The 57671-nt window shown below is 71.8% G+C and carries 44 protein-coding genes, 2 tRNA genes and 1 pseudogene (1 of these 47 running past the window's edge); 28 read left to right on the top strand and 19 right to left on the bottom strand.

What is annotated here, in order from left to right; all coding sequences use genetic code 11:
- Window positions 1–95 precede the first annotated feature (95 nt).
- On the bottom strand, window positions 96–1238 hold the full coding sequence (locus ACWDVB_RS16530) for a mechanosensitive ion channel family protein (protein ID WP_451518040.1): 1143 nt from the start codon (window positions 1236–1238) through the stop codon (window positions 96–98).
- Between the two features lie 276 nt (window positions 1239–1514).
- Between ACWDVB_RS16530 and ACWDVB_RS16535 the strand changes: the two genes are divergently transcribed.
- Window positions 1515–2051 carry an HNH endonuclease gene (locus ACWDVB_RS16535; protein WP_150184145.1) on the top strand — a complete coding sequence of 179 codons (537 nt, stop codon included), beginning with the start codon at window positions 1515–1517 and terminating at the stop codon, window positions 2049–2051.
- An 84-nt stretch (window positions 2052–2135) separates the two neighbouring features.
- On the opposite strand, the gene ACWDVB_RS16540 is transcribed toward ACWDVB_RS16535, so the two are convergent.
- Window positions 2136–5216 (bottom strand): beta-N-acetylglucosaminidase domain-containing protein, encoded by a 3081-nt coding sequence (locus ACWDVB_RS16540; protein WP_451518039.1) that lies wholly within the window; start codon window positions 5214–5216, stop codon window positions 2136–2138.
- Window positions 5217–5623: 407 nt separating this feature from the next.
- Between ACWDVB_RS16540 and ACWDVB_RS16545 the strand changes: the two genes are divergently transcribed.
- Genes ACWDVB_RS16545 through ACWDVB_RS16555 form a run of 3 tightly spaced genes read left to right on the top strand, consistent with a single transcriptional unit; the run spans window position 5624 to window position 8414 of the window.
- Window positions 5624–5884, top strand: a complete 261-nt coding sequence (locus ACWDVB_RS16545; protein ID WP_451518038.1) for a hypothetical protein — start codon at window positions 5624–5626, stop codon at window positions 5882–5884.
- Complete coding sequence (gene malQ / locus ACWDVB_RS16550; RefSeq protein ID WP_451518037.1) at window positions 5884–8154, top strand: 4-alpha-glucanotransferase; 2271 nt, start codon at window positions 5884–5886, stop codon at window positions 8152–8154. Before ACWDVB_RS16545 ends, malQ begins: the two co-directional genes overlap by 1 nt.
- Window positions 8155–8174: 20 nt before the next feature.
- Window positions 8175–8414, top strand: a complete 240-nt coding sequence (locus ACWDVB_RS16555) for a hypothetical protein (RefSeq protein ID WP_451518036.1) — start codon at window positions 8175–8177, stop codon at window positions 8412–8414.
- A gap of 9 nt (window positions 8415–8423) precedes the next feature.
- On the opposite strand, the gene ACWDVB_RS16560 is transcribed toward ACWDVB_RS16555, so the two are convergent.
- On the bottom strand, window positions 8424–9017 hold the full coding sequence (locus ACWDVB_RS16560) for a TetR/AcrR family transcriptional regulator (protein WP_451518035.1): 594 nt from the start codon (window positions 9015–9017) through the stop codon (window positions 8424–8426).
- Between the two features lie 105 nt (window positions 9018–9122).
- Between ACWDVB_RS16560 and ACWDVB_RS16565 the strand changes: the two genes are divergently transcribed.
- The 3 genes from ACWDVB_RS16565 (at window position 9123) to ACWDVB_RS16575 (ending at window position 12715) form a co-directional block, all read left to right on the top strand.
- Complete coding sequence (locus ACWDVB_RS16565) at window positions 9123–10625, top strand: FAD-dependent monooxygenase (protein ID WP_451518034.1); 1503 nt, start codon at window positions 9123–9125, stop codon at window positions 10623–10625.
- A gap of 110 nt (window positions 10626–10735) precedes the next feature.
- Complete coding sequence (locus tag ACWDVB_RS16570) at window positions 10736–11743, top strand: DMT family transporter (protein ID WP_451518033.1); 1008 nt, start codon at window positions 10736–10738, stop codon at window positions 11741–11743.
- A gap of 57 nt (window positions 11744–11800) precedes the next feature.
- Window positions 11801–12715 carry a LysR family transcriptional regulator gene (locus tag ACWDVB_RS16575; protein ID WP_451518032.1) on the top strand — a complete coding sequence of 305 codons (915 nt, stop codon included), beginning with the start codon at window positions 11801–11803 and terminating at the stop codon, window positions 12713–12715.
- A 617-nt stretch (window positions 12716–13332) separates the two neighbouring features.
- On the opposite strand, the gene pepN (ACWDVB_RS16580) is transcribed toward ACWDVB_RS16575, so the two are convergent.
- Window positions 13333–15900, bottom strand: a complete 2568-nt coding sequence (gene pepN, locus ACWDVB_RS16580; protein WP_451513211.1) for an aminopeptidase N — start codon at window positions 15898–15900, stop codon at window positions 13333–13335.
- Between the two features lie 377 nt (window positions 15901–16277).
- On the opposite strand from pepN (ACWDVB_RS16580), the gene ACWDVB_RS16585 reads away from it, so the two are divergent.
- Entirely contained in the window at window positions 16278–17525 is a 1248-nt protein-coding gene (locus ACWDVB_RS16585; protein ID WP_451513210.1) for a flavin-dependent oxidoreductase, read from the top strand.
- Between the two features lie 223 nt (window positions 17526–17748).
- Window positions 17749–18258 (top strand): DUF1203 domain-containing protein, encoded by a 510-nt coding sequence (locus ACWDVB_RS16590; RefSeq protein ID WP_451513209.1) that lies wholly within the window; start codon window positions 17749–17751, stop codon window positions 18256–18258.
- Here the strand turns inward: ACWDVB_RS16590 and ACWDVB_RS16595 are convergent, their stop codons facing one another.
- On the bottom strand, window positions 18259–19131 hold the full coding sequence (locus ACWDVB_RS16595) for a LysR family transcriptional regulator (protein ID WP_451513208.1): 873 nt from the start codon (window positions 19129–19131) through the stop codon (window positions 18259–18261). It lies immediately after the preceding gene.
- A 118-nt stretch (window positions 19132–19249) separates the two neighbouring features.
- On the opposite strand from ACWDVB_RS16595, the gene ACWDVB_RS16600 reads away from it, so the two are divergent.
- Window positions 19250–20494 (top strand): MFS transporter, encoded by a 1245-nt coding sequence (locus ACWDVB_RS16600; protein ID WP_451513207.1) that lies wholly within the window; start codon window positions 19250–19252, stop codon window positions 20492–20494.
- Between the two features lie 3 nt (window positions 20495–20497).
- Here ACWDVB_RS16600 and ACWDVB_RS16605 read toward each other — a convergent pair whose 3' ends face one another.
- Window positions 20498–21514, bottom strand: coding sequence for an aspartate-semialdehyde dehydrogenase (locus tag ACWDVB_RS16605; RefSeq protein WP_451513206.1), 1017 nt, complete (start codon window positions 21512–21514; stop codon window positions 20498–20500).
- A 188-nt stretch (window positions 21515–21702) separates the two neighbouring features.
- On the opposite strand from ACWDVB_RS16605, the gene ACWDVB_RS16610 reads away from it, so the two are divergent.
- Together ACWDVB_RS16610 and ACWDVB_RS16615 are read left to right on the top strand one after the other, a co-directional pair.
- Window positions 21703–22233 carry an RNA polymerase sigma factor gene (locus ACWDVB_RS16610; protein WP_451513205.1) on the top strand — a complete coding sequence of 177 codons (531 nt, stop codon included), beginning with the start codon at window positions 21703–21705 and terminating at the stop codon, window positions 22231–22233.
- 758 nt (window positions 22234–22991) lie between these two features.
- The gene (locus ACWDVB_RS16615; RefSeq protein ID WP_451513204.1) at window positions 22992–23516 is read left to right on the top strand and encodes a hypothetical protein; all 525 of its coding nucleotides are present in this window, start codon (window positions 22992–22994) and stop codon (window positions 23514–23516) included.
- Between the two features lie 126 nt (window positions 23517–23642).
- Here the strand turns inward: ACWDVB_RS16615 and ACWDVB_RS16620 are convergent, their stop codons facing one another.
- Complete coding sequence (locus ACWDVB_RS16620; RefSeq protein ID WP_451513203.1) at window positions 23643–26960, bottom strand: S8 family serine peptidase; 3318 nt, start codon at window positions 26958–26960, stop codon at window positions 23643–23645.
- 237 nt (window positions 26961–27197) lie between these two features.
- Complete coding sequence (locus tag ACWDVB_RS16625) at window positions 27198–27746, bottom strand: CGNR zinc finger domain-containing protein (RefSeq protein WP_451513202.1); 549 nt, start codon at window positions 27744–27746, stop codon at window positions 27198–27200.
- A 133-nt stretch (window positions 27747–27879) separates the two neighbouring features.
- Between ACWDVB_RS16625 and ACWDVB_RS16630 the strand changes: the two genes are divergently transcribed.
- The 5 genes from ACWDVB_RS16630 to ACWDVB_RS16650 all read left to right on the top strand — a co-directional run bounded on the left by ACWDVB_RS16630 (window position 27880) and on the right by ACWDVB_RS16650 (window position 33194).
- Window positions 27880–28359, top strand: coding sequence for a VOC family protein (locus ACWDVB_RS16630; protein ID WP_451513201.1), 480 nt, complete (start codon window positions 27880–27882; stop codon window positions 28357–28359).
- Window positions 28360–28431: 72 nt separating this feature from the next.
- On the top strand, window positions 28432–29334 hold the full coding sequence (locus tag ACWDVB_RS16635; RefSeq protein ID WP_451513200.1) for a pyridoxamine 5'-phosphate oxidase family protein: 903 nt from the start codon (window positions 28432–28434) through the stop codon (window positions 29332–29334).
- Between the two features lie 9 nt (window positions 29335–29343).
- Complete coding sequence (locus ACWDVB_RS16640) at window positions 29344–29808, top strand: NUDIX hydrolase (protein WP_451513199.1); 465 nt, start codon at window positions 29344–29346, stop codon at window positions 29806–29808.
- A 290-nt stretch (window positions 29809–30098) separates the two neighbouring features.
- The gene (locus ACWDVB_RS16645) at window positions 30099–31916 is read left to right on the top strand and encodes a TIGR03767 family metallophosphoesterase (protein WP_451513198.1); all 1818 of its coding nucleotides are present in this window, start codon (window positions 30099–30101) and stop codon (window positions 31914–31916) included.
- 111 nt (window positions 31917–32027) lie between these two features.
- Complete coding sequence (locus ACWDVB_RS16650; RefSeq protein ID WP_451513197.1) at window positions 32028–33194, top strand: serine hydrolase domain-containing protein; 1167 nt, start codon at window positions 32028–32030, stop codon at window positions 33192–33194.
- Between the two features lie 61 nt (window positions 33195–33255).
- Here the strand turns inward: ACWDVB_RS16650 and ACWDVB_RS16655 are convergent, their stop codons facing one another.
- Both ACWDVB_RS16655 and pepN (ACWDVB_RS16660) read right to left on the bottom strand, forming a co-directional pair.
- Window positions 33256–34311: a hypothetical protein gene (locus ACWDVB_RS16655; protein WP_451513196.1), complete on the bottom strand. Its 1056-nt coding sequence runs from the start codon at window positions 34309–34311 to the stop codon at window positions 33256–33258.
- Window positions 34312–34900: 589 nt separating this feature from the next.
- Complete coding sequence (pepN, locus tag ACWDVB_RS16660; protein ID WP_451513195.1) at window positions 34901–37471, bottom strand: aminopeptidase N; 2571 nt, start codon at window positions 37469–37471, stop codon at window positions 34901–34903.
- A 178-nt stretch (window positions 37472–37649) separates the two neighbouring features.
- Between pepN (ACWDVB_RS16660) and ACWDVB_RS16665 the strand changes: the two genes are divergently transcribed.
- A complete protein-coding gene (locus ACWDVB_RS16665) occupies window positions 37650–38291 on the top strand; it encodes a mycothiol-dependent nitroreductase Rv2466c family protein (RefSeq protein ID WP_451513194.1) in 642 nt (213 codons plus the stop codon).
- Between the two features lie 5 nt (window positions 38292–38296).
- Here ACWDVB_RS16665 and ACWDVB_RS16670 read toward each other — a convergent pair whose 3' ends face one another.
- The 4 genes from ACWDVB_RS16670 to ACWDVB_RS16685 form a co-directional block, all read right to left on the bottom strand.
- Entirely contained in the window at window positions 38297–38503 is a 207-nt protein-coding gene (locus tag ACWDVB_RS16670; RefSeq protein ID WP_451513193.1) for a hypothetical protein, read from the bottom strand.
- 150 nt (window positions 38504–38653) lie between these two features.
- On the bottom strand, window positions 38654–39304 hold the full coding sequence (locus ACWDVB_RS16675; RefSeq protein WP_451513192.1) for a superoxide dismutase: 651 nt from the start codon (window positions 39302–39304) through the stop codon (window positions 38654–38656).
- 205 nt (window positions 39305–39509) lie between these two features.
- Complete coding sequence (locus ACWDVB_RS16680; RefSeq protein ID WP_451513191.1) at window positions 39510–40979, bottom strand: amino acid permease; 1470 nt, start codon at window positions 40977–40979, stop codon at window positions 39510–39512.
- 154 nt (window positions 40980–41133) lie between these two features.
- Window positions 41134–42540 (bottom strand): amino acid permease, encoded by a 1407-nt coding sequence (locus tag ACWDVB_RS16685; RefSeq protein ID WP_451513190.1) that lies wholly within the window; start codon window positions 42538–42540, stop codon window positions 41134–41136.
- A 263-nt stretch (window positions 42541–42803) separates the two neighbouring features.
- On the opposite strand from ACWDVB_RS16685, the gene ACWDVB_RS16690 reads away from it, so the two are divergent.
- Window positions 42804–43382 (top strand): biotin transporter BioY, encoded by a 579-nt coding sequence (locus tag ACWDVB_RS16690; protein ID WP_451513189.1) that lies wholly within the window; start codon window positions 42804–42806, stop codon window positions 43380–43382.
- Here ACWDVB_RS16690 and ACWDVB_RS16695 read toward each other — a convergent pair.
- Both ACWDVB_RS16695 and ACWDVB_RS16700 read right to left on the bottom strand, forming a co-directional pair.
- Complete coding sequence (locus ACWDVB_RS16695) at window positions 43372–44709, bottom strand: FAD-binding oxidoreductase (protein ID WP_451513188.1); 1338 nt, start codon at window positions 44707–44709, stop codon at window positions 43372–43374. The two genes, ACWDVB_RS16690 and ACWDVB_RS16695, sit on opposite strands and share 11 nt — an antisense overlap.
- A gap of 123 nt (window positions 44710–44832) precedes the next feature.
- Window positions 44833–46290, bottom strand: a complete 1458-nt coding sequence (locus ACWDVB_RS16700) for an amino acid permease (protein ID WP_451513187.1) — start codon at window positions 46288–46290, stop codon at window positions 44833–44835.
- A gap of 196 nt (window positions 46291–46486) precedes the next feature.
- Between ACWDVB_RS16700 and ACWDVB_RS16705 the strand changes: the two genes are divergently transcribed.
- The 3 genes from ACWDVB_RS16705 (at window position 46487) to ACWDVB_RS16715 (ending at window position 48239) form a co-directional block, all read left to right on the top strand.
- Window positions 46487–46972, top strand: a complete 486-nt coding sequence (locus ACWDVB_RS16705) for a ribose-5-phosphate isomerase (protein WP_451513186.1) — start codon at window positions 46487–46489, stop codon at window positions 46970–46972.
- A 116-nt stretch (window positions 46973–47088) separates the two neighbouring features.
- On the top strand, window positions 47089–47922 hold the full coding sequence (locus ACWDVB_RS16710; protein WP_451513185.1) for an Fpg/Nei family DNA glycosylase: 834 nt from the start codon (window positions 47089–47091) through the stop codon (window positions 47920–47922).
- Between the two features lie 80 nt (window positions 47923–48002).
- Window positions 48003–48239, top strand: coding sequence for a superinfection immunity protein (locus ACWDVB_RS16715; RefSeq protein ID WP_451513184.1), 237 nt, complete (start codon window positions 48003–48005; stop codon window positions 48237–48239).
- Window positions 48240–48261: 22 nt separating this feature from the next.
- Here the strand turns inward: ACWDVB_RS16715 and ACWDVB_RS16720 are convergent.
- A pseudogene (locus ACWDVB_RS16720) lies at window positions 48262–49730 on the bottom strand (GNAT family N-acetyltransferase).
- Here ACWDVB_RS16720 and ACWDVB_RS16725 point away from each other — a divergent pair.
- The 3 genes from ACWDVB_RS16725 to ACWDVB_RS16735 all read left to right on the top strand — a co-directional run bounded on the left by ACWDVB_RS16725 (window position 49642) and on the right by ACWDVB_RS16735 (window position 54244).
- The gene (locus ACWDVB_RS16725; RefSeq protein WP_451513183.1) at window positions 49642–50808 is read left to right on the top strand and encodes a PP2C family protein-serine/threonine phosphatase; all 1167 of its coding nucleotides are present in this window, start codon (window positions 49642–49644) and stop codon (window positions 50806–50808) included. The pseudogene ACWDVB_RS16720 and the gene ACWDVB_RS16725 overlap by 89 nt on opposite strands.
- A 152-nt stretch (window positions 50809–50960) precedes the next feature.
- Entirely contained in the window at window positions 50961–51788 is an 828-nt protein-coding gene (locus ACWDVB_RS16730; RefSeq protein ID WP_451513182.1) for an ABC transporter ATP-binding protein, read from the top strand.
- Complete coding sequence (locus tag ACWDVB_RS16735) at window positions 51788–54244, top strand: FtsX-like permease family protein (protein ID WP_451513181.1); 2457 nt, start codon at window positions 51788–51790, stop codon at window positions 54242–54244. Before ACWDVB_RS16730 ends, ACWDVB_RS16735 begins: the two co-directional genes overlap by 1 nt.
- A gap of 116 nt (window positions 54245–54360) precedes the next feature.
- On the opposite strand, the gene ACWDVB_RS16740 is transcribed toward ACWDVB_RS16735, so the two are convergent.
- Window positions 54361–55578 carry an acyltransferase family protein gene (locus ACWDVB_RS16740; protein ID WP_451513180.1) on the bottom strand — a complete coding sequence of 406 codons (1218 nt, stop codon included), beginning with the start codon at window positions 55576–55578 and terminating at the stop codon, window positions 54361–54363.
- A 619-nt stretch (window positions 55579–56197) separates the two neighbouring features.
- Here ACWDVB_RS16740 and ACWDVB_RS16745 point away from each other — a divergent pair.
- Complete coding sequence (locus ACWDVB_RS16745; RefSeq protein ID WP_127910262.1) at window positions 56198–56392, top strand: hypothetical protein; 195 nt, start codon at window positions 56198–56200, stop codon at window positions 56390–56392.
- Window positions 56393–56463: 71 nt separating this feature from the next.
- Here ACWDVB_RS16745 and ACWDVB_RS16750 read toward each other — a convergent pair.
- Window positions 56464–56534: transfer RNA gene (locus ACWDVB_RS16750), tRNA-Gly, on the bottom strand.
- A gap of 142 nt (window positions 56535–56676) precedes the next feature.
- Here ACWDVB_RS16750 and ACWDVB_RS16755 point away from each other — a divergent pair.
- Window positions 56677–56753: transfer RNA gene (locus tag ACWDVB_RS16755), tRNA-Pro, on the top strand.
- 125 nt (window positions 56754–56878) lie between these two features.
- Window positions 56879–57671: the 5' portion of a trigger factor gene (gene tig, locus ACWDVB_RS16760; RefSeq protein ID WP_451513179.1), read on the top strand. Its footprint extends 602 nt past the window's final position; 793 of the gene's 1395 nt are visible here — the first part of the coding sequence; the start codon lies at window positions 56879–56881; the stop codon falls past the right edge of the window.

Here is a 57671-nt window from a genome sequence, read left to right on the forward strand (position 1 = left end):
GTGGTGTCTGTTGTCCCGGCGGGCGCCCCCCCCTTGGGGGGGGGCCCCCCCCACCACACCCCGGCCCCCCCCCACCGACGTACGAGCTATAAGGACTACTTCGCCAGGTTCGGCGGCGGCGGAGGCGGCGTGATCGGGGCCGTCGCCAGGGACTGGGGGGACGTCGCCGAGGCGTAGGCGGAAGGGGCCGCCACGCCCGCCGAAGGGTCAGGGGCGGCGGCCGTTTCCTCGGCGGAGAGCGGCAGGCCGCCCACGATGCGGATGTCCGCCTCGTCGAACGCCCGCTTGATGCGCCAGCGCAGCTCCCGCTCGACGCCCAGGGCCTTGCCCGGCATCGTCTTCGCCGCGACGCGCACCACCATGGAGTCCAGGAGGACGCTGTCCAGGCCGAGGATCTCCACCGGGCCCCACAGACGCTCGTTCCACGGCTCGTCCTTCGCCATGGCCTCGCCGACCTCCGTGAGGACCGCCTTCACCTTGTCGAGGTCCTCGTCGGGGCGGACCGTCACGTCGACGCCCGCCGTGGACCAGCCCTGGGAGAGGTTGCCGATCCGCTTGACCTCGCCGTTGCGGACGTACCAGATCTCGCCGTCGTCGCCGCGCAGCTTGGTGACGCGCAGGCCGACCTCGATCACCTCGCCGGAGGCGACACCCGCGTCGATCGTGTCGCCGACCCCGTACTGGTCCTCAAGGATCATGAAGACGCCGGAGAGGAAGTCCGTGACGAGGTTGCGGGCGCCGAAGCCGATCGCGACGCCCGCCACACCCGCCGAGGCGAGCAGCGGGGCCAGGTTGATCTCGAAGGCGCTGAGGACCATCAGCGCGGCCGTGCCGAGGATCAGGAACGACGCCACCGAACGCAGGACCGAACCGATCGCCTGCGAGCGCTGGCGGCGGCGCTCCACGTTCACCAGGAGCCCGCCGAGCGCCGTGCCGTCCACGGCGTTCGCCGTGCGGTTCATGCGGTCTATGAGCTTGGTGATGGCGCGCCGGACCAGGATGCGCAGGACGATCGCGATCGTGATGATCAGCACGATGCGCAGGCCGATGCCGAGCCACGCGGACCAGTTCTGCTCGACCCAGCTCGCCGCGTTCGTGGCGCTCTCCTGGGCGTCCTCGAACGTGGGCGGCTTCGGCTTCGGCGTGTCGTCCGGGTCCGTTCCGGCTGCCGACAGGACGGACAAGAGCACGGCAGGTACCTCCAGGTATCGCGGCCTGCCCGGCGGACGAGGACTCATGAGAAGCCATCGACGTGGGGACCGGGGGGACCGGGGGGACCGGGCAGACACACCACACTAACGGGGCATTGTGTGTGGATCGTTGTCGTGTTCGAGGGAGAGACGGTGCTCACCTGGGCAAGAACCAGATGACGTGCCGGTACGGCGCCGCTGTGGTCGAAAACACTTCGAGCCCGTTACCGGCACATGGTGGCGCTACGACCAGGCATGAGGGGAGACTGACAGCCAGATCGTCCCGGCGCGAGCCACGCGCCGCCGGCGTACAAGGAGGCATCCGTGCCGCATGTCCTGGTCCTCAACGCGTCGTACGAGCCTCTCGGCGTCGTACCGCTCCGCCGCGCGCTCGTCCTCGTCCTGGAGAACAAGGCTCTCTGCCTCGAGGAATCCGGCGCCTTCATGCACAGCGCGACTCGCACCGTCCCCGCACCCAGCGTGGTCCGCCTCAAGCGGTTCGTCCGGGTCCCTTACAGGGGGCCCGTTCCTCTGACCAGGCGGGCGCTGTTCGCCCGCGACGGCGGTCGGTGCATGTACTGCGGTGGCGTCGCAACCAGCGTCGACCACGTCATTCCGAAGAGCCGGGGCGGCCAGCACGCCTGGGACAACGTGGTGGCCTCCTGCCGCCGCTGCAACCACGTCAAGGCCGACCGGCATCTCATGGAGCTCGGCTGGAGGCTGCGGCACAAGCCCGCGCCGCCCTCGGGCCTCGCGTGGCGCATCATCGGGACCGGACATAGGGATCCGCGCTGGCTGCCGTACTTGCAGCCGTTCGGCGCGGACGACGCGATGGCTCGGATCGATGGCATTTCCGCCTAGCAATCGATCCGGGCCTTTGTTGTACGTGCGTACGCCTTTGTTCCTGCGTACGTACGGCTCGTACGCGGATGCCGTGCGCGGTCGCTACTCGTCGGCGACCGCGTACGCCTCCACCGACCAGAGCGAGTAGCCGAAGCGCGTGGCCCGCTTGTCGCCCTGCACGCGGATGTAACGCGTCTCACGCGCGTCCATACGGATCGCCTCGCGGCCGCCCTTGCCGTCCTTCACGGTCGCCGCCGTGCGCCACGTCCTGCCGTCGGCCGATGTCTGCACGCGGTACCCGGCGGCGTACGCGTCCTGCCAGCGCAGCACGGTCTGCCCCAGCCTGACCGGCTCCGCGAGCTCCACCTGCCACCACGCGCCGTCCTTCGCCGGCGAGGACCAGCGCGTCGACGGGTCGCCGTCGTTGGCAGCCGACGCCGGAAAGTCCTCCGTCTCGTCGCCGGACGACGAGGCCTTCGCGCCGCGCGCCACATCCGGGCCCGCCGTCCGCGGGAAGGCGCGGACCGACACCGTCCGGGTCTCGTCGCCGAACGTGACCGGAATCTCGTACGTCCCTGAACGCGTGCCCGCCGGGACGGTGATGTCGACCGGCACCTCGACCTCCGTGCCGCGCGGCAGCGTGGTCGACGCGGGCACCCGCACCTCGATGCCCTCGACGCCCTTGGGGGCCTTGGAGACCTTGGCTTCGAGCCTCCCGCGCACACTGCCCGGGCGCAGAGAGCGCAGCTTCGCCATGACCCGCTGCGGCCTCCCGCCGATCTCCGCGTCGGCCTCGGTGCGGGCCAGGGAGAGGCGGGCTTCGGGGGAGTCCGCGTACCAGGGGACGAGATGGCGGACCGTGCCGCCGGTGAGGGCGACGCGGGCGGCGTCGGCACGCAGGCCGTTGCCGGTGCCCTGGCCGTCGGACCCGGTGACGTCGATCTCCGTGAAGCCGCTCTCCGAGAGCGCGCCGACGCGCTGCCAGCCCCTGCCCGGCACGTGCACCTCGACGCTGCCCTTGCTGCCGGGATCCGTCAGCGCCGTGACCGCCGCGAGCGTGCGGTCGCGGCCGAACCGGGCCGTCGCGTGGTCCGAGGCGCGCTCGCCGTCGGTACCCGCCCAGGTCGCGTACGCCTTCTGCGCCCGGATGAGGAACGGGTCCAGCACGCCTTCGCCGACGGTGACGCCGCTCGCCTCCTTCAGCTCCTCGCGGAGCTTCGTCAGCTCGCGCGAGGCGCGCCAGGCGGCCGCGCCGTCGCCGAGCGACTGGGCGCGCAGCATGTCGACGGCCCGCTCACCGGCCTCGCCGTACAGCGCCAGCTTCTCGATCCAGGGGCGCACCTCGCCGTCGAGCGCGCTGCCGGAGAGCCGCCGCGGCGCCTCGCGCATCACGCCGAACGCGGCGCGCAGACGCTTCGCGGAACCGTCGGTCCCGGCCCGGTCCGTCGTCGTACGCGCACGCCAGAAGTCGTTCATGAGGGGCCGCAGATACGCCGATTCGTCGGCGCCGAGCACGGAAGAGGCGTCATTGCCGGCGAGGGCCCGCAGCGCGCCCCGCGCCTTCGGGTCGCCGCCCGCGAGGTCGTCGATCGCGGCGAGCCAGGACTCGTGCGGGCGGTACGCGCGGGGGTTCCAGGCGTAGTCCGCGGCAGTGAAGAGCGGGATGCGGGAGGCGGCGGGCTGCTCCATGGCGTTGCCGAGGAGGGCGGCCGAGCCGGTGGCGACGGCGGGCTGACGGCCGGTGTAGGGGCCGAGGAAGATACGGTCCTGCGCGAAGTCGTTGACGGGGTAGTTGTCCATCGTCACCAGCGGGTGCGGGCCGAACGCCTCGCGGGCGCCCGCCAGTTCGCGCCCGGTGATGGTCTTCGGGACCACGCCTACGCCCGTCCAGGCCACCTCGACACGGCGGTCCAGGTCGCCGGAGAGCGCCGCGCGGTACTCGGTCGTGCCGTCCTGGAAGTACTCGGTCGGCATCAGGGAGAGCGGCTTCGCTTCCGGGTGGCGCTCGGCCAGGTGCGCGGCGACGGCGTTGGCCACCTCGGCCTGCGCCTTCGCGGCGGCCTTCGGGCCCCTGCCGAACGTCTCGGCGTCCCGCTCGCAGTGCCACTCGCTGTAGCTGACGTCCTGGAACTGGAGCTGGAAGGCGCGCACGCCCAGCGCCCACATCGCGTCGATCTTGCGGGTGAGGTCCCTGATGTCCTTGTCGGAGGACATGCACATCGCCTGACCGGGGGAGACGGCCCAGGCCAGCGTGGTGTGGTTGGCCTTCGCGCGCGCGGCCAGGGCACGGAAGTCCGCGCGCTGGTCCGCCGGGTAGGGCTCGCGCCAGCGGGCCTGGCGGTAGAGGTCGTCGCCGGGGGCGTAGAGGTAGCGGTTCTGCTTGGTGCGGCCCATGAAGTCGAGCTGGGCGAGGCGTTGTTCGTGAGTCCAGGGGGTGCCGTAGAAGCCTTCGGTCAGGCCGCGTACGGCGGTGCCGGGCCAGTCGCGGATCAGTACGCCGGGGAGTGTCCGGTGCCGGGCCCCGTTCGCCCCGTTCGCCCCGCTCGCCTCGCCGGTGAGCTGCCGCAGGGTCTGCACCGCGTGGAAAAGGCCGTCCTCGCCGGCTCCCGCGAGGGCGACGGTGTCCCGCCCGTCGAGGCGGCCGACGGCCAGGCGGTAACCGCCCGAGGGGAGATCGCCGCGCTCGCGTGCGCCGAGGGCGTGCAGGGCCCGGTCCGCGCCGGGGCCTCCGGCGCGGACGACGAGGGTGCTCCCGGCGGGCAGCGGGTCGCCTTCGCGCACCTCGGTGACGCGGCGGGCGCCGGCGTCGTGGAGGAGGGTGCGGAGGGCGTCCAGGGCGTAGGGGTCGTACGGGTCGTACGTGTCGTATGTGTCGTACGGGTCCGAGTCGCTGCCCTTGTCCTTGTGGCTCCTGCTGTCGCCTGTTGTCACGAGGACGACGTCGTCCCCCACGGTGACGGCGTTGCCCGCGGCGCTCATCGACTGCGGGCGCGGCCAGACGGACGGCAGTGCGGAGTCGGTTCTGCGGTCGTCGGCGCCGATGCCGCCGTCCGGGGACGTGGCCGGAACGCCGGGCCTGCCGGGCGCACCCGGGGCCGCGAGGACGCCGGGCGCGCCGCCGAGCGCACCCGCGATGACTGCGACCGCGATGGCGACCGCGCCTTTCCTGCGCCGCAACTGCACGCCGCCCTCTCCCTGTTCTCCGGTCCTCGTTCCCCGGGGCCGTCTTCGGGGCCCCTGGGACCCCTGACGTCACATGTGGCAGTGAGCCCACCACTGAGGCGGCAAGGGTGTCAACGGAAGTGAAACGAAAGTGAAGGAGGGGTGAGGGGTTCTCTGTGGAACTTGCGCGGACCGGAGGGTTCCGGGTCGTCCGCGCGGGGGCCCGGGATGCCCTCGCGCGGCGCATATCTTCCCGGCGGGCGCGGGTCCGGAGCCCGATCTTCCGGGGCGTGGAGGGCCCTGGGGGAACAACTCCCGCCCGGGTGGATCGATTGTGACCAGGGTCACGTTGGTGCAACCTATACGTCTGCGGCCCCGCGCAGTGGGTAGGGCTGCCGTGACCCACCCCCCTGACAAGGAGCTCCCACGTGGCCGCTGCCGCCAATCTTCTGCTCTCCGCCCTCTCCAAACAGGTGCCCGCCCCCTTCTCGGGCCAGGTCTCCAGCCCCGACTCCGGCCTGAACGGCTCCTGCTCCTGCGGCTGCCTGGAGCCGCCCCTGACCAGCGAGCCCCCGCTCGCCGACGCCGCGCCGCTCACCAGCGAGCCGCCCCTCACGGACGCCGCCCCGCTCACCAGCGAGCCCACCGCCACCGGCATGGCCTCGGGCCTGGACTCCATGGGGGTCTGATGGCCCTTTCCCGGCTGGCCGCCTCGTACGGCGTCGCCACCTCCTACTCCCCGTCTCCGGGGCGCACCCTCCCTGCCTCCGATGCCGCGGTCGTCGCGGCCCTCGCCGCGCTGGGCGTCGACGCGAGCACCCCCGACGCGATCCGCGCCGCCCTCACCGAGCGCGAGACGCACCTGTCCGAGCGCCTCCTGCCCCCGACGGTGGTCGCCTGGACGGACGAACCACTGTCCGAGGTGGCGGCTCTCGGGGGACTGCCGCGGGGGGCGCGGGTACGGGTGGAGACGGAAGGGGGCGAGGTAATCGAGTGGGAGACGGCCGAGCCGCCTCCCCACCCGCGTGCACCGGCCCAGCAGCCATCACCGCCGGGTGCCTCGCCCGCCGCTCCTACCCAGCCATCGGAGTCGCCGGGTGAACGGGTGGATGGGTGGGAGAGCCCGTCGCGGAGCGGCGGAGGGGCCGGGCCGGGGCCCGGGGTGACGTTGCCGTCGGGCGTCCACACGATCCTCGTACAGAGCCGCGACGGCAGACAGACGCGGGCCCACCTCATCGCCGCCCCCCGCCGGATCAAAACCCCGGCGGCCCGTAGTCACGGGCTCCTCGTCCAGCTCTACTCCCTCCTCTCCCGCCGCTCCTGGGGCATGGGCGACCTCGGTGACCTTGCCGAGCTGACCGCCTGGTCCGGCCACGCCCTGAACGCCGGGTTCGTCCAGGTCAATCCCCTGCACGCCGCCGTGCCGAGCCCGCCGGACGGCCCCGGCGGCGACCCCTCCCCGTACCGCCCCTCCTCCCGCCGCTTCCCCGACCCCGTGCACCTGCGCATCGAGGCCGTCCCGGAATTCGCCCACCTGACGGGCGAGGCCCGCGACCGGGTGGACGCCCTGCGCCGCGAGGCCGAGCGGCTGCGCGAGGCGGTCCTCGGCGAGGGCGGGTTGATCGACCGCGACGCCGTCTGGGCCCTCAAGCGCGAGGCCCTCGAACTGCTCCACGAGGTCCCTCTCGGCCCCGGTCGCCGCGCCGCCTACAACGCCTTCCTCGCCGAACAGGGCACCGCCCTGGAGGACCACGCCACCTGGTACGCCCTCACCGAGGCCTACGGCCCGGACTGGCACTCCTGGCCCGCCCCCCTGCGCGACCCGTCCTCGCCCGCGACCGCCCGCGCCCGGCGCGCGCTGATGGACCGCGTCGACTTCCACTGCCGCCTCGCCTGGCTCACCGACACGCAACTGGCCGCCGCCCAGCGCACCGCCGGTGAGGCGGGCATGGACATCGGCCTGGTGCACGACCTCGCGGTCGGCGTACACCCCGGCGGCGCCGACGCCTGGGCGCAGCAGGAGCACTTCGCGCCGCGCATGACCGTCGGCGCCCCGCCGGACGCGTTCAACGCGCGCGGCCAGGACTGGGGCCTGCCGCCCTGGCGCCCGGACCGCCTCGCCGCATCCGGTTACGCCCCCTACCGCGCCCTCGTACGCGGCCTGCTCCGGCATGCGGGCGCCCTGCGCATCGACCACGTCATGGGACTGTTCCGTCTCTGGTGGGTCCCCGAGGGGCGCGACCCCACAGAAGGGACGTACGTCCAGTACGACGCCGAGGCGATGCTCGCCGTACTCGCCCTGGAAGCGCACCGCGCCGACGCCCTCGTCATCGGCGAGGACCTCGGCACCGTCGAGCCCGGCGTGCGCGAGACGCTGCGCGAACACGGCGTGCTCGGCACCTCGGTCCTCTGGTTCGAACGGGACTGGGACGGCACGGGCCGCCCGCTGCCCGCCGCGAATTGGCGTACGGACTGCGTGGCCACCGCCACCACGCACGACCTGCCGCCGACCGCCGCCCGCCTCACCGGCGAGCACGTCCGACTCCGCCACGACCTCGGCCTGTTGACCCGCCCCCTGGCGGAGGAGCAGTCCGAGGCCGCCGCCGACGTACGCGAATGGCTGGGCCTGCTCTCGCGGCTCGGCATGCTGCCCGGCGGCATGGGCTGCGAGGAGGACGAGATCCGGGCCGTGCACCGCTTCCTGCTCGCCACGCCGGCCCGCATGATCGGCGTCTGGCTGCCGGACGCGGTCGGCGACCGCCGCCCGCAGAACCTCCCCGGCACCTGGGACCAGTACCCCAACTGGCGCCTGCCGATCGCCGACGCCACCGGACGCCCCGTCACCCTGGAGGACCTCGCCGCCTCCCCGCGCCTGCACGCGCTCATGGCAGTCTTCCGGCAGGCCGGGGAGAAGCGCGACACGTCCCGTACGGCACCCCCGGGCGCGCGGTCCGTTTAGGAGTTCGCTACGTTGGCACCGTGGACAAGAAGAACGCTCTGCGCGCCGGCGCCCTGGCCTCCGGCACGACGCTGATGATGCTGCTCATGTCGTCCCCCGCGCTCGCGCTCACGCGCGACGACGGCGACGACCCGGCCCCCCGCCTGAGTGTCATCGAAACGCTCGGCCTCTATGTCGCCGCGCCCATCGTGCTGTTCCTGGTGATCGCGGGCCTCGTGATGGTCGGCGACAAGTCCCGCAAGCAGCAGAAGCAGGGCTGACCCACACCTTCACGGCCGCTCGGCCGTCAGGTAGCGCTGGAGGGTCGGCGCCAGCCAGGCCGTGATCTCCTCCCGCGTCAGCGCGGCCGACGGCGGGAACCGCAGCACGTACCGCGTCAGCGCGAGGCCCATCAGCTGCGCGGCGCAGAGCGCGGCCCGCGACGGCGCCGCGTCCGGATCGGGGCAGACCTCGCGCGCGACGGGCAGCAGCTGCTCGGCGAAGATCTTCCGCATGCGCTCGGCGCCCGCCTGATTGGTGATGCCCACGCGCAGCAGCGCGGTGAGCACGCCCGCGTCCTCCCAGAGGTTCAGGAAGTGCCCGACGAGGATCTGTCCCACATCCTCGCGCGGCACCCGCGTGAGATCCGGCATCCGCAGATCGACCGAGGTGGCGGCCGCGAAGAGGCCCTCCTTGTTGCCGTAGTAGCGCATGACCATCGACGGGTCGATGTTCGCGTCCCTGGCGATGGCGCGGATCGTGGCGCGCTCGTACCCGTCGGCGGCGAACCGCTCGCGGGCCGCCGCGAGGATGCCGGCGCGGGTGGCGTCGGAGCGGCGGGGCGGCGCGTCGGACGCGGGGGCGAGGGGAGCGTTCTCGGTCATGCCAACAAACGTATGCCAACACCTGTTGACAGTCCATAGCGGCGGTCCTACGTTGGCCAACAAGCGTTGACCAACGGGTGTTGGCATCGGCATCAGGAGGCGGCCATGAACGGTACGACCACTGAGTACGACGGCACCACTGAGTACGACGGCACCACCGAGAGCGAGGGCGGGAGTCGGAGGGAGCGCGGCGTCGCGGTCGTGGGCGCCGGCCCCACCGGGCTGCTCCTCGCGTGCGACCTCGCCGCCGCGGGTGTCCCCGTCACCCTCGTCGAGAAGCGGGCGCGCGGCATCAGCAACCTCTCCCGCGCGATGGTCGTGCACGCCCGCACCCTGGAGCAGCTCGACGCGCGGGGCCTCGCCGACGAGCTGGAGGCGAAAGGGCAGCCGCTCGACAGGCTCCGCCTCTTCGGCCGCCTCACGCTCGACCTCGCGAACCTGCCCTCCCGCTTCCGTCACGTACTCGTCCTGCCGCAGTACGAGGTCGAACGCGTCCTGGAGCGGCGCGCGGCCGACGCCGGGGTGCGGTTCGCGTACGAGACCGAGGTCGCGGGGCTCACCCAGGACACGGACGGCGTGACGCTCGAAGTGCGCGGTCCCGGTGGCGAGTCGGGCGCCCTGCGCGCCGCCTACGCCGTCGGCGCGGACGGCCTGCACAGCGGGGTGCGCCGGGCGGTCGGACTGCCCTTCCCCGGCAAGTCCGTCATCCGCTCGCTCTTCCTCGCCGACGTCAAGCTCGCCGAGAAGCCCCCGACCCTGCTCACCGTCAACACCGTCGGTGACGCCTTCGCCTTCATCGCGCCCTTCGCCGACGGCTATCACCGCGTCATCGGCTGGAACCGCACCCGCGACGTCCCCGACAGCGAGCCGCTCACCCTCGACGAGGTCCGGAGCGTCGTACGGCAGGCGCTCGGCCGCGACTTCGGGATGCACGACGCCCGGTGGATGTCCCGCTTCCACAGCGACGAGCGGCAGGCGCCCGCATACCGCGTGGGGCGGGTCTTCCTGGCCGGGGACGCCGCGCATGTCCACTCCCCGGCCGGCGGGCAGGGCATGAACACGGGGCTGCAGGACGCCGCGAACCTGAGCTGGAAGCTGGCCGCCGCCGTCGGCGACCGAGCCCCGGACGGCCTTTTGGACAGCTACGAGGCCGAGCGGCACCCGGTCGGCAGAGCGGTCCTGCGCAGCAGCGGCGGGCTCGTCAGGCTCGCGATGGCCAAGCGCCCGTGGACGCTGGCCGCGCGTGCCGCGCTCGCCGCCGTCGTGAACCACGTGCGTCCGGTGCGGACCAGGGCGGTCGGCCAGATCACCGGCATCGGCCTCGGCTACCCGGCGCCGAAGGGCGCCCACCGCCTCGTCGGGCGCCGGGCCCCCGACGTCGCACTCAAGGAGGGGCGGCTCTACGAAGCCCTGCGTGCGGGCGAGTTCGTACTGATCGCCCCTCAGGGCGTGGAGTACGCGGAGGGGCGCGCGGTGTCGGCGCACTGGGCGAGCGCGCGCCGCACGACGGTGCTGGTGCGGCCCGACGGATATGTGGCGTGGGCCGCGGAGGAAGCGGATGCCGGGGCGGTGGCGGCGGGGCTGGGGGAGTGGGGCGTGGCCCCGTGAGGGTGGGCCTGCCCTGGCGTCGGTCGCTCGATCATTCAGTTCTCCTTCACACAAAGGGATGAAAATTTCGATGGACGTGATGGGATTCGGGGTGCGACGGTGGTCCGCACATGACCGAGACCCCCCGCGTCGCCGGGGAGAGAGGCAAGGGATACCTCGTGGCCGTCCTCGACCGGACCCCCGCCCCTATCGCGCCGATTGCTCCTATCGCGCCTATCGCGCCGATCGCCAAGGCGAACGTCGCGCGCCCCATCGGCGTCGGCCTCGCCCTCGCGGCCCTCGCCACCGTCGTCTGGTCGGGCAGCTTCGTCACCTCCCGCGCCCTGCACGACACCGTCCCGCCCATCCAGCACGCCTTCTGGCGCTGGATCATCGCCATCGCGGCGGTGGCGCCGTTCGCGGCGCGGGAGACCTGGCGGCAGCGGCACCTGCTCCGCGAGCACCTCCGCTTTCTGCTCCTCGCCTCCCTCTTGGGCGTCACCGTCTACAACACCCTGGTGAACCAGGCCGGCATGACGACCACCGCGGGCAACATGGGCATGATCATGGCCGCCTCGCCCGTCCTCATGGCCGTCTACGAACGCGTCGGCGGCGTCCGGCTCGGCGCGCGCCGCGTCGCGGGCATGCTCGTCGCCTGTGCCGGCGTACTGCTCCTGGTCAGCAAGGGCTCCCTCGCCATGGACTTCGCAGTCGGTGACCTGTGGGTGATCGCGGGGGCGCTCTCGTTCGGCTCCTACAGCGCGCTCCTCAAGCGCAGGCCCGCGGCGATCGGCGGACTGCCCTTCCTCTTCTCGACGTTCGTGCTCGGCGCGCTGATGCTGCTGCCGGTCTTCGTGGCCAGCTATGTCATGCAGGGCGGCTTCGAACCGACCGTCGGTACGGTCTCCCCGCTCCTCTACGTGGGCGTGGTGTCGTCGGCGATCGCCTTCTTCGCCTGGAACAAGGCCATCTCGATCATCGGCGCCGCTCGGGCCGGGGTCATCTACTACCTTCAGCCCGTCTGCGTGGCCCTGCTCTCCTTCGCGCTGCTCGGCGAGGCGATGGGGTGGCTCCAGGTGCTGTGCATGGGCCTGATCCTCGGCGGGGTCGTGCTCGGCACGGCGGCCCGCGCGAAGTAGGGCCGGGTGCGCGGCCTCGTGGGAACGGCTCTCCCGGCCAGTCGGTACGTTGGCTCCATGAGCGAGTGGGACATCAAGAAGCTGCAGATCCTGCGCACGTTGAGCGAGCGGGGCACCGTCACGGCGACGGCGCAGGTGCTGCGGATGACGCCCTCGGCGGTGTCGCAGCAACTGTCCAACCTCGCCAAGCAGCTGGGCGTACCGCTTCTGGAGGCCCACGGCCGCCGGGTCAGGCTCACCGACGCGGCGCACCTCGTGCTGCGGCACGCGGAAGCGGTCTTCGCCCAACTGGAGCGGGCCGACGCGGAGTTGGCCGCGTATGCGCAGGGCGAGGCGGGGGAGGTGCGGGTCGGGGCCTTCTCCACCGCCGTGCCCGCGCTCGTCGTGCCCGCGGTGCGGGCGCTGCGGGAGGCGGCGCCGGGGATCTCCGTACGCGTACGGGAGACCGAGGCGGCACAGGCGTACGAACTTCTCGCCGCCGGAGAGGTGGACGTCGCCCTGTCCCTCGCGGTGCAGGCGCCCGCGTCGCCCGACGCGGACACCCGCTTCACCCGGGAGTCGCTCGTCGCCGACCCGCTGGACGTGGCCCTGCCCGGCGGCCATCCGCTGGCGGCGGCGGACGGTCTCCGGCTCGCTGATCTGGCCGGGGAGCCGTGGATCTTCGGGGGCAGCGGGCCCTGGTCGGAGATCACGCGGGCGGCGTGCGAAGGGGCCGGGTTCACGCCGGAGCAGGCGCATTCCGCGTCCGGGTGGACGGCGATCCTCGCGATGGTGGAGGCGGGGATGGGGGTGGCGCTGGTGCCGCGGATGGCGGCGGTACGCCGTGACGGCGTCGTCATGCGGGATCTGGGGGCGGAGCGGCCTCGGCGGCATGTGGTGGCCGCGGTGCGGTGTGGGGCCGCCGGAGGGGCGGCCGTCTCCCGTGTCCTCCACGCCCTCCGCGCGGCGGTCCCGGGGCGGCCCGTGCCGTAGCCCCCGCCACCCACTGCCCGCCACGGGCACCGCGTGTCCAGCCTGCCCGTTGCCCGGCGTCTGTCAGGTTGCCGTGTTGTCGTCTGCGGGTTGTCCCCGTCCTGTTTCGCGCTGCGCGCGGTCGTTTCCCACCCACCCGCCCGTTGCCCGGCGTCTGTCAGGTTGCCGTGTCGTCGCCCGCGGGTCGTCCCCGCCCTGTCCCGCGCTGCGCGCGGTCGTTTCCCACCCGCCTGCCCGTTGCCCGGCGTCTGTCAGGTTGCCGTGTTGTCGTCTGCGGGTTGTCCCTGCCCTGTTCCGCGCTGCGCGCGGTCGTTTCCCACCCACCCGCCCGTTGCCCGGCATCCGTCAGGTGGACGTGTCGTCGCCCGCGGGTCGTTCCCACCCGACCCACCCGTTGGCCCGCGGCCGAGAGCTGTCGGGGGCCGGGAGGGTTCCCGGCCCATGCGGGGTGAACGGGTGGGTGGGTGGGAGACGGCCGCCGCGCAGCGGCGGGGTCGTGGGCGACGGCCCGCAGTCGATGACGGCGAGTCATCGCCACCGGCAGACCCGCCGGGAAACCCCGGCAGACCCCCGACCGGAGCCCAAGAGGAACCGCCCCCCCCCGCCCGGCCCGAGGGCTACGCGTCGACGGCCCGTGCCCGAAGCGCCCTCTCCACCCCCGCCCGCGACTCCGTGATCAGGCGGCGCAGGGCCGATGACGGGTTCGCCGAGGCGAGCCAGGTGTCCGTGGCGTCCAGGGTGGACTGGGAGACCTGGAGGGTCGGGTAGAGGCCGATGGCGATCTGCTGGGCCATCTCGTGGGAGCGGGAGTCCCACGCCTCCTTGACCGCGGCGAAGAACTTCTCGGCATAAGGCGCCAGCAGCTCCCGCTGGTCCGTCTGGACGAAGCCGCCGATCACCGCCTCCTGGATCGCGTTGGGCAGGGAGTCGGACTCCACGACCGAGGCCCACGCCTCGGCCTTGGCCTCCTCCGTAGGCCGCGCCGCCCGCGCCGACGCCGCGTGGCGTTCGCCCGCGGCCGTCTTGTCCCGCTCCAGCTCCGCCGCGATCCCCGCCTCGTCGAGGCGTCCCGTCGCCGCGAGCCGGCTCACGAACGCCCAGCGGAGTTCCGTGTCGACGGCCAGGCCGTCGATCGACTCCGTGCCGTCGAGCAGCCGCTCCAGGAGCGAGAGTTCGGCGTCCGTGCGGGCCGTCGCCGCGAAGGCCCGTGCCCACGCCAGCTGGTGGTCGCTGCCCGGTACCGCCGAGCGGAGGTGGGCCAGGGCCGCCTCCGTCCAGCGCGCCAGCGCCGCCTCGCGGCCCGCCGGCGCCGCGTACAGGTCGAGCGCCAGCTTCACCTGCCGGTGCAGCGACTGCACGACGCCGATGTCGGACTCCTTGCCGATGCCGGACAGGACCAGGGAGAGGTAGTCCCGCGTCGGGAGTTCCGCGTCGCGCGTCATGTCCCAGGCCGAGGCCCAGCACAGCGCCCGCGGCAGCGACGCCTCGAAGTCGCCGATGTGGTCCGTGACGAAGGCGAGGGACTCGCTGTCCAGGCGGACCTTCGCGTACGAGAGGTCGTCGTCGTTGAGGAGGATCACCGCCGGGCGGGCCTTGCCCACCAGCGCGTCGACCGCCGTCAGTTCACCGTCGACGTCCAGCTCCACGCGCTCCGTGCGGACCAGCTTGCCGGACGCCTCGTCCACGTCGTAGAGGCCGATCGCGATCCGGTGCGGCCGCAGCGTCGGCTCGCCCTTCGCGCCCGCGGGCAGCGCGGGAGCCTCCTGCTTGACGGCGAAGGACGTGATGACGCCCCGCGTGTCGACGTCCACGACCGGGCGCAGCACGTTGATGCCCGCCGTCTCCAGCCACTTCTTCGACCACGTCCTCAGGTCGCGCCCGCTGGTCTCCTCAAGGGCGCCGAGCAGGTCGGACAGGCGCGTGTTGCCGAACGCGTGCCGCTTGAAGTACGCCTGCACGCCCCGGAAGAACTCGTCCATGCCGACGTAGGCGACGAGCTGCTTGAGGACGCTCGCGCCCTTCGCGTACGTGATGCCGTCGAAGTTGACGAGGACGTCGTCGAGGTCGCGGATGTCCGCCATGATCGGGTGCGTCGACGGCAGCTGGTCCTGGCGGTACGCCCATGTCTTCATGGAGTTGGCGAACGTCGTCCAGGAGTGCGGCCAGCGCGAGCCCTCCGCGTACGCCTGGCAGGCGATGGACGTGTACGTCGCGAACGACTCGTTCAGCCAGAGGTCGTTCCACCACTCCATCGTCACCAGGTCGCCGAACCACATGTGGGCCAGCTCGTGGAGGATGGTCTCCGCACGCGTCTCGTACGCCGCGTCCGTCACCTTGGAACGGAACACGTACTGGTCGCGGATGGTCACCGCGCCCGCGTTCTCCATCGCGCCCGCGTTGAACTCCGGCACGAAGAGCTGGTCGTACTTCGCGAACGGGTACGCGTAGTCGAACTTCTCCTGGAACCAGTCGAACCCCTGCCGCGTCACCTCGAAGATCGCGTCCGAGTCGAGGAACTCGGCGAGCGAGGGGCGGCAGTAGATGCCGAGCGGCACCGACTGGCCGTTCGGACCCTCGTACGAGGAGTGCACCGAGTGGTAGGGACCGACGATCAGGGCCGTGATGTACGAGGAGATGCGCGGCGTCGGCTCGAAGAACCAGACGTCACCCTTCGGCTCGGGCGTCGGCGAGTTGGAGACGACCGTCCAGCCGCTCGGCGCCTTCACCGTGAACTGGAAGGTCGCCTTCAGGTCCGGCTGCTCGAAGCTCGCGAAGACGCGGCGCGCGTCGGGCACCTCGAACTGCGTGTAGAGGTACGCCTGCTGGTCGACCGGGTCGACGAAGCGGTGCAGGCCCTCACCGGTGTTGGTGTAGTCGCAGTCGGCGACGACCTTCAGCTCGTTGGGGCCCGCCTCCAGGTGCTTCAGCGCGATGCGCGCGTCGCGGAACACCGCGGCCACGTCCAGGGAGCGGCCGTTCAGGACGACCTCGTGGACCGCGGGGGCCACCAGGTCGATGAAGGTCTCCGCGCCCGCCTCCGCGGAGTCGAAGCGCACCGTGGTCACGGACCGGTAGGTGCCTCCCTCCTGTGCTCCGGAGAGATCGAGGTCGATCTCGTACGAGTCAACGGTCAGCAGCTTCGCCCGCTGCTGCGCTTCTTCGCGGGTCAGATTGGTGCCGGGCACGCGGTCATCTCCTCGGGTACGGGTTTGGTACAGGGGTTCGGTACGGGGGTTCGGTACGGGTTCGGTACGGGGGTTCTGTGCGGGTTCTTCGGGGTGCGACTTGTGGTGTTTCCGGCCATCCTTCCATGCGGGTTCGCCCGCCCGCCCGGACCATTGTTCTACCGCTGCCGTGCCGCTACGCTCCGCGCGACCGCCCCGGCCGGGCAGGCCGCCGACCACGGCCTCGACCACGGCATCGACCACGGCGTCCCGGCCACGGGGCTTCGGCCCGGGGCTCCGGCCACCTGCCGGGCGTGCGGCCACAGGGACCACAGGGGGATGTGGGAGATGCTGGGGATCGAGAGGGCGGGCCGCGCCGGGCCGTCCGTACGGCAGCCATGATCGACGTACTGGTGGCGGGCGCGGGCATCGGAGGGCTCACCGCCGCGCTCGGCCTGCACGCGGCGGGCATCGGCGTACGCGTCGTGGACGCCATGGACGAGCTGCGCCCGGTCGGCGTGGGGATCAATCTGCTGCCGCACGCCGTACGGGAGTTGACCGAGCTGGGGCTCGGCGGTGAGCTGGCCGCGACCGCGGTGGCGCCCGACGCCATGGTCCACTTCGACCGGCACGGCAACCGCATCTGGGGCGAGCCGCGCGGCCTCGCGCTCGGCCACCACTGGCCGCAGTACTCCCTGCACCGCGGCGCCCTCCACCTCCTCCTGCTCGACGCGGTGCGCGACCGGCTCGGCGACCAGGCGGTGCGCACCGGCACCGCCTTCGTGCGCCTCGCCGAGAGCGAGGGGAGCGCGCTGCGGGTGATCCTGCGGGACATGGCGCGCGGCAGGGAGTACGCGGTGGGGGCGCGGGCCCTGGTCGGGGCGGACGGGCTGCACTCGGCGGTACGGGCCATGCTGCACCCCGGCGAGGGGCCGCCGCTGTGGAACGGCATCCGGATGTGGCGCGGCGTCACCGAGTGGCATCCCGTGCTCGGCGGGCGGACGGTCGCGGTGGCGGGCAGCAACGCCGCCGCCAAGCTCGTCGTCTACCCGATCTCGCGGCCGGCCCAGGAGCGGGGCCGGGACGTGCTCAACTGGGTGGCGGAGGTGCGGTTCCCGCGGGCCCACCACCACGCGATGGCGGGGCCCGCCGACTGGAACCGCTCCGGGCGGCTCTCGGACGTGCTGCCGTACTACGCGGGGTGGCGCATCGGCGACCTCGACGTGCCCGCGATGCTCTCCGCCACGCGGCACATCCTGGAGTACCCCATGGTCGACAGGGATCCGCTGGCCCGCTGGGGCCGGGGTCCCGTCACCCTGCTCGGCGACGCGGCGCACCCCATGTACCCGGTGGGGTCCAACGGCGGCTCCCAGGCGATCCTCGACGCCTGCGTCCTCGCCCGCTGCCTCGCGTACGCCTCGCCGGACCGGGAGGCGGGGCTGCGGGCCTACGAGGAGGTGCGCAGGGAGCCGGTCAACGCGATCGTCCTCGCCAACCGGGACATGCCGGCCGACCGTGTCCTCCAGACGGTCGCGGAGCGGGCGCCCGACGGCTTCGACCGGGTGGAGGACGTTATGACCCCGGAGGAGCTGGGGGCGCTGGACGCGGCCTACCGCAGAACGACGGGGGACGGCCTCTGGCCCTGAGCGGTGCGGCTCGCTCTTGGCTCGGTCGATCACCGGCTTCGCCGAGTTCGTCCTCAAACGCCGGACAGGCTTGAATCCCGTTCCTCAGTGCCGGACGGCTTGAATTCCGCTCTCCAGCGCCGGACGGCTTGAATTCCCCGCACCGGTCAGGCCGGCAGCCCCGTCAGCGCGACGTCCGGAAACCGCCAGCCCCGCCCCCGTCCCACGCGCGAGGCTCGGCCCCATGACCACCACCTCTCACACCCCTCTCGCCATCACCCCCGACGCCCTCACCCGGCTCCGTGACGTCGACGACGCGGGGCAGCCCTGCGTCCCGTACGTCGACCCGGAGGGCGGCCACCCGCTGCGGTGCTGTCTGCGGCCCGTCGCGCCCGGTGAGCGCGTCGCGCTCGTCTCCTACGCGCCCCTGCGCCGCTGGGCCGCCGAGAGCGGCGCGCGTCCCGGTGCCTACGACGAGCAGGGACCCGTCTTCATCCACGCCGACCCCTGCGAGGGGCCCGCCGAGGAGCGTGACGGCTACCCCTTCTCCAGGGCCGGGGCCCTGCGCACGATCCGTCGTTACGACGCCGAGGGGCGGATCGTCGGCGGGCGGCTGCTGGAGATACCCGAGGAGGAGACGGAAGGGTTCGACGCCGCGTTCGCGGAGGCCTTCGCCGACCCGGAGGTCGCCCTCGTGCACGTCCGCGCCGTGGAGTACGGCTGCTTCCACTTCGAGGTCCGCAGGGCCGCCTGATCAGCCCACGTCATCACCGGTGAGCGCCCGTGCGAACTCCCGTACCCGCGCCGTCTCCCCGTCCCGGTGCCACACCATGCCGAGCACCGAGTCCGGCAGCCCGTCGACCGGCACGAAGACGACGTCCTTGCGGCCGTGGTACTCCGCCGTCGGACGGCACAGCAGCATCGCGCCCCGGTCCGCCGCCACCAGCGTCAGCCCCTCCTGGAGCGTGCGGACCGCTGGGGCGGGGACGCCGGACGGGGCGTGCGCCGTACGCCAGTACGCGGGTGCCGGCGCGGTCGCCGCGATCAGCGGGGTCTCCCTCAGCTCCGCCGCGGCGAGCGAGACCCGCCCCGCGAAGGCGTGCCGCACCGAGACGGCGACGGTCTGCCGCTCGCTGGAGAAGACCGGGCCGAGGACCAGATCCGGCTCGGCGACCGGCAGCAGGACGATCGCCGCGTCCACGTCACCGTGGCGCACCGCCCCGAACGGGTCGGCGAAGGGGATCTCCACGATCTCCGTCACGCAGGCGGGATGCCGCTCCTGGAAGGCCGCGATGGCCCCCATCAGGCAGGCGTCCGCGGTCCCCTGGAAGCCGATCCGCAGCGTGCCCTCGATGCCCCGCGCCGCCGCCCTCGCCCGTTCGACGGTCGACGCCAACGCGTCGTACGAAGGACGTAGTTCGGTGAGGAAGCGCTCGCCGAGCGGGGTCAGCCGGACCCGGCGGCTCGTACGCTCGACGAGCCGGGCGCCGATCCGGCGCTCCAGCGCGGCGAGCAGCTGACTGACGCGGCTCTGCGAGACGTACAGCCGCTCGCCCGTCCGCCCGAAGTGCAGCTCCTCGGCGAGCACGAGGAAGCATTCGAGCTCCCGGATCTCCAGCCCGTTCACTTCCGCGCAACCCCCGCTGATAAGCATCGATGCATGTGATGCATCAATGAGCCTGGCTCATACAAGGATGAGATCTTCCGCGTTGTTCCCCGCCCGGCCGCGGCACAGGGTGGATGTCATGTCACAGAGCACCCAACTCCCCACACCGCACGAAACGTTGCCGCGACAGCGGGGCGGCGGCCTCGCCGTCGTCGCGGTCGCCACCGCCACCTTCTCCGTCGTCACCACGGAGATGCTCCCCGTCGGCCTCCTCACCTCCATCGGCTCGGGCCTGCACGTCTCCGACGGCACCGCGGGCCTCGCCGTCACCCTGCCCGGCCTCGTCGCGGCGCTCGCCGCCCTGCTGCTGCCCGTCGCGGTGCGGCGCGCGGACCGGCGTACGGTCCTGTGCGCGCTGATGGTGCTGCTCGCCGCCGCCAATCTCGCCTCCGCGCTCGCCCCGGCCTTCGGCGTCCTGCTCGCCGCACGCGTCCTGGTGGGCGTCTGCATCGGCGGCGTGTGGGCCATCGCGGCCGGCCTCGGGGTACGTCTTGCCCGCGAGGAGGACGCCGGGCGCGCCACCGCGGTGATCTTCAGCGGGATCGCCGTGGCGTCCGTCCTCGGCGTCCCCGCGGGCACACTCCTCGGTGAACTGTCGGGCTGGCGCTGGGGATTCGCGGTCCTCGCCGCGCTCGCCCTGGCGGTCGCGGCGCTGCTCGTCGCGGTCCTGCCGGAGCTGCCCGCCCGCGAGGGCGTCAGGATCGGCGCCTTCGCGGACCTGCTGCGCATCGGGCGGCTGCGGGCCGGGCTGCTCGCCGTCACACTCCTGGTCACCGGGCACTTCGCCGCGTACACCTACGTACGTCCCGTCCTGGAGCGGGTGCCCGGCATCGGCGCGGGGCTGATCAGCGGGCTGCTGCTCGCCTACGGAACGGCCGGCATCGTCGGCAACTTCGCGGGCGGCGCCGTCGCGGCCCGCGATCCGCGCCGGGCGCTGCTCGCCATCAGCGCGGGGCTCGGCGCGGTCGTGCTCCTGCTGGTGCCCGCGGGCGGCTCGCTCGCCGCGACGGTGGCGCTGCTCGTGGCGTGGGGCCTGGCGTACGGCGGGGTCTCGGTCTCCGCCCAGAACTGGGTGATGGCCGCCGCGCCGCACGCCCGCGAGGCGGCGTCGGCGCTCTTCGCCGGGGTCTTCAACGTGGCGATCGCGCTGGGCGCGTTCGCCGGCGGCCGGGTCGCGGACAGCCGTGGCGCCGGAGACGTGCTGTGGCTGGGCGGCGGCCTCGCCGCGCTCGCGCTGGCCGCCGTGGCGTACGCGAAAGGGACGGCCACCAAAGGGACGGCCACCGTTGCAGAGGTGACCGCCCCCGTCGAACGTACGAACTGATCGTCAGGCCCTGAGCTCCGCCGCGACCAGCTCCGCGATCTGTACGGCGTTCAGCGCCGCGCCCTTGCGGAGGTTGTCGTCGGAGATGAAGAACGCGAGGCCGTTCTCGACCGTCTCGTCGCTCCGGATGCGGCCCACGAAGGAGTCGTCCTTGCCCGCGGCGACCAGCGGGGTCGGCACGTCCGTGACGACGACGCCCTCGGCCGAGGAGAGCAGCTCGGTGGCGCGCGCGGGGCTCAGTGGACGCGCGAAGCGGGCGTTGACCTGGAGGGAGTGGCCGGTGAAGACCGGCACACGCACGCAGGTGCCGGAGACCTTCAGCTCCGGGATCTCCAGGATCTTGCGCGATTCGTTGCGCAGCTTCTGCTCCTCGTCGGTCTCGTTCAGACCGTCGTCGACGATGGAGCCCGCCATCGGCAGGACGTTGTACGCGATGGGCGCCACGTACTTGTCCGGCTCGGGGAAGTCGACCGCCGAGCCGTCGTGGGTCAGCTTCGGGGCGTCCTCGCCGACCTTCTTGACCTGCTCGAACAGCTCGTCCACCCCGGCCAGGCCCGAACCGGACACCGCCTGGTAGGTGGCGACGACCAGCGCTTCGAGACCGGCCTCCAGGTGCAGCGGCTTGAGAACCGGCATCGCGGCCATCGTCGTGCAGTTCGGGTTGGCGATGATGCCCTTGGGGCGGTCCGCCACCGCGTGCGGGTTCACCTCGGAGACGACGAGGGGCACCTCGGGGTCCATGCGCCAGGCGGAGGAGTTGTCGATCACGACGGCGCCCTGCGAGGCGACCCGCTCGGCGAGCGCCTTGGAGGTCGCGCCGCCGGCCGAGAACAGCACGATGTCCAGGCCGGAGTAGTCGGCCGTGGAGGCGTCCTCGACGGTCACGCCGTCCACCACCGTGCCGGCGCTGCGGGCCGAGGCGAACAGGCGCAGCTCGTCGACGGGGAACTTCCGCTCGACGAGGATCTTGCGCATGACCTTGCCGACCTGACCGGTGGCTCCGACGATTCCGAGCTTCACAGGGACTTCCTCCGTATTGCGTGCGGCCTCGTGACCTCGGCCTGGGGTTGCTCCATGATGCGTCTGTCCAGGCCCGGGTTGTCCAATCCATTGTCCGAGGTGCGGGACGCCACACACGCCGGGCGCGCGCCCGAACGTTTCGGGCTGCTGTGGCGTCGTAGGGGAAACGTGGGGACGGGAGGGGCACATTGCTGCGCAGGAAAGCGCGCCGCGCGCCACAGCGGCAGGGCGCGGACCCGCTGGACGCGGCCCAGGAGAACCGGGTGCGGGCGGTGCTCGCGCTCGGCGGGGTGCCGCACGGCGACCTGCCGGACGGGGTGCAGCAGGTCCGGCTGAAGCTTCTTGAACGGGCCGCGGACGGGCGCGAGGCTCCCCGGGACGTCTCGGCGTGGGCGGCCGTCGTCGCCTCCAACCTCGCCATGGACTGGCACCGGGCCCGGCGCAGGCAGGAGCGGCTCGGCCAGCGGCTCGCCGTGCTGTGGCGGGAGGCGACCGACGAGGACGGCGCGGAGTCGCGGGCGCTGTCGATGGCGGTGGCGCAGGGCCTCGGCGAGCTGCCGGACGCCCAGCGGCAGGTCGTGGTGCTGCGCTTCTACGCCGATCTGCCGGTGCGGGCGATAGCGGAAGAGCTGGGCATCCCGGAGGGCACGGTCAAGAGCAGGCTGCACACGGCGGTACGGCTCCTGCGGGCGCGGCTGCACGAAGGCGAGGTGGTGTGACGGTGGCCGGAAAGGACTGGAAGGACTGGAAGGACTGGAAGGACTGGAAGGGCCGGAAGGACTGGAAGGGCCGGAGGGGCCAGAAGGACTCGAACGACGTCGACGCGCTGATGGCGGCGATCACGGACGAGCCCGTGCCCCAGGAAGCGCTGCGCGACCCCACCTTCGCCGCCGAGCACGCGGCCGCCCTGGCGGACGTGGCCCTGCTGAGGGAGCGGCTCACCGCCGTGGGCGAAACGCTGGCGGCTCCTGCCGCACCTGCGTTCCCAGCCGCTCCTGCGGGGCTGGCCGCTCCTGCGGGGCTGGCCGCTCCTGCGGGGCTGGCCGCTCCCGCGGGGCCCGGCGTTCCCGCATCCTCGGCCGCTTCTGCGTCCTCGGCCGCTCCTGCGGGGCCGGACGTTCCTGCGGACTCGGCCGCTCCTGCCGAGCCGGCCGCCCCTGCATCCGCGGCCGCTCCTGCGGGGCCCGGCGTTCCTGCATCCTCGGCCACTCCTGCGGGGCCCGGCGTTCCTACATCCTCGGCCACTCCTGCATCCTCGGCCGCTCCTGCGGGGCCAGACGTTGCTGCATCCCCGGCCGCTCCTACGTCCCCGCCCGCTCCTGCGGGGCCAGATGTTCCTGCGGACTCGGCCGCACCTGCGGAGCCGGCCGCACCTGCGGAGCCGGCCGCACCCGCGGAGCCGGCCGCACCTGCCGAGCCAGCCGCTTCTGCGGAGGCGGTCGTTCCGCTCAGGCCCCCGCGCAAGGCCCGTAACCACGTGGCCACCGCTCTCGGCGCGGTCGCCGCCACGGTGGCCGCCGCCATGGTCGGCGGACTCGCCTGGCTGGTGGTGGACGCCGGGCCGGATGAAGGCCGCGACGCGGGCGCGGGCAGTGCGAAGGAGGCGGCGCCCGACGGGGAGAGTGGGCAGGACGGCGACGGCGGGGCGGACGCGGACCTCACCCCGGAGGGCTTCGTGGCGTGCTCGCGGATCATCGTGGAGGGCACGGTCACGGCGGTCGACGCCGCACCGGGCGCCGCGCGGGACCGCGTCACGCTCGACGTGACCCGCTACTACAAGCCGAAGTCCGGGGACGGCACGCTCAGCTTCCCCATGGACCACGACGTCGACCCGCGCCTGAAGACGGGCGACCGCGTCCTGATCACCATCCCCCGGGGCGAGGCCCATCCCGACAACTGGGCCATGGGCAAGGACCGCGACAGCCTGCGCCGCATGGTCCTCAAGGCCCTGCCGGGTTCACGGAAGATCCAGTGCGACGGGGGCTCGCGGACGGACCGGTAGACGCGGATGGACCGGTAGACGCGGATGGACTCGTAGAAACGGGCGGGCCAAGATAGAACGGGCGGTCCAAAGAGAAAGCGCCGGACAGGCTCCGCAGAGCCCGTCCGGCGCCCGAAGGGCACACCGTTACGGCGTGACCTTCTCGATCTTCACGCTGCCGTTGCCGGCGACCGTGCCGCCCGCGTTCAGCAGGGACACCTCGCCGAACAGCTCACGGCCCTCGGCGGCCGGCGCCTTCGCCTCGACCGCCGCCTCGACCTGCGCCGAGTCGCCGTTGCCGAGCTTCACGCGCTTCGACTCGTCGACCGTCACCTTGCCGAGCGCGTCCGAGAAGAACACGTCCCGGTAGTCGTACGCGGTCGAGCCGGTCGGCACCGAGTAGCCCACGACCTCGATCGTGTACGTACCGGCGGCAGGCTTCGTCAGGCTCACGGACTCCTCCGAGTCGCCCGCCGCCGACGAGCCGACGACCGCGCCGTCCTTCTTGACGGTCAGATCCAGGTCGGCGGCGACGTCCGCGGGCGAGCCGATGACGACGTCGAGCCGCTCGGCGCCCGTGGGCACGACCACCGTGCTGGTCTGCGTGGCGTCCTGGGCGATGCTGGGCCGCGCCGACTTCGACGAGCCGAGCGAGCCGCCCTTCAGCTTGCCGTCGACCGCCGCGAAGCGGTTGGTGGCCTTCCAGGCGACGGGCGCCGGGGTGCCGGCCTTCGCCTCGGGGACCGTCTGCACGGCCGGGTCGAAGTCGACACCGAGCGCGGAGACCTTCAGCTCGTACGGGTTGTCGAGCAGCGGCGACGTGCGGCGCGACTCGACCTCGATCTCCCAGACACCGGCCTGCGGCTCCGCGTACGAACGCAGGTCGGGGCGGCAGGTGTTGGCGGGGTTCGGGTAGTTCGGGTAGCAGGCGAGCGACGACGTGGAGTCGACCGGGACACCGTAGGGGTGCACCGCGATGAACCGCGTCTGGCTCTTGTCCTTCAGGCCGCCGAGGGCGACTTCGAGGGACTTGGCGCCCTTGGGCACGGTGACGAAGTACGACTTGGTGCTGTTGCGCTGCACCGAGCCCTTGGCCGCGTGCGTGTACGAGGGCTCGGCGAGCGGCGCCGAGACGACGACCGTCGACATGATCTGCTGGTCGATGCCCTCGGTGCGCTCGTCGTCCACGGTCAGGATCGCGCTGTGCAGACCGGCCGACTTGGCCTTCGCCCGGACCTTGACGGTGACCGGCTCGTTCAGCGGCAGCGTCACGTCACCGTCGCCGAGGAGGCGGAAGGTGCCCTCGTGGTTCTTGACCAGGTCCAGCTCGTGGCGCAGGGCGCGGTCCGGGCCCGAGGTGCGGGTGATCGTGACGTCGTACGTCCGCTTCTGGCCGGCCCTCAGGCCGCCCTCACGGTCGTAGATGCCGGTGCCGGGCTTCTTCAGCTCCTGTTCAAGGGCGGTGTCGACCGGGGCCTTCACCGCGTACGTGTGGGCCTTCGCGCCGTCCTCGATGGCGTTCCAGGCGTCGACGACGTCGATCAGGCCGGTGCCCTGCGCGTACGCCTGCTCTCCGCGGATGTGGCTCGCGGTGGAGGTGAGGGCGGTGCGCAGCTTCGCCGGGGTGAGGTCGACGCGCTCGCGCTTGGCGGCGGAGAGCAGCAGCGCCGAGGCGCCCGCGGCCTGCGGGGACGCCATCGAGGTGCCCTGGAGCATCGAGTAGCCGGCCGGGAGCTTGTAGCCGGCCTCGGTGACCGGGGAGCCCGGCAGCCAGGTCTGCGTGGTGTTGATGGCCGAGCCGGGCGCCGAGATGATCGGCGCGAAGCCGCCGTCCTCACGCGGGCCGCGCGAGGAGAAGTTCATCATCGCGTACTTCTTCTCCACGGCGGAGCCGTAGTTGGCGGCCCACGTCTCCTTGGAGATGGCGGCGCCGACCGAGATGACCTTGTCGGCGAGGCTCGGGTCGCCGATGGTGTTCGCGCCGGGGCCGGAGTTGCCCGCGGAGATCACCAGCTGCACGCCGTACTCGTCGATGAGGCGCTTGTAGAGCTCGGCGCGCGCGTTGTTGCCGTCGTTGAGGGCCGGGAGGCCGCCGATCGACATGTTGACGATGTCGACGCCGCGCTTGGTGACGAGGTCGATCATGCCCTCGGTGAGGGCGACGTTGGTGCAGCCGCCGGTCCAGGTGCAGGCGCGGGACGAGACGAGGTTCGCGCCCGGGGCCGCGCCGTTCATCTTGCCGCCGAAGAGGCCGTTGGCCGCGGTGATGCCCGCGACGTGCGTGCCGTGCTCGGACTCGATGACGCCGATGTTGACGAAGTCGGCCTTCTTGCCGACCCAGTCACCGCCGTACGGGTCGGTCGGCACGTCCTTGCGGATCTCGACGACGAACGGGACGCGCTCGACGACGTCGGTCGCCGGGTCGTCCTTGCCGAAGTAGGCGACCTGGTGGTCGTCCTTGTACGGCTTCATCGTCTCGTCGTCGGTGAAGTCGTTGTTGTCGTTCAGGTCTACGCGAACCGTGCCGCCGGTGCCGGCCGCCGGGTCGTACAGGACACCCCAGCTGTCGGTGGTGTCACCGTCGCGGTTGATGTCGCCCTTGGCGTCGCCGCCGGTGGTGGCCGACTCCCGGAAGCGGTTGACCTGGAAGGAGCCCGCCGGGGCCTTCCACGTCTCGCTGTCCCACGTGAAGACGGGGCCGCTGACCGGGTTGGTCATACGGCGCCAGGTGCCGTCCGCGTCCACGATCGGGTCGGTCGCCGTCACCCAGTCGGTGATCTTGCGCTCGCCGGTGGTGGTCTTCTTCAGCGCCGGGTGGCCGAGGTCGATGCCGGAGTCGAGGATGCCGATGGTGATGCCGCGGCCGTCGGCCTTCGGGTGCTTCTTCACGAAGTCGACGGCGCCCGTCTCGGCGGACGGGTTGTACGGGTTCTTCGCGGGGGTGCTCCTGCCGGGCCCCGGGTAGGTCCCCTCGGCGGCGGGCTTGGCGCCCTTCGCGCGGTCCGCGGCCGGGGTCGGGTCGTCCAGCTCGATCTCGTGGCGCAGATCGATGGCGTGCACGGACGACAGCTTCACCGCGGACTTGATCGCGGCGTCGGCCCTGCCGGTCGGCACGGTCGCGCGGACGTAGCCGAGCTTGTCGTAGGTGCGGCCCACCGAGCCGCCCTTGACGCCGTCGAGCTGGTCGGCGACCTGCTCGGTGGCGCCGGGCGCGGTGGCGACCATCATCGTGACGGTCTTCTCGCCGTCCGCCTTGGCGTCGGCGAGCAGGTCGGCGTCGGCCGCACCGAGCTTGCCGCCCGAGGACCTGGGCGCCTCGGTCACGTCTACGGGGTCGTCCCCGGTGGCCGCGAGGGCCATGGGTATCCCGGTGGCGGAGAGCGCGGCGGTCAGGCCGACGGCTATCGCGAGGCGGGCCGCGCGTCCTGAGACCGCGGGTCTCGCGCTGGATGTGGATCTGGGCATCGGCATCCCTGTACGTAAGGTCGGGAGGAGGGTTTCGATTCGGTCCGGAATTCGGGACCGGATGACCGCTCAGCCTTACGTAAGTGGTTGCTGTTTGGGGAGAGTTGTCCGCGCCGTCATCGGGCATGGCGCAATTCCGCCATGCGCCATCGGGGACAAGGCGGCGTATAGGGGGACTTGCGCCGGGAACTTTCCGGCCGCCTGGTCGCCGCGCGGACCCGGCCCAGGTCCTAGGGCCTAGGCCTCGCGCGACCGGGCGTAGTGCCGTGACGCCTTCGCGCGGTTGCCGCAGGCCGCCATGGAGCACCAGCGGCGCGTGCCGTTCCGCGAGGTGTCGAAGAAGTGCAGGACGCACGCGTCGTGGGCGCAGCCGCGGATCCGGTCGGGCGCGGCGGCCAGGAGGTTCAGGTAGTCGCGCGCGGCGAGCCAGGCCGCGCCCCAGGTCGCGTCCGCGAACTCGGCCTCCTCGCCCGGCCCCTCGGAGGTCAGCCTCGCGCGGATGCGGCCGTGCCCGAGGACCTGGTCGACGCGGACCGCGCCCGCCGGGTCGCCGGGACGGTCCACGGCCGTGGCCAGGGCGTCGCGGGCGCGCAGCACGTGCTCCAGGGTCGGGCCGTCGGCGGCGAACCGCTCGGCGAGACCGTTCGCCGTGAGCCAGACGGCGAGCCCTTCGGTGCCGGTCAGCAGGTCCTGGCGTACGCCGTCGTGCATCCAGCGGGTGTTGAGCAGGTCCAGGGAGAGGGGCTCGCCGGTGAGCGGGCGGGGGTCGTGGGGGGCGGCGGGCATGGGGTGCTCCCTTCAGCGCTAACCGCTCAAGAGTACGTGACCGGTTGACGCACGCTGCTCCTAACCCCTAACGTCCACTTCAACGGTTAGGCCGCGTCGTATGGTGCGGTCGCCTACGACCAAGGGGAGAGTCATGACCGCGTCCACCACCTCCACCGACACCGCTCCGCGCATCGGCCACATCGGCCACATCGGCCTGAACGTCACGGACATCGAGCGTTCGCTCGCCTTCTACCGCGACGTCCTCGGGTACGGAGTCATCGGCGAGGGCAAGGAAGACGGCCGCCGCTTCGCCTTCCTCGGGGACGGCCCGCGGCCGGTCCTCACCCTCTGGCAGCAGGCGGACGCCGCGTACTGCGCCACCAACGCGGGCCTGCACCACCTCGCGATCGAGGTCGACACGATCGATCGGGTCAGGGAGTACGAGAGCGCGCTGCGGGCGTACGGCGTGGAGTTCGCGTACGAGGGCGTCGTGCCGCACGGTGAGGGCGCGGCGTCCGGCGGCATCTTCTTCCACGATCCGGACGGGACGCGCCTGGAGATCTTCAGCACGTCCGGCGCGCAGGACGCCACCGCTCCCGTGGAGTCCGCGCCGACCTGCGGCTTCTTCTGAGCCTCCCGGTTTTCGTCCAAGCCCTCCGGCTTCTTCCGCACCCTCCGGTTTCCCGAGAAGAAGGGTCACCCCGTGGCTTCGTACGCCCCTCCGAGCCCCTACCACCAGGGCTCGCGCGCCGTGCAGGACAAGGTCGGCGTCCGCGAACTCGCCGATCACGTGGGCCGGTCCATCGGCCAGGGCATCCGCCCCGTCGCCGCGGCCTTCCTGGAGATCCAGCCCATGCTGGTGATCGGCGGCGCCGACCGGGCGGGCACCGTCTGGGCCTCGCCGCTGACCGGCGATCCCGGTTTCGTACGGGCCACTGGGCCCCGCCAGATCTCGGTCGCGGGTGCTCCGCGCGCCACCGATCCGCTCGCCGCCGCCCTCGCCCACGAGGACACCCCCGTCGGCACCCTCGCGCTCGACCCGCGCACCCGGCGCCGCATGCGCCTGAACGGCAGGTCCCGGCCCACACCCCGCGGCCTCGCGATCGAGGCCGACCAGGTCTTCGCCAACTGCCCGAAATACCTCCAGAAGCGGACGCTGCACGAGGGGAGAAGGCCGGAGAACCCCGGCGAGCCGTGGCGCGGCGCACGCCTCACCGGCGACCAGCGCGCCTTCGTCGCGGCGAGCGACACGTTCTTCCTCGCCACCGTCCACGCGCGCGGCGCCGACGTCGGGCACCGCGGCGGCAACCCCGGCTTCGTACGCGTCACTTCCCCGACCGCACTGGAATGGGACGACTACCCCGGCAACTCCATGTTCCTGTCCCTCGGCAACCTCAACGACGACCCCCGGGCGGGCCTCCTCTTCCTCGACTGGAGAGACGGCACCACCCTCCAACTCACCGGAACCGCCCGTACCGACCACGCCGACGACGGCTCCCGCACGGTCCGCTTCACCCTCACCGAGGCGGTCGAGACCGGCTCCGCGAGCCCCTGGCGCTGGTCCGACCCGGAGTACTCTCCTGCCAATCCGGGCCATGGGGACTAGCGTCGGTCTGTGCACAAGGAGCTGAGGGTGGCGGCCTACGCCGTATGCGTCCGCGACGGACAAGTGCTGCTCGCCCGCTGGGTGGCGGGCGACGGCAGCAAACGCTGGACGCTGCCCGGGGGCGGCATGGACCACGGCGAGGACCCCTACGACACCGTGATCCGCGAGGCCGACGAGGAGACCGGGTACGTCGTCGAACCGGTGACCCTCCTCGGCGTCGACTCGCTGCGCCGCCGCTACCCGCGCAGGCTCGGCGCCGTCGCCGACTTCCACGGGCTGCGCATCCTGTACGAGGGGCGGGTCACCGGCGGCGAACTCCGCCACGAGACCGACGGCTCCACGGACCTCGCGGCCTGGCACCCCCTTGAGTCCGTGCCGGACCTCGACCGCGTCGGACTCGTCGACATCGGCCTCGAACTGTGGCGCACCCGCCCCGCCGACGGCCGCGGCCGAGCCCTCGGCACGGCGCACTGACCCGCGCCCCCGCGTCGTCGCCCCCCGCCCCCAACGTCGTCGTCCCCGCCTTCCCTTCCCCGGAAGATGAACACGGAGTGACCGCCTCCTCTCCATGCGGGGAGAAGTGCGTGACCGCGCAGGGTGCCCGGGGATACACGTACGGTGATCGGCGCTGCCCGTTGCGGTCTCGTTCACACACAGGTCACCCCCGATGCCAACGATCCAGTACGAGCGGGAAATTCGCGGGCCGCACCGGCCCCGGAGCCCGCGACCACTGCCGACGCGTTCGCACTCGGGGAGACCGCGCCATGCCGCGCACACGCTCTGTCGCCACCGCAACCGCCACGGCCGCCGCGGGGCTCGCCTCGGCCACGGCCGGCGCCGCCGGCCGCCTCGACCGCCGCGCCCTCCTCGCCGCCACCGGCGCGGTCACCCTCTCCGCCGGGATCGGCTACGCGCTGGGCCCCGGCGCGGGCTCCGGCAACGCCGCACCCGGCACACCCGCCCAGCACGCCACCGTGCCCCGCTCCCGGCAGGCGCCCGCCGCGCCCCTCATGCCGTACAAGAACGGCACCACCCTGCTCACCGTCGCCGCCCCGCGCGGCACCTCCGGCTACCGGCGGCTCGGCGACGGGCCCGCCTGGCGGCGCGTGGTGCGCGGCGACCTCGCGGCGGCGAAACCGGGGCGCGAGGGGCGGCGCACCGCGCTCGCCGCGTTCGTGCAATTCACCGACCTGCACCTCGTCGACGTACAACACCCCCTGCGCTACGAGTATCTGCGCGCGCAGACCGCGAGCGCCTGGCGGCCGCACGAGTCCCTGTCGGTGGCCGGCGCGGTCTCCCTCGTCGAGCGCGTCAACGCCCTGCGCGGCGCGCCCGCCACCGGAGCCCCGCTGCACTGCGTCGTGACGACCGGCGACAACACCGACAACAACTCCCGCACCGAACTCGACTGGTACCTCAAGGTGATGAGCGGCGGCCGCATCACCCCCAACACCGGTGATCCGCGCCGCTACGAAGGCGTGCAGGACAGCGGGCTCAAGCTGTACTGGCATCCGGACGACGCCCTGCGCGACGCCGACAAGACGCGCGGCTTCCCGCGCCTGCACGGCTTCCTCGACGCCGCGATCCGCGAGGTCAACAGCCCCGGCCTCGGCCTGCCCTGGTACTCCACGGTCGGCAACCACGACGCGCTGCCCGGCGGCTGCTGGGCGCCCAAGGACTCGTACCTCACCGAATTCGCGGTCGGCGGGAGGAAGCTGATGTCCCTCGACGAGACGCGGGGCGCCGCCCTGTGGAAGGCCGTCAAGAAGGGACGCGACCCCAAGGGCGCCCGCTACAAGGAGCTCCTGAAGAGCGAGGCCCGGCGCATGCGGTCCATCACGCCGGACGAATCCCGGGCGCCCTTCACCCCCGCCGAGTACGTCCGCGCGCACCTGGACCCCGCCCACGCGGGCCGCGGCCCCGTCGGCCACGGCTACACCCAGGAGAACCTCGCGTCCGCCACCCAGTACTACTCCTTCCGCATCAGCGACGACGTGCTCGGCATCAGCCTCGACAGCACCGACCCCGGCGGCCACTACGAAGGCTCGCTCGGCACCGCACAGCTGCGCTGGCTGGAGCGCGAGCTGACCGCCAATGAGCGGCGCGACGGCGGACCTTCGTACGTCGTCGTCTTCAGCCACCACACCAGCCGGACCATGCGCAACCTCCAACACGACCCGGCACGCCCCGACGAGGCCCGGCACGGCGGTGAGGAGATACGCGCCCTGCTCGGCCGCCACCGCTCCGTCCTTGCCTGGGTCAACGGCCACAGCCACAAGAACGCGATCACCCCGCACCGCACCCCGCACGGCGCGTTCTGGGAGGTCTCCACCGCCTCGCACATCGACTTCCCGCAGCTCGCACGGGTCGTCGAACTCACCGACAACCACGACGGCACGATCTCCCTCTTCACCACGCTCATCGAATCCGCCGCCCCGCACCGCACGGATTTCGCCGATCTCTCGCAGACCGGTCTGGCCGCGCTCTACCGCGAACTGTCCTTCAACGCCCCGGGCGCGAAGCCCGCGCTGGGCGGCGACGCGGGCGACCGGAACACGGAACTGGTGCTGCGCAAGGGCTGAGCCGATGCCACGGAAGGCTGAATACCGCTCAACCACGCCGGGCCGCTCAACCTCCGCACCGGCCCACTGGTCCCCTTGGCCGACAGCAGGTGTGGCCGGAAGGGGCAGCTCATGGCAGTACTGAAGGTGCGGGCGGGTGTCGCGGCGGTGGTGGCCGCGACGGTGGCGGCGGGCGCGTTCGCGGCGCCCGCGCTCGCCGCGACGCCCGGACACGGGGACCGGCACCGCGCGACCCAGCGCGCGATGGAGGCCGCCCTCAACGAGGACGCCCCCGGCGTGACCGCACAGGTCAAGGACCGGCACGGCCCCTGGAACGCCGCCGCGGGCATCGGCGACCTGGAGCGGAACAGCCCGCGCGGCGCCCACGACCGCTACCGCGTCGGCAGCCTCACCAAGACCTTCGTCGCGACGGTCCTCCTCCAGCTGGAGGCCGAGGGCGGACTCGACCTCGACGACACGGTCGGGAAGTGGCTGCCGGGCGTCGTCGAGGGGAACGGCCACGACGGCGACCGCATCACGGTCCGCCAACTCCTCAACCACACCAGCGGAATCTACAACGTGACAGCCGACGACGGCTTCCGGCAGAAGGTCTTCAGCGAGGAGTTCCTCACCCACCGCCACGACACCTGGACTCCTCGCCAGCAGGTCGCGATCGCCATGCGCCACCGACCGGACTTCGCGCCCGGCACCGGCTGGAAATACTCGAACACCAATTACGTCCTCGCCGGAATGATCATTGAGAAGGTCTCCGGCGTACCGTACGGGCAGGAGATCAGGGAGCGCGTCATCAAACCGCTCGGCCTGCGCGCCACGTCCGTACCCGGCACCAAGTCCTCGATGCCGCGCCCCGGTTCACGCGCCTACAGCAAGCTCTCCGACGCCCCCGACGCCAAGAACCACGACGTGACGGAGTTCAATCCGTCCGTGGCCGGCGCGGCAGGCGAGATGATCTCCGATTCGGCGGACCTGAACCGCTTCTACACCGCGCTGCTGCGCGGCAAGCTCCTGCCCGAGCGGCAGCTCGCCGAGATGAAGACCACCGTGCCGAAGGGCGACGACCGGCCGGGCCAGCGGTACGGCCTCGGCCTTGAGCCCTTCACCACCACCTGCGGCACGGTCGTCTGGGGCCACGGCGGCGACATCCACGGCTCGGCTTCCGTGGCGGGGACGACGGCGGACGGCCGCCATGCGCTGGCGCTCAACTTCAACGGGCCCGAGGGAGACCGCAACGCGGTCATGGAGGCGGAGTTCTGCGGGCGGGGTCAGGGCGGACGGTAGTAGGGCGGGCGGTAACCGGGCGAGGCCGGGGCGAGGCCGGGGCGAGGCCAGGGCGGGTCCGCTATCGCGGCAGCACGGTGACATACGCCGCCGGGTCGCGGTCGTCCGACGCCATCAGCGCGGTCCGCACGACGGCGGCCTGCTGCTCCGCCGCGTCCCGGAGCTTCCTCGGAGTGATGTGTACGACGGTGATGCCGAGCCGCTCCAAGTGCGCACGCTTGCGGGCGTACTCGGACCACACGGCGTCGTCGTCCGGCCGCAGCCCTTGGCGGGGCGCGCGGGTGTCGAGATCCACGGCGACGGCCTGGTCGGGCCAGTAGGCGTCGACGCCGCCGAGATGCGGGCCGCCGGGCAGCCGCAGATCTACGTTCCACAGCGGGTCCGGCAGGCCGTGCTCGGCCACCAGCCGGTACAGCCGGTCCTCCGCGATGGCCCGCCCCTCGGCGAGCAGCGAGTCCACGGCGTCCATGACGTGCGGCAGGGTCAGCAGCCCCGCGTTGCTCAACTCCCGTACCACCGCCGGAGGATCGCAGTGGCCGCCACGCACCGCCTCGGTGAGCAGCCGGCGCACGGCGCCCGCCTCGGTGAGCTGCGCCACGGCGTCGGCGAGGGCGCGGGGCACGGGCGTCACCGGAACCCCCGTGATCTGCTGGGGAATCGGCAACGGGGTATCGCGCACCAACCGGACGAACCCCACGGACCGCAGGCGCCGGGTACGGGGCACCAGGACGTCGATACGGTCCAGGGAGAGCAGCGGGGGAGCGGACGCGAAACGGTGCAGGGTGAGCGCCGCGAGGCCCGTGATGATCGCCTCGGCGTACAGGGCGTGCGGCTCGCCCGCGCCGGGCTGCGCGGGCACGGCACGGGCCTCGCGGGTCGGCGGGCGCCCCGCGTACAGCAGGGCGCCGTGCAGCCGCTCCTCGCTGGTCGGCGGGCCGGGGTGCAGCAGACACACGCCCGGCAGAAGCTGCTGCCAGGGGCCGCCGGGCCGGCAGTGCGCGCCGGCGTCGGCGGAGGAGACGCCGTGCTCGCGGAGCTGGGCCGTGCTCAGGACGCGTGGCTGGACCTCGGCGAGGTGCTGGAGGGGGAGGGGGGAGAGCGGGATGTCGTGGTTCATGCCCCGGTCGTTCCCTGCCCCGCGCTGTCCCCTAACCGCTGTTACACACCCGTCGACAAACCTGGACAAGCTCGCCCTAAAGCAAGGGCGTTCGACTGCCGAGGATCTTCCCTCACCGAGGTGTCGCTGCCCGGGGCCGCGGGCTCTCCTTCATCTCCCCACCGCTTCGCGGCGGACGTCTCCCACCCACCCACCCGTTGCTCCGCGTCGAGTCGTCCAGGCCCTGCGCTGGGGGCGGTGGGCTTGCCGCCGCCGCTTCGGGGCGAACGTTTCCCACCCACCCGCCCGTTGCTCGGTGTTGAGTTGTTGGGGCCCTGTGCTGGAGGTGGCGTCCTTGTGCCGCCGTTTCACGGCGGACGTTTCCCCCACCCACCCGCCCGTTGCTCCGCGTCCAGTCGTCCAGGCCCTGAGCTGCGGATGGGATGTCCCCCGGGGGCCACCCCTCGATGCGGGGTAAACGGGTGGGTGGGTGGGAGACATCCGCCGCGAAGCGGCGGGACAAGGCGGAGACGGCGGAAAGGCGAAGGGCAGAGCCAGGGGGGGGGCGGCGCCGAGGCAGGGGCCGGAAGAGGCCGTCCCCCCGGCCGGCCTAGGCCCCCGCGTCGCAGCCCTGCGCCCGCAACGACCGCGCGAGGTCGTCACGGGCCTCCAGGACCAGGCGCCGCAGGGCCGGCGCGGCGGACGCGTGCGCCGTGAGCCACTCGTCCGCCGCCGCCAGCGTGCCCTCGTCACCCTGGAGATGCGGGAACAGCCCCCGTACCACGTCCATGCCGATCTGGATGGACCGCTCCGCCCACACCCGCTCGATCGCATCGAAATACTTGGAGACGTAGGGCGCCGCGAGATCCCGCCGCGACGGCTGCGCGAACCCCGCGATCGTCGCCTCCACCAGCGCGTTGGACAGCGCGTCCGACTCCACCACGGAGGCCCACGCCTGCGCCTTGACCGCCGCCGAGGGCCGCGCGGTCAGGCACCGCACCTGGTGCCGCTTGCCCGAAGCCGTGTCGTCCCGGGCCAGCTCCGCCGCGAGGGCGCTCTCGTCGGCGACGCCGTGCGCGGCCAGCGGGCCGAGGAGTGCCCAGCGCAGCTCCTGGTCGACGTCCAGGCCGTCGATCTTCGCCGTACCGGCAAGCAGGCCCTGGAGCAGCTGGAGATCGGCCGCCGACGACGCCACCGCCGCGAAGAACCGCGCCCACGTCAGCTGGTGCTGGCTGCCCGGCTCGGCGATCCGCAGCTCGCGCAGGGCCCCCTCGGCGAGCGCCCGGCCGCCTTCCTCGCGCCAGTCGGGCGCGGCGTAGTGCGTGAGGGCGGAGTGGGTCCACGTGTGCAGCATCTGCAGCACGCCGATGTCGCTCTCGCGCCCGGCGAAGTCCAGCACGAGCCCGATGAAGTCACGCGCGGGCATCAGCGCGTCCCGCGTGAGGTTCCACAGCGCCGACCAGCACAGGGCGCGGGCGAGCGGGTCGGTGATGTCGCCGAGGTGCTCCCGCAGCGTCACGAGGGAGTTCTCGTCGAAGCGGATCTTGCAGTAGGTGAGGTCGTCGTCGTTGACCAGGACCAGCTCGGGCGCCGCCTCGCCGGCCAGCTCGGTCACGACCGTGCGCGGCCCGCCGACGTCGATCTCCGCGCGGGCGTACCGCTCAAGGGCGCCGCCCACGGCCGACCTGCGGTACAGGCCCACCGCCACGCGGTGCGGCCGCAGTTCGGGGTGCGACTCGGCGGCCTCCTGGAGCACGGAGAGCTCGGTGATCCGGCCCTCCGCGTTCAGGATGACCTGCGGGGTCAGGGAGTTGACGCCCGCCGTCTGCAGCCAGGACCGCGACCAGGACGTCATGTCGCGCCCGGACGTCTCCTCCAGGACCGACAGGAGGTCGCCGAGGACCGTGTTGCCGTACGCGTGGCGCTTGAAGTAGCGCCGGGCGCCCTCCAGGAACGCCTCGCGTCCGACGTAGGCGACGAGCTGCTTGAGGACCGAGGCGCCCTTGGCGTACGTGATGCCGTCGAAGTTGAGCTTGGCGTCCTCCAGGTCGCGGATGTCGGCCGTGACGGGGTGCGTGGAGGGCAGCTGGTCGGCGCGGTAGGCCCAGGACTTGCGGTTGTTGGCGAAGGTGATCCAGCCGTTGGTGAAGCGGGTCGCCTCGACCATCGAGAAGGAGCCCATGAAGTCGGCGAAGGACTCCTTGAGCCACAGGTCGTCCCACCACCGCATGGTGACGAGGTCCCCGAACCACATGTGGGCCATCTCGTGGAGGATCACGTTGGCCCGGCGCTCGTACGACGCCTGGGTCACCTTGCCGCGGAAGATGAACTCCTCGCGGAACGTCACCAGGCCCGGGTTCTCCATCGCGCCCAGGTTGTACTCCGGCACGAAGGCCTGGTCGTACTTCCCGAAGGGGTAGGGGCAGTCGAAGTTGTCGTGGAAGAAGTCCAGGCCCTGCTTGGTCACCAGGAAGACGTCGTCGGCGTCGAAGTGCGGGGCGAGGCCCTTGCGGCACATCGCGCCGAGCGGGATCTCCAGGCGCGTACCGTCGTCGAGGATGCGCTCGTAGGAGTCGGTCACATAGTGGTAGGGGCCGGCCACGACCGCCGTGATGTAGGTGGAGATCGGTTTGGTCTCGGCGAACTTCCAGACGCCGTCGGTCAGTTCGCCGACGCCGTTCGACCACGCAGTCCACCCCTCGGGGGCCCGCACCGCGAAGCGGTAGGGGGCCTTCAGGTCGGGCTGTTCGAAGTTGGCGAAGACGCGGCGGGCGTCCGCCGGTTCGTACTGCGTGTAGAGGTAGACCTCGCCGTCCTCGGGGTCGACGAAGCGGTGCATGCCCTCACCGGTGCGGCTGTAGGCGCACTGGGCGTCCACCACCAGTTCGTTCTCCTCGGACAGGTCCTCCAGTGCGATCCGGGTGCCGTCGAAGACGGCGGCCGGGTCCAGGTCCTTGCCGTTGAGGGAGAGGGCCGTGACGCTCGGCGCGACCAGGTCCGCGAAGCTCGCGGCGCCCGGCTCGGCGCGGAAGCGGATCGTGGTCACCGAGCGGAACGTGCGCGGCTCCTGACCGCCCTCGCCGACCGCCGAGCGCAGGTCCAGAAAGACCTCGTAGCCATCGACGGAGAGCAGCGCGGCCCTCTCCTGGGCCTCGTCGCGGGACAGATTCTCACCGGGCACGGGCGGCACTCCCTTGTGGCTCGCATGACTCGTATGAACGCGCACGACTCTGATTCGCCTGACTCGTACGAATGTCTACGATCCTCGCATGTGCCGTCGGCCGCCGACATCCGGGAATGCCCCGACAGACCCCCGACGTTCCCCTGGCCAGGCGCCGAACACATTCCCTAGGAGAGACATGTCCGAGAACAACGGCAAGACCCCGGTCGACTTCTGGTTCGACCCGCTGTGCCCCTGGGCGTGGATGACGTCGCGCTGGATGCTCGAAGTGGAGAAGGTCCGAGACGTCGAGGTCCGCTGGCACGTGATGAGCCTCGCCGTCCTGAACGAGGACAAGCTCGACGAGCTTCCCGAGGAGTACCGCGAGATGCTCGCGACCCAGGCATGGGGCCCGGTGCGCGTCGTCGTCGCCGCCCAGCAGAAGCACGGCGAGGAGATCACCGGGAAGCTCTACACCGCGCTCGGCACCCGCTTCCACAACCGTGGCGAGGGCGCCACCCGTGAGGCCGTCATCGGCGCCCTGGAGGACGTCGGCCTGCCCGCCGACCTCGCGGAGTACATGGACTCCGACGCGTACGACACCGAGCTGCGCGCCTCCCACAAGGAGGGCATCGACAAGGTCGGCCAGGAGGTCGGCACGCCCGTCATCGCGGTGCCCGGCGCGGACGGCGAGCAGATCGCCTTCTTCGGGCCGGTCGTCACCCCCGCCCCCAAGGGCGAGGCCGCCGCGCGGCTCTGGGACGGCACGCTGCTCGTCGCCTCGACGCCGGGCTTCTACGAGATCAAGCGGACCCGGACGCAGGGCCCGATCTTCGACTGACGGGGCTAGCCGAAGGTCTCCTCCGGGAGACGGAAGCCCTTGCTCTGCACGTGGTACGGCTGGACCCACAGGCAGCCGGGGTTGGTGCAGCGCCAGAAGCCGCGGGCCCGCGCCCGGCCCTCGATGCGGGCGATGTGGTCCTCCTCGGCGGGGGTGACCTTGCGGAAGAGGTGCAGTTGTCGGCACGTGGGGCAGTGCTTCTCGTCCAACATGCCTGCCACGGTCCTCCGGAATCGCGGCAACCGAAAGGCCCCCGTGAGTCACGTCCTCACGGGGGCCTTTCCTTTGTCCGCCCGCCCCGGCGAAAGTTGAGAAGACGATCACGAGGCGGGACGTTTCACGGGGTCATGGGGCGGGTCGCCTCACGGGGCCAGCAGCAGGGCGTTCACCCGCTGCTTGGCCGCCTCGTAACGCTTGGCGACGTCCTGCCAGTTGACGACCTGCCACATGGCCTCGATGAAGTCGACCTTCTGGTTCTTGTACTGCAGGTAGAAGGCGTGCTCCCAGGCGTCGAAGACCAGGACCGGCGTGGAGCCCTGGCCGACGTTGCCCTGGTGGTCGTAGACCTGTTCGACGATGAGGCGGCCGCTGAGCGGCTCGTAGGCGAGGACGCCCCAGCCCGAGCCCTGCGTCGTCGCGGCGGCCTTGGTCAGCTGGGCCTTGAACTTGGCGAAGGAGCCGAAGGACTCGGTGATCGCGTCCGCCAGCTCGCCGACCCCGTCGGCGGCCAGCGGCTCGCCGCCGCCACCGTCCTTGGGGCTGTTCATGTTGTGCCAGTAGATGCTGTGCAGGATGTGGCCGGAGAGGTGGAAGGCCAGGTTCTTCTCCAGGCCGTTGATGGCGCCCCACGTCTCCTTGTCGCGCGCCTCCTCCAGCTGCTCAAGGGTGTCGTTGGCACCCTTCACGTACGCCGCGTGGTGCTTGTCGTGGTGCAGCTCGATGATCTGCGGGTTGATGACCGGTTCGAGCGCCGCGTAGTCGTACGGAAGTTCAGGAAGCGTGTAAATGGCCATGTCCGAGCCCTCCGACTGCTGCTTCTTACTGCTTCTTACTTCTTATTGCAATTGATGCGCAAGTGCAGGCTAGCAGCAGCAGTCCGCCGAAGTTGATCAGCCCTTTGTCCTAGGACCACCGGTTGCGCCGGACGCCTGATACCGGGTACGCCGAAGGGGCCCGGGGTCGATGACGACCCCGGGCCCCTTCGCGTACGGGAGTGCCTTACTCCGCGGCCGTCACGGCCGCCGCCCGCTTCTCCGCCACCCTCTGGCGCACGAACCCGACCACCGCGAGACACAGCGTCAGCGTCCCCGTGGCCAGGAGCTGCTTGCGCGTGTCGGGCTGTTCGGTCATCAGGTAGAAGATGTACGCCATCGCGGCCAGCGCCACCCAGGTGAGGAAGGGGTACGCCCACATCCGCACGACCAGCTTCTGCGGCTCCTCGCGCTCCGTCCTGCGGCGCAGGATCAGCTGCGAGACGGCGATGAAGATCCAGACGACCAGGATCATCGCGCCGATCATGTTCAGGAGCCACGGGAAGACGTCGTCCGGACGCCAGTAGCTGAGCAGGACGCAGACGAAGCCGAAGACCGAGGAGGCGAGCACCGCGAGGCGCGGCACGCCGCCCGAGACCTTGCCGAGCGCCCGCGGGCCCTGGCCGCGCTGGATGAGGGAGTACGACATGCGCGAGGCGCCGTAGATGTTGGCGTTCATCGCCGAGAGGAGGGCGATCAGCACGATGACGTTCATGATCTGCCCGGCGCCGGGGATGCCGAGGTGGTCCAGCGTGGCCACGTAGGGGCCCTTGGCGACGACTTCCTTGTTGTCCCACGGCAGCAGCGTGACGACGACGAGCATGGAGCCGACGTAGAAGAGGGCGATGCGCCACATCGCCGTACGCACGGCCTTGGCGACGCTCTGGACCGGGTTCTTGGACTCGGCGGCCGCGATCGTGACGGTCTCCAGACCGCCGTACGCGAAGACGGAGGCGAGCAGGCCGATGATCAGGCCGTCCGTGCCGTTCGGCATGAAGCCGCCCGCGCCGGTGAGGTTCCCGGCGCCGGGGGCGGAGGCGTCCGAGCCGGGCAGGATGCCGAGGATCGCGAGGACACCGATGCCGAGGAAGAGCGTGATGGCGCCGACCTTGAGCGCGGCGAACCAGAACTCGAACTCGCCGAAGTTCTTCACGGCCGTCAGGTTCGCGCCGCAGAACACCAGCATGAACAGGGCGACCCAGGCCCACTCCGGGCTGTCGGGGTACCAGCCCACCATGATCTTCGCGGCGCCGATGCCCTCCAGGCCGACGGCGACGCAGAGCAGGAACCAGAAGCCCCAGCCCGCCGTGAAGCCCGCCCAGGGGCCGATGGCCCGCTCGGCGTGGACCGAGAAGGAACCGGAGGCCGGGTTGGCCGCCGACATCTCGCCCAGCATGCGCATCACGAGCATGACGAGGGCGCCGGATATCGCGTACGCGAGGACGATCGAGGGTCCCGCCGCGGCGATGCCCGCTCCGGAGCCCACGAAGAGGCCGGCGCCGATCACACCGCCCAGGGCGATCATGGAGAGGTGCCGCTGCTTGAGGCCGTGGACGAGCGGGGAGTCGACCGCGGGTGCCGAGCCGGGGGCCGCGTCGGGCGCCGAGCCGGGTGCTTCGTCGGGTGCTGCGTCCTGGGGAGTGGACGTCCGAGACATGGGCGTGCCCTGTTCAGTAGCCGAGACGGGGGAGCGAGCGGGCCCACAGTCTGAAGTCCGGTACCGGTGACAGGGAATGGCTGACCGCTATACGGACACGACGCTTACACATGGTGAAGAAATGATCACTTCACGTTCACGAATCCTTCACACACTATGCGCGCCGCCGCTCGCGCCACTCCCGCAGCCCCGCCACCGCCAGTACGAGCCCCGTCGCCCCCGCCGACCACAGGAGCTGAGGGCGTGCCCCGTCGTCGTTCAGCATCAGGCCGAGCACGGCGGCCATCGCGACCAGCGCCGCCCAGGTCAGATACGGGAAGGCCCACATCCGCAGCACGAGCCGCTCCGGGGCCTCGCGCTCGATGCGCCGGCGCAGCCGCAGCTGCGACACCGCGATCAGCGCCCATACGAACAGCAGTACGGCGCCGACCGAGTTGAGCATGTAGAGGAAGACCGAGTCCGGCCACTTCAGATTGAGTACGACCGACACGAAGCCGAAGGCGACCGAAGCGAGGACCGCGCGGCGCGGCACCCCGCCCCCGGACACCTTCAGGAGGGCCTTCGGCGCCTCGCCGCGCTCGGCGAGCGAGAAGACCATCCGGGAGGACCCGTAGAGGTTGGCGTTCAGCGCCGAGAGCAGGGCCACGAACACCACGATGTTCATGATCGTCCCGGCGGACGGCACGCCGATCGAGTCGAGGACCGTGACGTACGGGCTGACGCCGGCCCGCTGCGCGGTCCACGGCAGCACCGTCACGATGACCAGCATCGAGCCGACGTAGAAGAAGAGGATGCGGTAGACGGCGCTGCGCACCGCGCGGGCGACCGAGCGCACCGGGTCGTCGGACTCGGCGGCGGCGATCGTGACGACCTCCAGGCCGCCGAAGGCGAAGACGACGGCGAGGACTCCGGAGATCACGCCGTCCCAGCCGTTGGGCAGGAAACCGCCGTCACCGGTGAGATGGGCGAGGCCCACGGAATCCGTCTCGGGCAGCACCCCGAAGATCGCGAGCAGGCCGAGCACGAGGAACGCGACGATCGCGAAGACCTTCAGCGTCGCGAACCAGAACTCGAACTCGCCGAAGTTCTTCACCGACGCGAGGTTGGCGGCCGTGAAGACCAGCATGAAGATCAGCACCCAGGCCCACTGCGGGACCGCCGGCGCCCAGCCGTTGGCGATCTGCGCGGCGCCGGTCGCCTCCACGGCGAGCACGACGACCAGCAGGAACCAGTAGAGCCAGCCGACGCTGAACCCGGCCCAGCGGCCGAGCGCCCGCTCCGCGTGCACCGAGAACGACCCCGAGGCGGGCATCGCCGCCGACATCTCGCCGAGCATCCGCATCACACACATCGCGAGCGCGCCCGCGATCAGATACGAGACCACGATCCCGGGCCCCGCGACGGCGATCCCCGCCCCCGACCCGACGAACAGTCCGGCCCCGATGACCCCGCCGAGCCCCAGCATGGTGAGGTGCCGCTGCTTGAGCCCACCGCTGAGCGGTTCGTTCTCGACTCCGAGCACTCCGAGGGACTCAGTGGCCGTGGCCTGGGGGTCGTGCATGGTGCTCAGCGCTGCTCTCGGGGTCACAAGACTTTGGCGGGACTCCACAGTCTCCCCGGGCGGCGGCCCCCCGCGCAAAACGGGGCACCCACCCGCTCACCTCCGTGACGAGCGTCACGCCGTACGAGGTGTACGCGAAGCCCTTTGTGCGGAGCCCACCAAGGCCCCGCCTCCGGGTTGTCACCCTGAGATCGTGTGGCGCCGCCCCCGCCTGGGATAGCGTCAACGCGTCCCAACCCGCCCCACGTCCCCGCGGAGTCCCGATGAGCATCGCCGCTGCCACCACCCGCCCCGGCCAGGTCCTCGCCGACCTGCTGCCCGCGTCCCGCGTGAAGGACGCGGCGCTCGTGCTCGGCGGCGCCGCGCTCACCGGGATCGCCGCCCAGATCGCCGTGCCCGTGCCGGGCTCCCCGGTCCCGGTGACCGGGCAGACCTTCGCCGCGCTGCTCGTCGGCACCGCGCTCGGCGCCCGCCGCGGCTTCCTCTCCCTCGCGCTGTACGCCCTCGTCGGCATGGCCGGCATGCCGTGGTTCGCCCAGGCGAACTCCGGCGTCGCGGTCCCCACCCTCGGCTACGTCCTCGGCATGCTGCTCGCCGCCACGGTGGTGGGCGCCCTCGCCCGCCGCGGCGCCGACCGCTCCGTGGCACGCATGGCGGGCACGATGGTGCTCGGCTCCGCGATCATCTACGCGGTCGGCGTCCCGTACCTCGCCGCCGCGACCGGCATGTCGCTGACCCAGGCCGTCGCCGCGGGGCTCACGCCCTTCCTGATCGGTGACGCCCTGAAGGCGGCCCTCGCGATGGGCGCGCTGCCGACCGCGTGGAAGTTCCTCAACCGATAGTACGGACGCTGTAGTTCCGCCTGAAGAGGTTCGCCGGGTCGTACGTGGCCTTCAGCTCGGCGAGCCTCTTCCGCGTCTGTGCGTCGTAGAGCCCCTCGGGCCGGTCGCCGCCGCCGAACGCGAAGTTCAGCGAGCGCCCGATCGCCTGCCCCGCCACGCGCCCGAACGCCCGCGCGTGCAGCTCCCGCACCGCCGCGACATCCGTGCCGTCCAGCGGGGAGAGGATCCGGACGAGCCAGCCCGCGTCGCGGTAGGGCACCGCGTTCCCCGCGGGCCGCGCGAGGGCGCCGCCCAGGTGGTTGACCTGGACCACGTGCATCGAGGCGGCGTCCCGCCCGGTCAGGGCGAGCAGTTCACCGGCCGCGGCGGTGTCGAGGCCGCTCAGGACCACGCTGTCCCCGTAGTACGCGTGCGGGAAGTCCGGGTCGCTGTGGATCGTGGAGCTCTCGGCGTACGGCATCTCCCGCAGCGTGTCCGACACGGCGGGCCCGAGCGCGCGCAACGGCGCCACCAGCCGCTCGCCCTGCGCCCGCGACCCCGTGAACGCGACGCGCACTGAGACGAGATAGCGGCCGCGCAGATGCGGCGGGAGCTGGGGGATGTCCGGGTAGAGGAGGGCCGACAGCGACGAGGTCAGCTCGTCGGGCAGGGCCCGCGTCCACTCCTCGTAGCCGCTCAGCAGGGCGGCCGGGTCCGTCGTACGCCCGTCGAACGCGATCGCCCCGCCGTACAGCCGCGCCACCGGCACGAGACCGGTCTCCAGCTCCGTGACCACGCCGAGGTTCGCGCCGCCGCCGAGCAGGCCCCAGAACAGCTCCGGGGCGCTGTCGGCGGTGACATGGCGCAGGGTGCCGTCCGCCGTGACGACGTCGAGCGAGCGGACGTGGTCGGCCGCGTAACCGAACTCCCTCGCCAGGATGCCGAACCCGCCGCCCAGCGTGTACGACACGGCGCCCACACCCGGCGCCGAGCCGTTCAGCGGGGCGAGCCCGTGGGGCGCCGCGGCCTCCACGACCTGGCCCCAGCGGGCACCGGCGCCGACGGTGACGGTGCGCGCCTCGGCGTCCACCCGGACGGAGTCCATCCGCCGCGTACTGATCAGGACGCCGCCCTCCGAAGCGCCGGGAAGCCCGTGCCCGGTGGCCTGCACCCCTACGGGAAGGCTGTGCCCGGCGGCGTACGAGACGGCGGCGACGACATCCTCGGCACTCGTGGCACCGACGACGAGGTCGGGCCGGGCCACGAAACCGGTCTGGAATCCGGCGAGTTCGTCGTCGTACCCGGTGTCGCCGGGCCGGAACACGAGTCGCTGGGCGGTGAAATCCACGAGGAGCCTCCGTTGAGCCGCATACGCCTGATGTGCGTACGTCTGTCTGAACAACGGAGAGGGTCCCGCGAAAAGCTGACAACTACCGTCAACTAATCACGGGACCCCGAGAAGAACTAGGGATCAGACCTCGGCCCGAGGCCGGATCTTCTCGCGCACCACCGAGAACACGACCACGAACGCGGCCGCCAGGAGCGAGAGCAGCACCTGCTTGCGCCCGGCCTCATCGGTCAGCATGTAGATGAGGACGAACGAGATCATCGCGATCGTGACCCACGTCAGATACGGGAAGAGCCACATCTTCACGACGAGCTTCTCCGGCTCCTCGCGCAGGATGATCCCGCGCATCCGCAGCTGCGTGAAGCAGATCATCAGCCACACGAAGAGGGCCACCGCGCCCGAGGAGTTCAGCAGGAAGTCGAAGACGGTGTCCTTCCACTGGTAGTTGAACCAGACGGCGAGGAAGCCGAAGACGACGGAGCCGAGGATCGCGGCCTGCGGCACGCCGCGCTTGTTGGTCCGCGCGAAGGCCCTGGGCGCGTCACCGCGCCGACCGAGCGAGAAGGCCATCCGGGAGGCGGTGTAGAGGCCCGAGTTGAGGCAGGACAGCACGGCCGTGAGCACGATGACGTTCATGACCTGACCGGCGTGCGGGATGCCGATCGAGTTGAGCGCGGCGACGTACGAACCGTGCTCGGTGATCGACTTGTCGTTCCACGGAAGCAGCGTGATCACGACGAAGATCGAGCCCAGGTAGAAGACGCCGATGCGCCAGATCACGCTGTTCGTCGCCTTGGTGACCGCGCGCTGCGGGTCCTCGGACTCACCGGCGGCCAGCGTGACGATCTCGCTGCCCATGAAGGAGAAGACGACCATCAGCACACCGGTGAGGATGGCGCCCGCGCCCTTGGGCAGGAAGCCGCCCGCGTCGGTGAGGTGCGCGAATCCCGCGCCCGGGTTGTCCGAGCCGGGCAGCACGCCGAAGACGGCGAGCAGACCGATGGCGACGAACGCGCCGATCGCGACGACCTTGATGCCGGCGAACCAGAACTCGAACTCGCCGTACGAGCCGACCGAGACGAGGTTCGTGGCGGTGAGCACCACCATCACGATGAGCGCCCAGCCCCACTGGGGGACGGCGGGTATCCAGCCGTTGAGGATCACGGCTCCCGCGGTGGCCTCCACCGCGAGGACGACGACCCAGAAGAACCAGTAGAGCCAGCCGATGGAGAAGCCGGCCCAGCGGCCGAGCGCCTGGTCGGCGTAGGTGGAGAAGGAGCCGGAGGCGGGCCGCGCGGCGGCCATCTCGCCCAGCATCCGCATCACGAGGACGACCATCGTGCCGACGAGGGCGTACGAGACGAGAATGGCGGGCCCGGCGGCGGCGATGCCGGAACTGGAACCGACGAAGAGACCGGCGCCGATCACACCGCCGATCGCGATCATGGAGAGGTGGCGGTTCTTCAGACCCGCTTTCAGGCCGTCGCCGGTGTCACCACTGTCACCACTGCCGTCAGACCGCGGTTCCCCAGGGGATGGGGGGTTGCTGTCTGCCTTCGCAAGGGAGGGTTGCGAGGTCATGGACGAATCCTTAAGTTCTCGGGTCACGAGCCCCCGCATTCAAACTCAGGAGCGATCGGGACGGAAGTCCTGAATCCGGATCGTTGCATTCAGGCCCTTTGGCCTGAACCTTGGTCCCTGCCCCGGCCGCCCCTCGGCCGTGCGGGTCCGGCCCCGGTCGCGGCCCTCCGTCGCGCGACGTGCCACACTCGGACGCATGCGCGTGTACCTCGGCTCGGATCATGCCGGCTACGAACTCAAGAACCACCTGGTCGAATGGCTCAAGAGCCACGGCCACGAGCCCGTCGACTGCGGGCCCCACATCTATGACGCCCAGGACGACTACCCCCCGTTCTGCCTGCGCGCCGCGGAGAGGACCGCCGCGGACCCCGAGGCCCTCGGCATCGTCATCGGCGGCTCCGGCAACGGCGAGCAGATCGCCGCGAACAAGGTCAGGGGCGTCCGCGCGGCGCTGGCCTGGAGCGAGGAGACGGCGGCGCTGGGCCGGGAGCACAACGACGCGAACGTCGTCTCGATCGGCGGCCGGATGCACACGCAGGACGAGGCGACGAAGTTCGTCGAGATCTTCCTGGGCACGGCGTACTCCGGTGAGGAGCGGCACACCCGGCGGATCGACATGCTGTCGGCGTACGAGGAGACCGGCGAGCTGCCCCCGATCCCGGCCCACCACCCCCAGCAGTAGCGGACCCGTTCGCCGGGCGGCGCTGGTTTTCAGCCCGTCCGGCGTTCGAGGACGAGCCCTCAAGGCGATTTCCGTACCCTCGATTTCTTTACCTCGCACAACCCCGGAGGGACCCCGTGCCGGAGGGGCACACCATTCACCGGCTCGCGGCCGACCACCGGGAACGGTTCCAGAACCGTCCCGTCCGGGCGACCAGCCCACAGGGCAAGTTCTCCGACAGCGTCGAGCTGGTCACGGGCCGAGTGCTGGAAACCGCCGAGGCCCACGGAAAGCACCTCTTCCTGGGCTTCGGCGAGGACGACTGGATACACATCCACCTCGGACTGTTCGGCAAATACGCCCTCGGCGAGTGCCCCGCGCCACCCCCCACGGACACCGTCCGCCTCCGCCTCCTGAACGACACGTACTACTCCGACCTGCGCGGCCCGACCGCCTGCGCCCTGATCACGTACGAGGAGAAGCAGGCGATACACGACCGGCTCGGCCCCGACCCCCTCAGGGAAGGGGACGACCCGGGCAAGGCCTACCGCCGGATCGCCCGCAGCCGCACCACCGTCGCCGCGCTCCTCATGGACCAGAAGGTCATCTCGGGCGTCGGCAACGTCTACCGCGCCGAGGTCCTCTTCCGGCACGGCATCGATCCGTACACCCAGGGCAAGGACCTCGGCGAGGCCCGGTGGAACGCGATCTGGGCGGACCTCGTCGAGCTGATGCGCGAGGGCGTGCGCCTCAACCGGATCGACACCGTCCGGCCCGAGCACACCCCGGAGGCGATGGGCCGCCCGCCGCGCGTCGACGACCACGGCGGCGAGGTGTACGTCTACCGCAGGGCCAACCAGCCGTGCCACATCTGCGGCGGCGACATCCGCACCGCCGACCTCGCAGCCCGCAACCTCTTCTGGTGCCCGGCCTGCCAGCGGCCCGGCGGGGCCGGCCGGCGGCGCGGTTAAGATCGCTCCACCAGTTCGATCGCCCGACCAGCGGTCGCCTGATCGGCCATTGTTCGACCAGCTCAGCGGGGGTTCACTTCATGTTCGGTATCGATCTGCCCTACTTCGATCTCGGCTCGGTCGGCGGCCTCACCCTCGCGGCGCTCACCTGCATGCTCTACCTGCTGCCGTCCCTCATCGCCTTCAACCGAGGAGTCGAACTGCGCTGGGTGGTCCTCATCCTCAACATCGCCCTCGGCGCCTCGCTGATCGGCTGGCTGGTCGCCCTCTACCTCGCCACCCGCAAGGCCAAGACCCCGCTGGGCCACCCCGCCTGAAGCCCCCGCCCGAAGCCCCCGGCTAGAACCCGTGCGGCAGCCACGGCGCCACATCCGACCCGAAGGCCACCGAAGCCTCGGCCAGCGCGCCCTGCCGCAGCTCCCGCACCCGCCCCGCGCCCGCCAGCGACGACAGGGACACACCGCCCAGATACGCGGAGCCCAACTCCCGTACGGACAGGGCGAGGTCGGCCGCGTCCCGCGTACGCTCGCACGACGCGCCCTTGGTGTCGCCGGTGAGCCGCCAACGTCCCGCGTTCCAGGGGCAGAAGGCGTCCTCGACGTCGAACACCACGTCCACGGGCGCCTGATACGTACGCGCCTCCAGCGCCGCGCCCACCTCCACGAGCCGCACGTGCAGCGAGTCCCGCACCGTTATGTCGCACCGCCGGATGTCCGAGACGAGCTGGAGCAGCGGATCGTCCACCGGACGGCTGCGCGCGAAGACCGAAGACGTCAGGTCGATGTCGAACAGGAACCGCCACAGCGCCGCGCACGCCGCCGGATCCTGGGCCTCCAGATCCCGCACATGGACCGCGCCCTTGGGGCCCTTCCAGTCCCAGTCGGGCTTGACGGCGAACCGCACGTACCCGACGAGTTCACCCGCGCGTTCGGCGACCACGCACTGGAGCGGTGACGCGCCGCCCCGCTCGCTCTCCGGGTCGAGCAGCCCGAGCCGCTCCCAGCCGGGCCGCCGGGCTGTCATCCCCGGCCGCTCGGTGACCCGGCGCGCGTACAGCGCCTCGCACGCTTCGTGGACATCGGCCGGCCGCGCGTACCGCAGAAGTACGTCATCCGTCCCGGCCGGTACGGACAGCCGCACCCGGGTCGTGTCGATGTCGGCCTTCATCTGCAAGGTGGCCGTGCCGTACCCGAACCGGCCGTAGATGACCGGCTCGGAGGCGGTCAGCACGGCCAGCGGCTCGCCCGCCGCGCGCACGTCGTCCAGCTGTCTGCGCATCATCGACGTCAGAATCCCGCGCCGCCGGTGCGTGGCCGCGACGCCCACCATCGTGACGCCCGCCGTGTCCACCAGGGCGCCGCCGGCACGGAGAGCCGGAAGGAGAACGCCCCCGCCGTCCCCACGCACGCGTCCCCGTCCCACACGCCCATCGACCGGTCCGGCTCGGCCAGCGCCCGCCACAGCTCACGCTCCTGCGCCGACTCGGGCACACCGCCGAACGCCAGCTCCAACACCCCGTACCAGACGTCCCATTCGGACTCCGCGAGCACCCGCAAGTCTGTCGTCATATGCCATGAGTACCAGGGCGATACGCCCGATGCGACGGGATTTTCGCGGGCGCAACCGGCCGTCGCGGCCCGTCCTGAACACGCCTGAGACGGGGGACAACCGGGACCTCCCGTGCGAAGTACGCGGCCCGCTGGATAAGGTCCACGAGCAATGGCGGTACGAGGAGAGCGTCGCGAGCGACGGGCGCAAGCCGAGACATTCACGGCCCGGATGAAGAAGCGGCTGCACCGGGTCCGCATCGCGCTGCGCAAATCCGGGGTCGACTACTTCCGCGGCGACGGCTCCGACTGGGTCGCCCTGGCCGGGCTGCTCGTCACCATCCCGCTGATCACCTGCGGCACGATCGTCAACAACGTCTGGTGCGCGCCCGCCGCCCTCGTCCTGCCCATCGTCACGGGCGGGCTGCTCCTGCGCCCCGCCAGCCTCCTCGGCCTGTACGCGGCGTCCGCCGTCGCGCTGATCGTGGAGTCCGTCCAGCTCGGCCCGTACACCGAAGGGCCCTCGCGCGTCACCCCGGGCGTGGTCCTCGTGGTGGCCGCCTGCGGCTTCTTCGGACTGACCATCGCCCAGTTCCGCAGCCGCGTCGGTGTGCCCTGGCGCGGCGGCGGCACCATGCTGTTCGACCTGCGCGAGCGCATCCGCGTACAGAGCAAACTGCCGAAGCTGCCGCGCGGCTGGCACCGCGAGATGGCGCTGCGCCCGGCCGGCGGGCAGTCCTTCTCCGGCGACTTCGTCGTCGCGGCCCGCACGAACGGCGGCCGCACCCTGGAAGCCGTCCTCACCGACGTCTCCGGCAAGGGCATGGACGCCGGCTCGCGCGCCCTGCTCCTGTCCGGCGCCTTCGGCGGCCTCCTCGGCTCGCTGCCCCCGCACTCCTTCCTCCCGGCGGCCAACGGCTACCTCCTCCGCCAGGACTGGGACGAGGGCTTCGCGACCTCCATCCACCTGGTCCTCGACCTGGAGACCGGCGACTACGAACTCTTCTCGGCGGGCCACCCGCCGGGCCTCCAGCTCAGCGCGGGCAGCGGCCGCTGGGAGGAGAAGACGGGCCAGGGCCCGCTCCTCGGCGTCTACGACGGCGCCCAGTTCGACCCGGTCAAGGGCATGCTGCGCCCCGGCGACGTCCTGATGCTCTTCACCGACGGCCTCGTGGAGACCTCGGACCGCGACATCGCCGAGGGAATCGACCGCCTCACGGGCGAGGCCGACCGCTACGTGGCCGGCGGCTTCCACGGCGCCGCGTGGCACCTGATCGAGGCGGTCGCGAAGGACGTGAACGACGACAGGGCGTTGCTGCTGATCTGCCGGGAGGGCTGAGCGTTTCCCTGACGGGGTCGGATTCCTGACCGTCCGGGGTGGGGTTCTCCCTACCCCGGGTTCGCCAGCCGCCCTCATGGTCCACGGCACCCCCGGATCCGTACGTTCGAGACATCGACCAGGAACGTACGAACGGAAGGCGGGCAACAGCCATGGGGCTGCGACGGAAGCACCGGACCGAAGAGCGCACGGGAGCGGCTCCGACGCCCCCGATGCCGAGCGCCCGGCCCGGCGACTGGGCCGTCGAACTGCGCGGTGTCCGCCGCCGGTACGGCCGGGGCGCCGGCGCCGTGCACGCGCTCGCCGGCATCGACCTCGCCCTGCCGCGCGGCAGCTTCACCGCCGTCATGGGGCCCTCCGGCTCCGGCAAGTCCACGTTCCTGCAGTGCGCGGCCGGCCTCGACCGGCCCAGCTCCGGCAGCGTGCACCTCGGCGGCACCGACATCACCGGCATGAGCGAGAACAAGCTCACCGCCCTGCGCCGCACCCGCCTCGGCTTCGTCTTCCAGGCGTTCAACCTGCTGCCGTCGCTGACCGTCGAGCAGAACGTCGTCCTGCCGATGCGCCTCGCGGGCCGCCGCGCCGACCGCCGCAAGGCCGCCGACATGCTGGCCCGCGTCGGCCTCGGCGACAAGGCGCGCCGCCGCCCAGGCCAGCTCTCCGGCGGCCAGCAGCAGCGCGTCGCCATCGCCCGCGCCCTCGTCACCGAGCCGGACGTGATCTTCGCCGACGAACCGACCGGCGCCCTGGACACCACCACCGCCACCGAGATCCTCGGCCTGCTCCGCTCGGCCGTCGACACGATGGGCGCCACCGTCGTCATGGTCACCCACGACCCGGCCGCCGCCGCCCACGCGGACCGCGTCCTCTTCCTCGCCGACGGCTCCCTCGTCGACCGTCTGGAGCGCGCGTCCGCCCAGCAGATCGCCGCCCGGATGACCGCGCTGACGGCCCCCGCGTACGCGGGAGCGGCCGCGTAATGGCGTACGTGCCCAACGGCCTCGCCCGCGCGGCCGTCCGCTTCAAGCCCGCCGCCTTCGCCGGCACCTTCGTCGCACTGATGATGGCCTCGCTGATCGTGGCCGCCTGCGGCATCCTCCTGGAGACCGGCCTGCGCGCCTCCGTACCGCCCGTCCGCTACGCGGGCGCGCCCGTCGTGGCCGCCGCCGATCAGGAGGCCCACTTCGCCACCGGCAGCGGCGCGGAGCGCTCCGAGACGGCCACCCCGCTGCCCGACCGGGCACGGCTCGACGACTCCCTGGTCGCCAAGGCCGCCGCGGTGCCCGGCGCGCGCACCGCCGTCGCCGACGTCACCTTCCCCGTGCGGTCCGGCGGCAAGGCCGTCACCGCGCACGGCTGGGGCTCCACCGCCTTCACCGGCGAGAAGCTGACCGCGGGCCGCGCCCCGCACCCCGGCGAAGTGGCCCTCGCCACGCCCGGCGCCGCCGTCGGCGACCGCACCACGCTCACCACGGCGGACGGCCCGCGCGACTTCCGTGTGTCCGGCACCGTCAAGGCCGGGCGGAGCGCGCCCACCGCCTGGTTCGCCGACTCCGAGGCCGTACGCATCTCAGGGCACCCGGGGCGCGTCGACGCCGTCGTCGTACTGCCCGAGGCGGGCGTCTCGAACGCCACCCTCAAGTCCCGGGTGGCGCACGCCGTCGGCGGCAAGGCCGAGGTCCACACCGGCGACGACCGCAGCGCCGCCGAGGGCTCGGAGCTGGCCTACGCCAAGGAGCTGCTGACCGGCCTCGGCGGCTCCTTCGGCGGCATCGCCACCCTGACCGCCGTGTTCACCGCCGCCGGGACCGTCGCCCTCTCCGTCGGCCAGCGCGCCCGCGAGTACGCGCTGCTGCGCGCCATCGGCACCACCCCGCGCCAGATCCGCCGCACCATCGCCACCGAGACCCTGCTCGTCGCGCCGCTCGCCGGAGCGGTCGGCCTGCTGCCCGGCATCGCCCTGGCCACCTGGTGGTTCGGACAGCTGAAGGAGAAGGGCGCGATCCCGGAGGCGGTGGACCTGTCCATCTCCTTCATCCCGCTCGTCTCCGCCGTCGGCGTGGCCTTCGTGACCGCGCTCGGCGCCGGGTTCATGGCCGCGCGCCGCCCGTCCCGCGTCAAGCCCGGCCAGGCGCTCAGCGAAGCCTCCGTGGAGCGGATGCCGCTCGGCTGGATCCGTACGCCGCTGGGCGTCGCCGCCGCCGTCGGCGGCACGGTCTTCGCGGGCTTCGCCGCGAACAACACCGGCGAGGACGCGGCGAACGCGGCGCTCGGCGTCGTCATGCTCTTCATGCTCGCCGTGGCCCTGCTCGGCCCCCTGGTGGCCCGCGGCTGCGCGGCCCTGTTCGGCCTCGCACTGCGCGGCGCCGACGCGTCCGGATTCCTCGCGGCCGCCAACGCCCGTTCGAACGCCCGCCGCCTGGCCTCCGCGATCACCCCGATCGTGCTCGCCATGGCGTTCTCCTCCGTCCTGGTCTTCATGCACACCAGCCAGGACCGGGCCGCCGCCGACCAGCAGCGCGAGGGCATCACCGCCGACCACATCGTCACCTCGGACACCGGGCTCGCCCCGGGCGCGCTCGCCAGGGCCGAAGGCGCCGAGGGAGTCACCTCCGCCGTCGGACTGCTCAAGACGTCCGTGCTCGTCCCGGTCGGCTCCGGCGGCGACCGCTGGCTGGAGTCGGCGTCGGCGCAGGGCATCACCGGCACGGCCGCCGACCTCGCCAAGGTCCAGGACCTCAAAATCGAGACGGGCGCACTCGAGCTCGGCAGGGGCGAGGTCGCCGTGGACGCCGCGCTCGCCCGCTCCGCCCACGTCGAGACCGGCGACCGCCTCGCCGTCCGCCTGCCCGACGGCACCAAGGCAGCGCCGAAGATCGTGGCGACGTACGGCAGGGGCCTCGGCCTCTCCCAGGTGACGCTGCCGGCCGCCGACGTGAAGCGGCACGTCACCTCCGCCTTCGCCACCGAGATCTGGACCAGGGGCGGCTCCGCGGCGGCCCTCTCCGGCCTCGGCACCCTCCAGGACCGCGACGGCTACGCCACCGCCCAGTCCCTGGACCGCGAACTCAACGCCTGGGCCAACACCACCATGGCGGCCGTCCTCGGCGGCTTCGCGGCCGTCGCCGCGATCAACACCCTGGTGATGACGGTCCTCGACCGCCGCCGCGAACTGGGCATGCTGCGCCTGATCGGCTCCACGCACCGCCAGGTGATGCGGATGATCCGCTGGGAGGCCCTGATCGTCGCCGTCGCGGGCATCGCCATCGGCTCGGGCATCGCCCTCGCCACGCTCGTCCCGATGATGAACGGCCTGACCGGCGAGTCCCCCTACGTCCCGCCGCTGGTGTACGGCTCCTTCGTCGGCGCGGTGCTGCTCCTCGGCCTGGCATCGGCGACGATCCCGGCACGGGCGGCACTGAGGTCCGCGGCATGATGACAAGAAGCCGAGGCCCTCGCCCGTGAGGCCCACGCGACGAGACGACAAGGGCGCGCATGACAGCGAAGTACGCCGTCACGCGCGCCCTGTCGGGACTCCGCCGACCCTTGCCGCTACGTCGTCGACCTGGCGCGCTCCCGCGCCAGCTCCGCCGCGTCCCGCTTGAAGGCCCACTCCATCTTGGGCTCCATCGCGAAGCGGAACATCCGCTGCACCGGAGGCGTGCACAGCAGCGTCACCACGGTCGCGGCCACCGCCGTCACGAAGATCTCACCGAGCGGCTTGTGCAGCCAGTCGTACTCCTCGAACCAGCCCCAGAAGCGGGAGCCCTTGGCGAGGAAGCCGTGCAGCAGATAGCCGTACAGCGTGCCGGCGCCGAGGATCGTGAACCACATCCTGCGGCGCGGCACCCACGCGAAGAAGCACGCGGTGAGGACCACGGAGCAGCCGAAGAGCGCCAGCGTCATCACGATGCCGACCCACCACGGCACGCCCAACTCCTGCGCGCTGTCACGGCGGTAGAACCACACGGACGTCATACGGGGCCCCGCCCAGTAGGCGAGCAGCACCGCGGCCGCGAAGACGGGCACGGACAGGATCCGCACCTCGCGGCGGCGCACCAGCTGGAAGTGCTCGGGCTTCATGAAGAGGCCGAGGACGAAGAACGGCATGAACTGCAGGACGCGCTGGAGGTCGAGGTCGTCGCCGATGTCGGGGGAGATCACGGCGAGCATGGCGATGGCCAGAGCGAGCGGCACCGGCCAGCGCACGATCTTCCACAGCGGCACGGTGAGCCGCCACACGAAGAGCGCGACGAGGAACCACGTGAGGTACCAGGGGTCGAGCAGGCTGATCGGCTGCGACGGGTCGTCGTCCGCCCAGCGCTTGAAGAGGGTGTACGCCACCTCGAAGATCACGTACGGCACGGCGACGCCGGTCACCAGCCGCCTGAGGCGGTCGGGCCGCATGTCGAAGCTGCGGGAGAAGTAGCCGGAGATCAGGATGAACGCCGGCATGTGGAAGGTGTAGACGGTCATGTACAGCGCCTCGGCGGCGCGGCTGTGATCCGTCAGGGGTTCCCATGCGTGTGCCATCGCCACGAGGACGATCGCCAGGTACTTGGCGTTGTCGAAGAACGCGTCGCGCTGTTTGGCGGGCTTCGCCGAGCGGGCGGCCGCGCGGTGACCGGCCGGAGTGGGGGAAGTGGGGGGAGCGGTGTGGGCCTGCGGGGTCGGATAGTGGGTGCGCGGGGGCGGGGGTCCGGCCGTCGGCACCTGGGCCGGGGGGAGCGGCGCCCGGTGGCGTCCGTGCGGGTGCACCGAGTTGGTCACAGGCCCTCCCACCAAGAGCTCGGTGAGACGATCCGGGACCGCACTGCGCCTACGGGGGTGGTGGCAGCGTGGAACATCTGACGCACCCTAGCGTCGCGGCGCTGTCTTCGTAAAACCCTCGTCACTTCCGTCAACCCGATCCCTGTCAATCCCTGAGGCGATTACCGCTTATCGCGTCCGCATACCCGCGAATCGCTTCGGTGGACAGAGAGACGTAGGCATATGGTGCCCCTTACGTCACAATTCATCCGGTTTAAATGGTGCATAACGCCCGCAGGCGCGACTCCAGTGGAATGTCCGATTGGTCGGCGACCGATAGTCGTTGACAGCCCTGGATGTGCCGCCCGCAACAATTCGAATTTCCTGCGAACGCCGTGTGTGGTGATGGCAACGATCAAGCTGAATTCCCGCTGACCGCGAGTCGTCGAATTCCCGCACCGGGGTGCGCCGCTCGCGCCCCCCTGAGGCGCCCCCGCGCGCCCGGCCCGTGAACGTTGGCCGACGATGTGTCACCCGCCGCATACAGCGGGCCTGTTGGTGGCACGATGGTCGGTGGCGGGGGCGTGCGGGGTCGTACCCCCCGGGCCGGGAGTGCGAACCGACCTAGGGTGTGATCAGTGTGGCCATTTCGCTGTCAGTGGTGCTGCTGTTGGCGATCATCCTTGTAGTGCTGATCCGCGGGGGATCACTCAAGGCGGGGCCCGCGATCGTCGCGGTGCTCTTCGGTTTCTTCCTCGCCTCGACAGGCATGGCGCCCTCCATAAACCGGTTCCTGAACGAACTGGCGGAGACCATCAACTCGATCAGCTTCTGAGCCGGCGCGGCGGCGCGAGAACACCGCCGGCCCGGCCGCTGGAATCAGCGGACCGGGCCGGGACAGTACAGAGCGGGCGACGGGAATCGAACCCGCGTAGCTAGTTTGGAAGACTAGGGCTCTACCATTGAGCTACGCCCGCACGGCGCACCGTGGCCCGAAAGGCCCGCGGCACGACAGGCATCGTAGCGGGTCGACGGCCTTCGCCGCACACCCCCCTTCACGCCCCCCGTTCGACCGGGGGCCGCACGGCCTGCGGGCATGTACCCTACGTGTCGCACCGACGGGGTGTGGCGCAGCTTGGTAGCGCGTCCGCTTTGGGAGCGGAAGGCCGTGGGTTCAAATCCCGCCACCCCGACCAGCAAGATCTCCCTCACAAGATCGCATTGTGGGTCGGCTCCCGCTTGCCGTTACTATGCAAGCTGTGTGCCCGTGTGTCTCTGATCCGGGCAGAAACCAGCAGTCAGCCCCCAAGGAGACCGAACCGTGAAGAGCGCCGTGGAGACCCTGAACCCGACTCGGGTTCGGCTCACTGTTGAGGTGCCCTTCGAGGAGCTCAAGGACAGCCTCGACGCGGCGTACAAGAAGATCAACCAGCAGGTCACGGTGAAGGGCTTCCGCAAGGGCAAGATCCCGGCCCGCGTCATCGACCAGCGGTTCGGCCGCGGTGCCGTGCTGGAGGAGGCCGTCAACGACGCGCTCCCGAAGTTCTACACCGAGGCGGTCAACGAGGCCGAGCTCAACGTCCTGGGCCAGCCCGAGGTGGACATCACCGAGCTGAAGGACAACGAGACCCTCAACTTCACCGCTGAGGTCGACGTCCGCCCGACCATCGAGATCCCGGACTACTCCGGCATCGAGGTCGAGGTCGACGCGATCGAGGTCAGCGACGAGGACGTCGACAAGGCCGTCGAGGAGCTGCGCGAGCGCTTCGCCTCCACGTCCCCGGTCGAGCGTGCCGCCGAGGACGGCGACGTCGTGACGATCGACCTGGAGGCCAAGGTCGACGGCGAGGTCCTGGAGGACGGCGTCGCTTCCGGCGTCTCCTACACGATCGGCTCCGGCGAGCTCCTCGAGGGCATCGACGACGCCGTGAAGGGCCTGGAGGCCGGTGGCGAGGCCACCTTCACCTCCGAGCTCAAGGGCGGCTCGGCCACCGGCAAGGAGGCCGAGGTCACCGTCAAGGTCACCCAGGTCGCCAAGCGTGAACTGCCGGAGCTGGACGACGACTTCGCGCAGCTGGCCTCCGAGTTCGACACCCTCGACGAGCTCAAGGCCG

It is taken from the genome of Streptomyces sp. NPDC003379 (assembly GCF_053589195.1).

Bases quoted from the DNA above. Each gene is read 5' to 3' on its own strand.
- ACWDVB_RS16530 (WP_451518040.1), bottom strand. From the start codon at position 1,238: ATGAGTCCTCGTCCGCCGGGCAGGCCGCGATACCTGGAGGTACCTGCC.
- malQ (WP_451518037.1), top strand. From the start codon at position 5,884: ATGGCCCTTTCCCGGCTGGCCGCCTCGTACGGCGTCGCCACCTCCTAC.
- ACWDVB_RS16560 (WP_451518035.1), bottom strand. From the start codon at position 9,017: ATGACCGAGAACGCTCCCCTCGCCCCCGCGTCCGACGCGCCGCCCCGC.
- ACWDVB_RS16565 (WP_451518034.1), top strand. From the start codon at position 9,123: ATGAACGGTACGACCACTGAGTACGACGGCACCACTGAGTACGACGGC.
- ACWDVB_RS16570 (WP_451518033.1), top strand. From the start codon at position 10,736: ATGACCGAGACCCCCCGCGTCGCCGGGGAGAGAGGCAAGGGATACCTC.
- ACWDVB_RS16575 (WP_451518032.1), top strand. From the start codon at position 11,801: ATGAGCGAGTGGGACATCAAGAAGCTGCAGATCCTGCGCACGTTGAGC.
- ACWDVB_RS16585 (WP_451513210.1), top strand. From the start codon at position 16,278: ATGATCGACGTACTGGTGGCGGGCGCGGGCATCGGAGGGCTCACCGCC.
- ACWDVB_RS16590 (WP_451513209.1), top strand. From the start codon at position 17,749: ATGACCACCACCTCTCACACCCCTCTCGCCATCACCCCCGACGCCCTC.
- ACWDVB_RS16600 (WP_451513207.1), top strand. From the start codon at position 19,250: ATGTCACAGAGCACCCAACTCCCCACACCGCACGAAACGTTGCCGCGA.
- ACWDVB_RS16620 (WP_451513203.1), bottom strand. From the start codon at position 26,960: ATGCCCAGATCCACATCCAGCGCGAGACCCGCGGTCTCAGGACGCGCG.
- ACWDVB_RS16625 (WP_451513202.1), bottom strand. From the start codon at position 27,746: ATGCCCGCCGCCCCCCACGACCCCCGCCCGCTCACCGGCGAGCCCCTC.
- ACWDVB_RS16630 (WP_451513201.1), top strand. From the start codon at position 27,880: ATGACCGCGTCCACCACCTCCACCGACACCGCTCCGCGCATCGGCCAC.
- ACWDVB_RS16645 (WP_451513198.1), top strand. From the start codon at position 30,099: ATGCCGCGCACACGCTCTGTCGCCACCGCAACCGCCACGGCCGCCGCG.
- ACWDVB_RS16650 (WP_451513197.1), top strand. From the start codon at position 32,028: ATGGCAGTACTGAAGGTGCGGGCGGGTGTCGCGGCGGTGGTGGCCGCG.
- ACWDVB_RS16655 (WP_451513196.1), bottom strand. From the start codon at position 34,311: ATGAACCACGACATCCCGCTCTCCCCCCTCCCCCTCCAGCACCTCGCC.
- ACWDVB_RS16665 (WP_451513194.1), top strand. From the start codon at position 37,650: ATGTCCGAGAACAACGGCAAGACCCCGGTCGACTTCTGGTTCGACCCG.
- ACWDVB_RS16670 (WP_451513193.1), bottom strand. From the start codon at position 38,503: ATGTTGGACGAGAAGCACTGCCCCACGTGCCGACAACTGCACCTCTTC.
- ACWDVB_RS16675 (WP_451513192.1), bottom strand. From the start codon at position 39,304: ATGGCCATTTACACGCTTCCTGAACTTCCGTACGACTACGCGGCGCTC.
- ACWDVB_RS16680 (WP_451513191.1), bottom strand. From the start codon at position 40,979: ATGTCTCGGACGTCCACTCCCCAGGACGCAGCACCCGACGAAGCACCC.
- ACWDVB_RS16685 (WP_451513190.1), bottom strand. From the start codon at position 42,540: ATGCACGACCCCCAGGCCACGGCCACTGAGTCCCTCGGAGTGCTCGGA.
- ACWDVB_RS16690 (WP_451513189.1), top strand. From the start codon at position 42,804: ATGAGCATCGCCGCTGCCACCACCCGCCCCGGCCAGGTCCTCGCCGAC.
- ACWDVB_RS16700 (WP_451513187.1), bottom strand. From the start codon at position 46,290: ATGACCTCGCAACCCTCCCTTGCGAAGGCAGACAGCAACCCCCCATCC.
- ACWDVB_RS16705 (WP_451513186.1), top strand. From the start codon at position 46,487: ATGCGCGTGTACCTCGGCTCGGATCATGCCGGCTACGAACTCAAGAAC.
- ACWDVB_RS16715 (WP_451513184.1), top strand. From the start codon at position 48,003: ATGTTCGGTATCGATCTGCCCTACTTCGATCTCGGCTCGGTCGGCGGC.
- ACWDVB_RS16725 (WP_451513183.1), top strand. From the start codon at position 49,642: ATGGCGGTACGAGGAGAGCGTCGCGAGCGACGGGCGCAAGCCGAGACA.
- ACWDVB_RS16730 (WP_451513182.1), top strand. From the start codon at position 50,961: ATGGGGCTGCGACGGAAGCACCGGACCGAAGAGCGCACGGGAGCGGCT.
- ACWDVB_RS16735 (WP_451513181.1), top strand. From the start codon at position 51,788: ATGGCGTACGTGCCCAACGGCCTCGCCCGCGCGGCCGTCCGCTTCAAG.